Annotated in this window: 48 protein-coding genes (2 of these 48 only partly in view); 20 read left to right on the top strand and 28 right to left on the bottom strand. The window is 63.6% G+C overall.

What is annotated here, in order from left to right; translation table 11 throughout:
- Window positions 1–5, bottom strand: partial view of a PAS domain-containing protein gene (locus RQP54_RS15635; RefSeq protein ID WP_315679317.1) — the 5' end (the start) only. 2,443 nt of this gene lie to the left of the window's left edge; only the first 5 of its 2,448 coding nucleotides appear in the window; it begins with the start codon at window positions 3–5; its stop codon lies beyond the left edge, outside the window.
- A gap of 284 nt (window positions 6–289) precedes the next feature.
- On the opposite strand from RQP54_RS15635, the gene RQP54_RS15630 reads away from it, so the two are divergent.
- The 3 genes from RQP54_RS15630 (at window position 290) to RQP54_RS15620 (ending at window position 4,662) form a co-directional block, all read left to right on the top strand.
- Window positions 290–2,047, top strand: a complete 1,758-nt coding sequence (locus RQP54_RS15630) for an arylsulfatase (RefSeq protein ID WP_315679316.1) — start codon at window positions 290–292, stop codon at window positions 2,045–2,047.
- On the top strand, window positions 2,047–3,291 hold the full coding sequence (locus RQP54_RS15625) for a hypothetical protein (protein ID WP_315679315.1): 1,245 nt from the start codon (window positions 2,047–2,049) through the stop codon (window positions 3,289–3,291). The genes RQP54_RS15630 and RQP54_RS15625 overlap by 1 nt, the downstream gene beginning before the upstream one ends.
- A gap of 168 nt (window positions 3,292–3,459) precedes the next feature.
- Window positions 3,460–4,662, top strand: coding sequence for an amino acid aminotransferase (locus RQP54_RS15620; protein ID WP_315679314.1), 1,203 nt, complete (start codon window positions 3,460–3,462; stop codon window positions 4,660–4,662).
- A 110-nt stretch (window positions 4,663–4,772) separates the two neighbouring features.
- On the opposite strand, the gene RQP54_RS15615 is transcribed toward RQP54_RS15620, so the two are convergent.
- Entirely contained in the window at window positions 4,773–5,690 is a 918-nt protein-coding gene (locus RQP54_RS15615) for a LysR family transcriptional regulator (protein ID WP_315679313.1), read from the bottom strand.
- A gap of 110 nt (window positions 5,691–5,800) precedes the next feature.
- Here RQP54_RS15615 and RQP54_RS15610 point away from each other — a divergent pair, with 110 nt between their 5' ends.
- The 6 genes from RQP54_RS15610 to RQP54_RS15585 all read left to right on the top strand — a co-directional run bounded on the left by RQP54_RS15610 (window position 5,801) and on the right by RQP54_RS15585 (window position 15,951).
- Window positions 5,801–7,603 (top strand): arylsulfatase, encoded by a 1,803-nt coding sequence (locus RQP54_RS15610; RefSeq protein ID WP_315679312.1) that lies wholly within the window; start codon window positions 5,801–5,803, stop codon window positions 7,601–7,603.
- Window positions 7,604–7,638: 35 nt separating this feature from the next.
- Window positions 7,639–8,442 carry a 2-oxo-tetronate isomerase gene (gene otnI, locus RQP54_RS15605; RefSeq protein WP_315679311.1) on the top strand — a complete coding sequence of 268 codons (804 nt, stop codon included), beginning with the start codon at window positions 7,639–7,641 and terminating at the stop codon, window positions 8,440–8,442.
- Between the two features lie 55 nt (window positions 8,443–8,497).
- Entirely contained in the window at window positions 8,498–11,614 is a 3,117-nt protein-coding gene (locus RQP54_RS15600; protein ID WP_315679310.1) for a response regulator, read from the top strand.
- Complete coding sequence (locus tag RQP54_RS15595; protein WP_315679309.1) at window positions 11,611–12,693, top strand: HD domain-containing phosphohydrolase; 1,083 nt, start codon at window positions 11,611–11,613, stop codon at window positions 12,691–12,693. Before RQP54_RS15600 ends, RQP54_RS15595 begins: the two co-directional genes overlap by 4 nt.
- 173 nt (window positions 12,694–12,866) lie before the next feature.
- Window positions 12,867–14,291 carry an aldehyde dehydrogenase family protein gene (locus RQP54_RS15590; protein ID WP_315679308.1) on the top strand — a complete coding sequence of 475 codons (1,425 nt, stop codon included), beginning with the start codon at window positions 12,867–12,869 and terminating at the stop codon, window positions 14,289–14,291.
- Window positions 14,292–14,442: 151 nt separating this feature from the next.
- On the top strand, window positions 14,443–15,951 hold the full coding sequence (locus RQP54_RS15585) for a sodium:solute symporter family protein (RefSeq protein ID WP_315679307.1): 1,509 nt from the start codon (window positions 14,443–14,445) through the stop codon (window positions 15,949–15,951).
- 132 nt (window positions 15,952–16,083) lie between these two features.
- Here RQP54_RS15585 and RQP54_RS15580 read toward each other — a convergent pair whose 3' ends face one another.
- Window positions 16,084–16,932 (bottom strand): 3-hydroxybutyryl-CoA dehydrogenase, encoded by an 849-nt coding sequence (locus RQP54_RS15580; protein ID WP_315679306.1) that lies wholly within the window; start codon window positions 16,930–16,932, stop codon window positions 16,084–16,086.
- A gap of 97 nt (window positions 16,933–17,029) precedes the next feature.
- Window positions 17,030–18,634: a hypothetical protein gene (locus RQP54_RS15575; protein WP_315679305.1), complete on the bottom strand. Its 1,605-nt coding sequence runs from the start codon at window positions 18,632–18,634 to the stop codon at window positions 17,030–17,032.
- 77 nt (window positions 18,635–18,711) lie between these two features.
- Between RQP54_RS15575 and RQP54_RS15570 the strand changes: the two genes are divergently transcribed.
- A complete protein-coding gene (locus tag RQP54_RS15570) occupies window positions 18,712–19,419 on the top strand; it encodes a Crp/Fnr family transcriptional regulator (protein WP_315679304.1) in 708 nt (235 codons plus the stop codon).
- On the opposite strand, the gene RQP54_RS15565 is transcribed toward RQP54_RS15570, so the two are convergent.
- The 4 genes from RQP54_RS15565 to RQP54_RS15550 all read right to left on the bottom strand — a co-directional run bounded on the left by RQP54_RS15565 (window position 19,416) and on the right by RQP54_RS15550 (window position 23,129).
- Window positions 19,416–19,964, bottom strand: coding sequence for a hypothetical protein (locus RQP54_RS15565; RefSeq protein WP_315679303.1), 549 nt, complete (start codon window positions 19,962–19,964; stop codon window positions 19,416–19,418). The two genes, RQP54_RS15570 and RQP54_RS15565, sit on opposite strands and share 4 nt — an antisense overlap.
- 19 nt (window positions 19,965–19,983) lie before the next feature.
- On the bottom strand, window positions 19,984–21,021 hold the full coding sequence (locus RQP54_RS15560) for a helix-turn-helix domain-containing protein (protein ID WP_315679302.1): 1,038 nt from the start codon (window positions 21,019–21,021) through the stop codon (window positions 19,984–19,986).
- A gap of 100 nt (window positions 21,022–21,121) precedes the next feature.
- Window positions 21,122–22,606 carry a HAMP domain-containing sensor histidine kinase gene (locus tag RQP54_RS15555; protein ID WP_315679301.1) on the bottom strand — a complete coding sequence of 495 codons (1,485 nt, stop codon included), beginning with the start codon at window positions 22,604–22,606 and terminating at the stop codon, window positions 21,122–21,124.
- Window positions 22,607–22,616: 10 nt separating this feature from the next.
- Window positions 22,617–23,129: a molybdopterin-dependent oxidoreductase gene (locus RQP54_RS15550; protein WP_315679300.1), complete on the bottom strand. Its 513-nt coding sequence runs from the start codon at window positions 23,127–23,129 to the stop codon at window positions 22,617–22,619.
- A gap of 251 nt (window positions 23,130–23,380) precedes the next feature.
- Between RQP54_RS15550 and RQP54_RS15545 the strand changes: the two genes are divergently transcribed.
- Entirely contained in the window at window positions 23,381–25,360 is a 1,980-nt protein-coding gene (locus RQP54_RS15545) for a putative bifunctional diguanylate cyclase/phosphodiesterase (protein ID WP_315679299.1), read from the top strand.
- Window positions 25,361–25,382: 22 nt separating this feature from the next.
- Here the strand turns inward: RQP54_RS15545 and RQP54_RS15540 are convergent, their stop codons facing one another.
- Complete coding sequence (locus RQP54_RS15540; protein WP_315679298.1) at window positions 25,383–26,408, bottom strand: GlxA family transcriptional regulator; 1,026 nt, start codon at window positions 26,406–26,408, stop codon at window positions 25,383–25,385.
- A 67-nt stretch (window positions 26,409–26,475) separates the two neighbouring features.
- On the opposite strand from RQP54_RS15540, the gene RQP54_RS15535 reads away from it, so the two are divergent.
- From RQP54_RS15535 to RQP54_RS15520, 4 genes are all read left to right on the top strand, one after another.
- Window positions 26,476–27,615 (top strand): DJ-1/PfpI family protein, encoded by a 1,140-nt coding sequence (locus RQP54_RS15535; protein ID WP_315679297.1) that lies wholly within the window; start codon window positions 26,476–26,478, stop codon window positions 27,613–27,615.
- 193 nt (window positions 27,616–27,808) lie between these two features.
- The gene (locus RQP54_RS15530; protein ID WP_315679296.1) at window positions 27,809–29,425 is read left to right on the top strand and encodes an FAD-binding oxidoreductase; all 1,617 of its coding nucleotides are present in this window, start codon (window positions 27,809–27,811) and stop codon (window positions 29,423–29,425) included.
- Window positions 29,413–31,002, top strand: a complete 1,590-nt coding sequence (locus tag RQP54_RS15525; RefSeq protein WP_315679295.1) for a glycerol-3-phosphate dehydrogenase/oxidase — start codon at window positions 29,413–29,415, stop codon at window positions 31,000–31,002. Before RQP54_RS15530 ends, RQP54_RS15525 begins: the two co-directional genes overlap by 13 nt.
- Before the next feature lie 25 nt (window positions 31,003–31,027).
- A complete protein-coding gene (locus RQP54_RS15520) occupies window positions 31,028–32,596 on the top strand; it encodes an FGGY-family carbohydrate kinase (RefSeq protein ID WP_315679294.1) in 1,569 nt (522 codons plus the stop codon).
- A gap of 12 nt (window positions 32,597–32,608) precedes the next feature.
- On the opposite strand, the gene RQP54_RS15515 is transcribed toward RQP54_RS15520, so the two are convergent.
- A complete protein-coding gene (locus tag RQP54_RS15515; RefSeq protein WP_315679293.1) occupies window positions 32,609–33,025 on the bottom strand; it encodes a hypothetical protein in 417 nt (138 codons plus the stop codon).
- A 114-nt stretch (window positions 33,026–33,139) separates the two neighbouring features.
- Window positions 33,140–34,240 carry a hypothetical protein gene (locus tag RQP54_RS15510; protein WP_315679292.1) on the bottom strand — a complete coding sequence of 367 codons (1,101 nt, stop codon included), beginning with the start codon at window positions 34,238–34,240 and terminating at the stop codon, window positions 33,140–33,142.
- A gap of 93 nt (window positions 34,241–34,333) precedes the next feature.
- On the opposite strand from RQP54_RS15510, the gene RQP54_RS15505 reads away from it, so the two are divergent.
- The 3 genes from RQP54_RS15505 to rsxB are packed head-to-tail and all read left to right on the top strand — an operon-like array spanning window position 34,334 to window position 37,949.
- Window positions 34,334–35,683: a hypothetical protein gene (locus RQP54_RS15505; RefSeq protein ID WP_315679291.1), complete on the top strand. Its 1,350-nt coding sequence runs from the start codon at window positions 34,334–34,336 to the stop codon at window positions 35,681–35,683.
- A 56-nt stretch (window positions 35,684–35,739) separates the two neighbouring features.
- Complete coding sequence (locus RQP54_RS15500) at window positions 35,740–37,266, top strand: polyhydroxyalkanoate depolymerase (RefSeq protein ID WP_315679290.1); 1,527 nt, start codon at window positions 35,740–35,742, stop codon at window positions 37,264–37,266.
- On the top strand, window positions 37,266–37,949 hold the full coding sequence (rsxB, locus tag RQP54_RS15495) for an electron transport complex subunit RsxB (RefSeq protein ID WP_315679289.1): 684 nt from the start codon (window positions 37,266–37,268) through the stop codon (window positions 37,947–37,949). Before RQP54_RS15500 ends, rsxB begins: the two co-directional genes overlap by 1 nt.
- A gap of 11 nt (window positions 37,950–37,960) precedes the next feature.
- On the opposite strand, the gene RQP54_RS15490 is transcribed toward rsxB, so the two are convergent.
- The 6 genes from RQP54_RS15490 to scpA form a co-directional block, all read right to left on the bottom strand.
- Window positions 37,961–40,285: a methyl-accepting chemotaxis protein gene (locus RQP54_RS15490; RefSeq protein ID WP_315679288.1), complete on the bottom strand. Its 2,325-nt coding sequence runs from the start codon at window positions 40,283–40,285 to the stop codon at window positions 37,961–37,963.
- 158 nt (window positions 40,286–40,443) lie between these two features.
- Complete coding sequence (locus RQP54_RS15485; protein ID WP_315679287.1) at window positions 40,444–40,911, bottom strand: VOC family protein; 468 nt, start codon at window positions 40,909–40,911, stop codon at window positions 40,444–40,446.
- Window positions 40,908–42,959, bottom strand: a complete 2,052-nt coding sequence (locus RQP54_RS15480) for an acetyl/propionyl/methylcrotonyl-CoA carboxylase subunit alpha (RefSeq protein ID WP_315679285.1) — start codon at window positions 42,957–42,959, stop codon at window positions 40,908–40,910. The genes RQP54_RS15485 and RQP54_RS15480 overlap by 4 nt, the downstream gene beginning before the upstream one ends.
- A gap of 31 nt (window positions 42,960–42,990) precedes the next feature.
- Entirely contained in the window at window positions 42,991–44,523 is a 1,533-nt protein-coding gene (locus RQP54_RS15475; RefSeq protein WP_315679284.1) for an acyl-CoA carboxylase subunit beta, read from the bottom strand.
- 49 nt (window positions 44,524–44,572) lie between these two features.
- Window positions 44,573–45,586: a methylmalonyl Co-A mutase-associated GTPase MeaB gene (gene meaB / locus RQP54_RS15470; RefSeq protein ID WP_315679283.1), complete on the bottom strand. Its 1,014-nt coding sequence runs from the start codon at window positions 45,584–45,586 to the stop codon at window positions 44,573–44,575.
- A 30-nt stretch (window positions 45,587–45,616) separates the two neighbouring features.
- Window positions 45,617–47,773, bottom strand: a complete 2,157-nt coding sequence (gene scpA / locus RQP54_RS15465) for a methylmalonyl-CoA mutase (RefSeq protein ID WP_315679282.1) — start codon at window positions 47,771–47,773, stop codon at window positions 45,617–45,619.
- A 133-nt stretch (window positions 47,774–47,906) separates the two neighbouring features.
- Between scpA and RQP54_RS15460 the strand changes: the two genes are divergently transcribed.
- Window positions 47,907–48,575: a GntR family transcriptional regulator gene (locus tag RQP54_RS15460; RefSeq protein ID WP_315679281.1), complete on the top strand. Its 669-nt coding sequence runs from the start codon at window positions 47,907–47,909 to the stop codon at window positions 48,573–48,575.
- A gap of 72 nt (window positions 48,576–48,647) precedes the next feature.
- On the opposite strand, the gene RQP54_RS15455 is transcribed toward RQP54_RS15460, so the two are convergent.
- The 4 genes from RQP54_RS15455 to hemN are packed head-to-tail and all read right to left on the bottom strand — an operon-like array spanning window position 48,648 to window position 52,727.
- A complete protein-coding gene (locus tag RQP54_RS15455) occupies window positions 48,648–49,556 on the bottom strand; it encodes a DMT family transporter (RefSeq protein ID WP_315679280.1) in 909 nt (302 codons plus the stop codon).
- Window positions 49,553–50,557, bottom strand: a complete 1,005-nt coding sequence (gene dusA / locus RQP54_RS15450) for a tRNA dihydrouridine(20/20a) synthase DusA (RefSeq protein ID WP_315679279.1) — start codon at window positions 50,555–50,557, stop codon at window positions 49,553–49,555. Before dusA ends, RQP54_RS15455 begins: the two co-directional genes overlap by 4 nt.
- A 29-nt stretch (window positions 50,558–50,586) precedes the next feature.
- Window positions 50,587–51,276 (bottom strand): sulfite exporter TauE/SafE family protein, encoded by a 690-nt coding sequence (locus tag RQP54_RS15445; RefSeq protein ID WP_315679278.1) that lies wholly within the window; start codon window positions 51,274–51,276, stop codon window positions 50,587–50,589.
- A 53-nt stretch (window positions 51,277–51,329) separates the two neighbouring features.
- Entirely contained in the window at window positions 51,330–52,727 is a 1,398-nt protein-coding gene (hemN, locus tag RQP54_RS15440; RefSeq protein ID WP_315679277.1) for an oxygen-independent coproporphyrinogen III oxidase, read from the bottom strand.
- A gap of 114 nt (window positions 52,728–52,841) precedes the next feature.
- Between hemN and fnr the strand changes: the two genes are divergently transcribed.
- The gene (fnr, locus tag RQP54_RS15435) at window positions 52,842–53,564 is read left to right on the top strand and encodes a fumarate/nitrate reduction transcriptional regulator Fnr (protein ID WP_315679276.1); all 723 of its coding nucleotides are present in this window, start codon (window positions 52,842–52,844) and stop codon (window positions 53,562–53,564) included.
- 37 nt (window positions 53,565–53,601) lie between these two features.
- On the opposite strand, the gene RQP54_RS15430 is transcribed toward fnr, so the two are convergent.
- The 7 genes from RQP54_RS15430 to RQP54_RS15400 all read right to left on the bottom strand — a co-directional run.
- Window positions 53,602–53,859, bottom strand: coding sequence for a hypothetical protein (locus tag RQP54_RS15430; protein ID WP_315679275.1), 258 nt, complete (start codon window positions 53,857–53,859; stop codon window positions 53,602–53,604).
- Between the two features lie 78 nt (window positions 53,860–53,937).
- Window positions 53,938–54,837 (bottom strand): cytochrome-c oxidase, cbb3-type subunit III, encoded by a 900-nt coding sequence (gene ccoP, locus RQP54_RS15425; RefSeq protein WP_315679274.1) that lies wholly within the window; start codon window positions 54,835–54,837, stop codon window positions 53,938–53,940.
- A 20-nt stretch (window positions 54,838–54,857) separates the two neighbouring features.
- On the bottom strand, window positions 54,858–54,995 hold the full coding sequence (locus tag RQP54_RS15420) for a cbb3-type cytochrome c oxidase subunit 3 (protein WP_315679273.1): 138 nt from the start codon (window positions 54,993–54,995) through the stop codon (window positions 54,858–54,860).
- Between the two features lie 18 nt (window positions 54,996–55,013).
- The gene (gene ccoO, locus RQP54_RS15415; RefSeq protein WP_315679272.1) at window positions 55,014–55,637 is read right to left on the bottom strand and encodes a cytochrome-c oxidase, cbb3-type subunit II; all 624 of its coding nucleotides are present in this window, start codon (window positions 55,635–55,637) and stop codon (window positions 55,014–55,016) included.
- A gap of 11 nt (window positions 55,638–55,648) precedes the next feature.
- Window positions 55,649–57,085, bottom strand: coding sequence for a cytochrome-c oxidase, cbb3-type subunit I (ccoN, locus tag RQP54_RS15410; RefSeq protein WP_315679271.1), 1,437 nt, complete (start codon window positions 57,083–57,085; stop codon window positions 55,649–55,651).
- A gap of 90 nt (window positions 57,086–57,175) precedes the next feature.
- Entirely contained in the window at window positions 57,176–57,313 is a 138-nt protein-coding gene (gene ccoS / locus RQP54_RS15405) for a cbb3-type cytochrome oxidase assembly protein CcoS (RefSeq protein WP_315679270.1), read from the bottom strand.
- On the bottom strand, window positions 57,313–57,671 hold the 3' end of the coding sequence (locus RQP54_RS15400) for a cation-translocating P-type ATPase (protein ID WP_315679269.1). Its footprint extends 1,975 nt past the window's final position; only the last 359 of its 2,334 coding nucleotides appear in the window; its start codon lies beyond the right edge, outside the window — the gene reads right to left on this strand; the stop codon is at window positions 57,313–57,315. The genes ccoS and RQP54_RS15400 overlap by 1 nt, the downstream gene beginning before the upstream one ends.

Raw genomic sequence — 57,671 nt, 5'->3', positions numbered from 1 at the left:
TTCATCGCCAACCCCGACGGCAGACTGTGTCAAGGGCATGGCGGAGTGTCGCAGCAGCGCGCCTGCGACTCCTTGACGTGAATCAACTAATCAAGATCCTGCATCTACGCCACCATCGCGTCATCGGCCGCTGCCACCACGCGGGCGCGCAGGGCACACGAGCACCCTCTCAACCGACCAGCAATCCAGGAAACGCAACGCGCGTCAGTCCCCAAGACGACAGTGCTGTCATGCCCGACTTGCGTATCGTCACGGTCTTCGAAGCCGGAGACCGAAATTGCCATCCTTCATGAATCGACACCTTGGTGGAATCATTTTTTCCGTACTGTTTTCCTGCAGTGTCCAGGGCTGGACGGCGCCGCGACCCAACATCGTGGTGCTGGTGGCCGACGACTGGGGCATGACCGACGTCGGCGCCTTCGGCGGCGAAATCTCCACGCCCCACATCGACCAGCTGGCACGCCAAGGGGTGCGCTTCTCGAACTTCCATGTGGCCGCGTCGTGTGCCCCCACCCGTTCCATGCTGCTCACCGGAGTGGAAAACCACCGCAACGGGGTGGGCAACCTGCGCGAGACACTGCCGCGCGCCCACCGCGGCCAGCCGGGCTACCAAGGCTCGCTCACGCCCAACACGGTCACCGTGAGCAGCCTCTTGCGCGACGCAGGCTACCGTACCTACATCGCCGGCAAGTGGAACGTGGGCTCAGAGGCCTACAACCTGCCGCCGGCACGCGGGTTCGACCGCTCCATCATCCAGGGCGACACCGGATCGGACAATTGGGACCCGTACCAGCGCTACCTGCCCCATTCGGCCACCGTGCAGTGGTTCGAAAATGGCCAGAACGCCACCATGCCGGCCAGTTACTACTCGTCGACCTACTTTGTGGACCGCGCGATCGGCTACCTGAAAGACGACGCCAAAGACCCGCGGCCGTTCTTCGCCTACGTGGGCTTCCAGGCCAACCATGTCCCGCTGCAGGCACCGCAAAGCTTCATCGACAAGTACAAGGGCCGCTACAAGGACGGCTGGGACGTGCTGCGCGAGGAGCGCCGCAAGCAGGCCGCCAAGCTGGGGCTGATTCCTGCGGACACCCCCATGGTGCGGATGTCTTCCACGCGTGACTGGAATGCCCTGACACCCGATCAGCGCGCCTACCAGGAGCGACTGATGGAGGTGTACGCCGGCATGGCCGACGCCATGGACCACGAGGTAGGCCGACTGGTGCAGTACCTGAAGGACAGCGGCCAGTACGACAACACCGTGTTCGTGTTCCTGTCGGACAACGGCCCCGAAGGCTCCGACTACGCCGAAGCCCAGCTCTGGCTCAAGACCCAGTACACGCAGGACAAGGACCGGCTGGGCGGCCCCGGCGCCTACGCCATCATGGGCCCCAGTTGGGCCAGCGCAGCTGCATCCCCCTTCAGCAGCTACAAGTTCTACAGTGGCGAAGGCGGCTTGCGCAGCCCGCTCATCATTGCGGGTGTACCCGGCGCCAAGGCAGGTTCCGTCGTTCCTGCACTGACCCACGTGACCGACATCACGCCTACCCTGCTGGCACTGGCCCAGGTGCCATCGCCCCAGGGCCAATACAAGGGCCAGGCCGTGGAAACCATTGCCGGAGCCAGCCTGGTGCCCCTGCTCACGGCACAAGCCACCAGCGTGCGTGGCCCGGACCAGCCCCTGGGCTACGAACTCTCCGGCAACAAGGCCTTGTTCAAGGGCGACTACAAGCTCGTCAGCAACCTGCCGCCCGTGGGCGACGGGGCCTGGCACCTGTTCAACCTCGCCAAGGATCCGGGCGAGACAAAGGACCTGAAGGACCAGGAGCCCGAGCGTTTTGCTGCCATGCAGAAGGACTATGAGGCGTTTGCCCAGTCGCACGGCGTGCTGCCCATGCCGGATGGCTACACGCCCGTGAAAGCCGTGTTCGTCAACAGCATGCTGAACTACTGGCTGCCGACCTACTGGGTGCACATCCTGCTAGGGAACCTGGCCATGGTGGCCCTGATCGTGGTGTGGTGGCGCAAACGCCGCGGCACACGGTAATGAGCGCCTATTTCGCCAGCCCCTGGCCAGCCGAAGATGGCGGCCCGGCACGGCTGCAGACGCCCCATGGCACCGCGGGGCTGCGCCTGCAACCCAATGAGCGGCTGGCCTGCACCACCCGCAACACCCAGCTCTCCACCATGACGGTGCTGGGCGCACCGGGCGAGGTGTTCCTGCTGACACACTCCGTGCTGCGCAGCCACATCGGCCTGCCGACCACCGCACGGGTGGAGCGCATTGACCCCATTACCCTGCGAACCCTGGAGCGCTCTCCCGCATTGCCTGGTGGCCCCATGTGGCCCGGCGGCATGGCGGTGCATGGCAATGGCAGCCTCATCACGGTGTATGGCCGCTGGGCCCACAAGCTCGACCGCCACTGCCGCGTGCTGGCCCGCTCCGAGCTTCCGGTGAACCTGCCCTACAACTCCTTCGTGGTGCTGGACAACGGCCTCATCGTCACCAAGAACCTCTCCGACACGGTCCATGCCCGGCTCACGGCGCTGGAACCAGAACGCCTGCAGCGCGCCGCACCCGACACCGAATGTCCCGAGCCGTCGATTGCGCGCCTGAGCAGCGTGGGCAACACGGTCTATGTGGTCGGAGTGCACACGGTGATGCGCTACCACTGGAACGAGGCCGCTACCAGGCTGGAGTTGGACACGGATTGGCGCCACGACTACATCGGCACCACCTCGCAGACCTACGGCTGGGACGCGGTGCTCGACGGCGACCACGCCTGGTTCATGGACAACGGCCGGCACAACTACGTGCTGCGCATGATCGGCTCGGGGCTCAACCCCACGCCCAACCGACTCATCCGCGTGAGCCTGAAGGACGCCCGTGACCACGCCGCATGGGAAGTCAGCGGCATTCGGGGCGGCAGCGTGACCAACCCGCCGCTGGTGGACGTGCGCCGCCGCACCGTCGTGGCCTACGACTCGGCCAACTGCGTGCTGCGCGCCTGGCGCATGCAGGTGGACGGAGGACTAGAGCCTCTTTGGGAAAAGAGCGGCTTCGGAGCGGCCAGCCACATGGTGCTGTACCCCGACACGGGCGAATTCATCACCAACGACTACCGTCGCTGGGGTGAGGAAGTGGTGGCATTGCAGATCGAGACCGGGAGCGAACTGGCCCGTGTGCGCAGCGGCGGAATCACCCAAGGTGTGGTGTTCCCCAGCGTGGGCTGGAGCCGCGACCTGTACTGGAGCTCCATGGGCCGTCTGGCCCGCATCTTCGTGGTCTGAACGACCTCGCCTTGTGGCCCCAAGGGCAGCATGCGAACTGGCGCGCTGGCTCCCCACCCTGGCCGCTAAGCTTGGTACGGTCTGCGGCCCGTTAAAATGCTGCGTTGCAGCGCGCATGAAGCGCCCCTCCCCCGGTTTCCCCTTTCGTCTTTTCTCACAGGAAGTTCCATGTCTCTCTTTTCCGCCGTCGAAATGGCCCCCCGTGACCCGATCCTGGGTCTGAACGAGCAATACAACGCCGACACCAACCCCAACAAGGTCAACCTCGGCGTGGGCGTGTACTACGACGACAACGGCAAGCTGCCCCTGTTGCAGTGCGTGCAAGTGGCTGAAAAGACCATGATGGACAAACCCACCGCCCGTGGCTACCTGCCCATCGACGGTATCGTGGCCTACGACAACGCCGTCAAGGGCCTGGTGTTCGGTGCAGACAGCGAACCCGTCACCTCTGGCCGCGTGGCCACCGTGCAAGCCATCGGCGGCACCGGCGGCCTGAAGATCGGCGCCGACTTCCTCAAGAAAGTCAGCCCCAACGCCAAGGTACTCATCTCTGACCCCAGCTGGGAAAACCACCGCGCGCTGTTCACCAATGCCGGCTTTGAAGTGGGCACCTATGCGTACTACGACGCAGAAAAGCGTGGCGTGAACTTCGACGGCTTCCTGGCCAGCCTGAATGCCGCTGCAGCCGGCACCATCATCGTGCTGCACGCCTGCTGCCACAACCCCACCGGGTACGACATTACTGCCGCCCAATGGGACCAGGTCATCGCCGTCATCAAGGCCCGTGGCCTCACCGCGTTCCTGGACATGGCCTACCAAGGCTTCGGCAACGGCATCGCAGAAGACGGCGCCGTGATCCAGAAGTTCGTGGCCGCCGGCCTGAACTTCTTTGTCTCCACCAGCTTCTCCAAGAGCTTCTCGCTCTACGGTGAGCGCGTGGGCGGCCTGTCGGTGCTGTGCGCGGACAAGGAAGAAGCCGGCCGCGTGCTGAGCCAGCTCAAGATCGTCATCCGCACCAACTACTCCAACCCGCCCACCCACGGTGGCGCCGTGGTGGCCGCCGTGCTGAACAACCCCGAGCTGCGCGCCCTGTGGGAAAAGGAACTGGGCGAAATGCGCGTGCGCATCAAGGCCATGCGCCAGAAGCTGGTCGACGGCCTGAAGGCCGCCGGCGTGACCCAGGACATGTCCTTCATCACCACCCAGATCGGCATGTTCAGCTACTCGGGCCTCTCCAAGGAACAGATGGTGCGCCTGCGCTCCGAATTCGGCGTGTACGGCACCGACACCGGCCGCATGTGCGTCGCCGCGCTGAACAGCAAGAACATCGACTACGTCTGCAAGGCCATCGCTACCGTGATCAAGGGCTAAAGCCTGGCGGCGATTGCCGCCATGAAGACAATAGCGACTGCGGCCCTGGCTCCAGTCGCTATTTTTTTGCTAGCTGCTTGCGCAATGAATACGCGGGCTAGAGCTCGATTTCATCCCTGCGCCTGGCCCAGATCGATGGCCTTGCCGATTTCGGTGGCCAATGCAATGGCACGCAGTGCGGCGGGGGCCAGCGTGCGCTCTTTCAACCACATGATATGCAGATCGGCATGTGTGGGGGCGGCCAGCACGGGGTGCAGCGGGTGCAGGTGGCCGCCGCGTTGCGCCACCAAGGCCTGCGGCAGCAAGGCCAGCACATCGGTGCGGGTCGCCATCTGCACCAGGGTCTGCAGGTCGTCGCACTCGCACACCATGGGAAATGCCTCCCCGTCCCCGAACCCGTAGTCCCTGGCCAGCCCGGCACGCAAGGTATCGGACATGGAGATCAGGGCGACACCGCACTGCCTGATGGCCGCAGTGTCCATGCGACCATCGCACAAGGCCGGATGGTCCGGGCGGCAGTAGAGAAAACCCTGTGGCCGGGCGATGCGCTGCATCGCAAAGCGGGCGCTGGGGCCCACCAGCCGGGGGTCGCCCAGGCAGAAATCGAGTTCATGGGCGTCAACCTGCTCCAGCAACTTGGCAAGCTTGCCGTACTGGACGCGAATGACGAGGCATGACGACTGCCGGTGCAGGCGGGCCAGGAGCTCGGGGATGACGATCGATGCCGGAATCGGCGCCGCCCCCATGGAGACTTCGCCCGAATCGCCGTCGCGCACCAGCGACACGTCATGCTGCAGGCTTCGCCAATCGTTCAGCAAGGCGCGTACCCGAACCAGAACCACCTGGCCGGCCGGGGTAAGCACCGCGCCTTTGGCACCACGGTCAAACAGGCGCAGGCCCATTTCGTCTTCCAGCGCCTGGATGCTGCGACTGAATGCGGCCGGACTGAGGTGCACACGCTGCGCAGCGGTGCCGAACCGCCCTTCTTCCGCCAGCGCGACGAAATGCTGGTACCTGCGCATGTCCATGTCTGCATCCTTCCAATTGCACGTTTTGCAATGAATCCTACCGAACTTTGCGATTGACGCAATGCGCATGATTCCTGACACTGCGCCCCGAACACACAAGGAGACTCTGGATGCACCGTTTTTGGATCTGGCCCCGCTGGACAGGCTACTTGGCCATGGCCATGCTGGCGTGCAGCGGCCCGTATTGCGCTGCGGCAGCCACGCCTGCACGCCCGAACATCGTGTTCATCCTGCTGGACGATGCTGGCTTCAGCGACCTGGGCGCCTACGGCGGCGAGATCCAGACACCGCACATTGACCAATTGGCCAAGGATGGGGTGCGGTTCACCAACTTCCACACGGCATCCACCTGCGAGTCCTCCCGCGCCATGCTGCACAGCGGCGTGGACCACCACCGTGCAGGGGCCGGTACGCTGCAGGTCGTCAAGGCGGACAACCAGCGCGGCAAACCGGGTTACGAGGGCTACCTCAGCGACCGCGTCCACAGCCTGGGGACCTTGCTTCGCGACGGCGGCTATGCCACCTACTTCGCGGGGAAGTGGAACCTGGGCAACGGACTGGAGCGCGCACCGGGTGCCAGGGGCTGGGACCGCTACATCGCGCTGGAGCAAACCGGCGCCGACAATTTCGAAGCCAAGGTCTACGCACCGCTCAACCTGGAAGCCGTGTGGTGGGAGGACGGCAAGCGTGCCCAGCTTCCGGCCAACTTCTTTTCGTCCCGCCATTACCTAGACCGACTCATCCAGTACATCGACGAAGGCCGTTCGCAGAACAAACCCTTCTTCGCCACGCTGGCCTTGCAGGCCGTGCACTCACCGTTGCAGGCACCCGACGTCGACATCGCCAAGTACAAGGACCGCTACGCAGCGGGCTGGGATGCATTGCGCTCAGAGCGCTACCAGCGCCAGGTGCGTATGGGGCTGGTACCCGCGGGCCTGCGCTTGCCCCACGCCTACAACAGCAGGCCATGGAGCAGCCTGAGCCCTGCGGAACAGAATCTGTATGCCAAGAAGATGTCGGTGTTTGCGGCCATGCTCGACAACGCCGACCAGCACATTGGCCGCCTGCGCGAACACCTGAAGAACACTGGCCAACTCGATAACACGGCCTTCGTCGTGATGTCGGACAACGGTGCCGACGCCTACGAACTCAACAGCCTGAACCTGCCATTTCGCCTGTGGTACCGCGCCAACTACGCCCTCGGCATTGAAACCCTGGGCCAGCGCGGAAGCTATGTGCACTACGGGCAGGACTGGGCCCAGGTGTCCAACACGCCGTTTCAGAGCTTCAAGGGCACATCCTTCGAAGGCGGCATGCGGGTACCCTTCATCATGAGCTACCCCAAGCGCCTGCCAGTGGGCACCACCGCAGACAGCTTTGCCTACGCCACCGACTTCCTGCCCACCGTGCTCGACCTGGCCGGGATCGCCCTGCCCGGTGATACCTACCGGGGCCAGCCGCTGCTGCGCCCCACCGGCACCAGCATGCTCCCCTACCTGGAAGGGCGCACCAAGTCCATCCACGGACCGGACTACAGCGTGGGGTTTGAAGGCACTGGCGCCGATACGCTGTTCCAGGGCGACTACAAGATCACCCGCACCGGCCCACCCAACGGCGACGGCCAGTGGCACCTCTACCACCTGCGCCAGGACCCCACTGAATCGTACGACCTCGCAGGCGCCGAGCCCGAACGCGTCCAGAAAATGCAGGCCCTGTACGAGCGCTACCTGGCCGACAACGGCGTGGTCAAACCGGCACCCGGCTACGACCCGCTGCGCCAGTTGCTCAAGAACAATTGGCCGATCCTGGTGCAACAGATGGCGGGGGTTCTGGCCCTGACGGGTGCGGCCCTGGCTGCCCTTGTGGCCCTGGTGGTCTACCTTTGGCGGCGAAGCCGCCGCGCGGCGCAATAATCCTTGGAACCAAAGCCGCCCACGACACCCCCGCCATGCCCCGTTTCGCCGCCAACCTCTCCATGCTCTACACCGAGCTGCCGTTTCTGCAACGCTTTGGGGCCGCGGCGACCGACGGCTTTGCGGGCGTGGAGTACCTGTTTCCCTACGACTATGCGGCGGGCGACATTGCAGAGCAACTGGAAGCCCATGGTCTGCAGCAGGTGCTGTTCAATGCTCCGCCCGGCGATTGGGCCGCGGGCGAGCGCGGCCTGGCCTGCGTTCCCGGGCGCGAGGCGGAGTTCGCGGATGGCATGGAGCAGGCGTTGGACTATGCCGCGGCACTGAAGTGCCCGCGCATCCACGTGATGGCCGGCATCGTGCCGGCCGGGCAAAGCGCCGCCGCAGTTCGGTCCACCTATGTCGCCAATCTGCGCCGGGCGGCCCGCATGGCGGCGGCGCAGGGCGTAGTGGTGATGATCGAACCCATCAACACCCGTGACATGCCGGGCTACTTCCTGAACCTGCAGGCAGATGCCCATGCATTGCTGGCCGAGATCGGTGAGCCCAATGTGCAAGTGCAGTTGGACCTGTACCACTGCCAAATCATGGAAGGCGACCTCGCGACCCGCCTGCGCCAGTACCTGCCCACGGCCCATGTCGGCCACATCCAGATTGCCGGCGTGCCCGAGCGGCATGAGCCGGATGTGGGCGAGGTGCACTACCCCTACCTCTTCCAGTTGATCGACAAGCTGGGATGGGATGGCTGGATCGGCTGCGAATACCGCCCAGCGCGCGGTGCAGTGGTCGGAGGCACCAGCAGCGGGTTGGGATGGATCCGAGACCCAGGGCGCGGGTAAATACGCAGCACTGCGGGCAACTGCGCTGGCTATATTCCTGTGTATTAGGTTCCCCATGGAATTACTACGCCAATTCAAACTAGCTTCCCGCCTGCGACTGCTGATCGTGGTGGTGGCGCTTGGCTTCGCGAGCTACGGTTACCTGAGCTTTCGCGTACTGGAGGAAATTCGGGTCGGTGGCCCGGTGTTCACGCTGTTCGAGAAAAACCAGGACCTGGTCTCGGACGTGCTGCCACCGCCTCTCTACATCGTGGAGTCCTACCTGGTAGCCATGCAGGTACTTGCCGCGACAGAAGCAGTGGAGCGTGAAGGCTATGTCGACCGCCTCCACGCGCTCGAACAGGCTTACCGACAAAGCCACCACGCGTGGACCCAGCAAACCCTGAGCGCCGAACTGCAAGCCCAACTGTCGGGCGCGCTCGACGAACATGCCGCACGTTTCTACGCCCTGTTCTGGAACCGGCTGCTTCCAGCGATCCGCCAGCAGAATCGATCCTCCATGGCGCAGGCTCAGGCTGAAATGACGCGGGAATTCGAACTCCATCGCGTTGCCGTCACCGAACTGGTCGCCCTGGCCCAGGAAAACGAACGGCGCTACAAGGCCTGGGCCGACCAGCAGGTGCGGATCAATCAAGCCTGGTTGTTCGGTATCCTCCTGCTGGCTTTGCTGCTGTGCGTAGGCATTGCCAACCTGATCCGCGTCAGCATCAGTCGCCCGCTGACCCGGGCCGTGGAGATCGCCAAGCAGGTGGCGCAGGGTGACCTGAGTTTTCGCCCAGCACGGCAACCCCCCGATGAAACCGGGCAACTTCTCGAAGCCTTGGGCTCCATGAGCCAAAGCCTGCAAAGCAGTCAGGCCCAGTCGCTGGCAGCGCGCCAGGCGGCGGAGCAGGCCAGCCAGGCCAAGAGCGAGTTCCTGGCCAACATGAGCCACGAGATCCGTACCCCCATGAATGCCATCATTGGCATGTCCGGCCTGGCCTTGCGCACGGAACTGAGCCCCAAGCAACGCAACTACATCGAAAAGGTGCAGCAGGCCGGCAACAGCTTGCTGCACCTGATCAATGACATCCTGGACTTCTCGAAGATCGAAGCGGGCAAGCTCAGCCTGGAGTCGAGAGCGTGTTCGCTCAATTCGGTATTGAGCAACCTGTCATCCATGACCATGCTCAAGGCACAGGAAAAGGGCCTGGAGCTGCTGTTCGACCTGGACCCGGACGTTCCCAGCGACCTGGTTACTGATGAGTTCCGGCTCGGGCAAGTGTTGCTCAACCTGGTCAACAACGCCATCAAGTTCACTCCGGCCGGCGAGGTACGGGTGCACGTGCGCTGCCGCAGCCGCAGCGCGGAATCGGCCGAGTTGCTGTTCGAGGTCAGCGACACCGGCATCGGCCTGTCGCAAATGCAGATCGACCGGCTATTCACTGCATTCACGCAGGCGGACTCCTCGACCACACGGCAATTCGGAGGCACAGGCCTGGGGCTGACCATCTGCAAGAAACTCGTCTCGCTGATGGGCGGGCGCATCTGGGTGGACAGCGCACCCGGCAAGGGAAGCTGTTTCAGCTTCACGGCCATTGTCGGTCTGCAAGACGGCACTGAGCGCGCGCCGCTGGCCCAGGCCGTTAACCTGCGTGGCAAGCGGGTGCTGGTGGTGGACGACAACAGCAGTGCACGCGAGATCATGCGCAGCATCCTCGAATCGGTGCACATGGAAGCCCACACGGCCGCGAGTGCACCCGCAGCGTTTCAATTGCTCAGTGCAGCGCAGCAGGCCGCACGCCCCTTTCACGTTGTGCTCATGGATTGGCAGATGCCCGACATCAACGGGATAGACGCCCTGCGCCGCATCCAATCCGACGAGTCGATCTCGGAGACACTGGCCACGATCATGGTCACCGCCTACAGCCGCGACGACCTGCTGCAGGAGGCCCAGGGAGTGCGCATTGACGGCATCCTGGAAAAACCGGTCAACCCTTCTGCATTGGTCGATGCGATTGTGCAGACGCTGTCCGGTGGCGGCCAGCGCCAGTTGCTGTCGGCCTGGACGCAGCAGAACGAGCAGCGTTTCCACCACCTGTCGGGCAAGCGCGTCCTGCTGGTCGAGGACAACGAGGTCAACCAGGAGCTTGCGGTCGACATCTTGCAGGAGCTCGGCATGATTGTCACGGTGGCTGCCGACGGGTTGCAGGCCGTGGAGCGGGTGCAGGCCGAGACTTTCGATGCCGTACTGATGGACTGGCAAATGCCCGTGATGGACGGGTTCGAGGCTACGCGGCGCATACGGGCGCTGCCCCAGGGGGCCTCCCTGCCGATTCTGGCCATGACCGCCAACGCCATGGCAGGTGACCGGGAGAAGTGCCTCGCAGTGGGCATGAACGACCACATCTCGAAGCCCATCGATGTGCACCAACTGCTCAGCAGCCTGGCGCGCTGGATCGCCCCGGAAACCGATGCGCCGCAGCGCGCAGCGCATGCGGCCACACAGGAACCGCCCCCGGAACCGGGGATTCACCCCATGGCAGCGGCTTTCGAGGGCATCACCCTGCTCGATACTGCGACAGCGCTGTCACGCCTGGGCGGCCATTGGGGGCACTACCACAAGCTGGCCAGCCGCTTCGTCGACGCCTACAGCCAAGGGGCTGAGCCGCTGCACCGGATGCTGAACCAAGGACAACAAGCCGAGGCACGTCGGTTTGCCCATTCGGTCAAGGGACTGGCCGCCAACCTTGGCGCGTCCGCGCTCGAATCATCGGCACGCCAGGCCGAGTCCTGCCTCGCCATGCCCACGCCCATCCAGGCCGGAGACCCAGAGATCCTGCAACTCACGCTGGATATGCAGCAGCTGCTCGAAGCCCTGCGTCCTGCCCTGGGCGAAGCCTCAAGCACCTCCAACCCGATGGCTTATGCCACACTGGAGGACATGCCTGCCGAAGAGCGTCTTCCCCTGGTGGTGGCGATGGAACGCTTGCACGACGCGCTGCAGAACGATGACGCCGATGCCGACACGCTGGTGGCGGACCTGGACAGCGCCATGTCGCGCCTACCCACAGAGTTGCAGGTCTGCTGGCAACGCATTGCGCAGCAGGTGCGCCGATACGACTTCGATTCCGCCCAGGCCGCCCTCGAGAGCCTGCGCCTGGCCTTGGGAACGAAATCACCCCCACCATGAACGACTACGAGACGCAGCCGCCCTCCTACACCATGCTCATCGTCGATGACATGCCGGAGAACATCGACCTGCTGCGCGCCATCCTGGCTCCGCACTACAAAGTCCGTGTTGCGACCGGGGGCGAGCGGGCGCTCAAGATCGTGGAGTCGGACACCCCCCCCGACCTGATCCTGCTGGACGTGATGATGCCGGACCTCGATGGCTACGAGGTATGTCGGCGCATCAAGGCACTGCCGCACCGGCGCAACATTCCCATCATGTTCGTCACTTCCATGGAAACCCAGGAAGACGAGGAAAAAGGCCTGAGCCTGGGGGCCGAGGACTACATCACCAAACCATTCCGGCCGTCGGTGGTGCTGGCCCGGGTGCGCACCCACCTGGCCCTGTACGACCAGACGCGTGACCTGGAGCGCCGTGTGGACGTCCGAACCCGGGAATTGCAGGCGACGCGGCTCGAGATCATCCGCCGTCTGGGCAGAGCGGCTGAATTCCGCGACAACGAAACCGGCCGCCATGTGATTCGCATGTCGCACTTTTCCCGGCTCATTGCCTTGGCGGCCGGGCTGGATGCCCGGCAGGCCGAGCTGCTGTTCCTGGCTGCCCCCATGCACGACATCGGCAAGATCGGCGTGCCTGACTATGTGCTGCTCAAGCCCGGCCGGCTCGACACGGAGGAATGGCGCCTGATGCAACAGCATGCCGCCATTGGCGCGGAAATCCTGGGCGACCACCCCGACGAGCTGCTGCAGATCGCCCGTACCGTGGCCCTGACACACCACGAGAAATGGGATGGCAGCGGCTACCCGCAAGGGCTCAGGGGCCGGGAAATCCCCCGGGAAGGGCATATCGTGGCCCTGGCCGATGTGTTCGACGCACTGACGTCGGCCCGTCCCTACAAGCAGGCCTGGCCCATCGAGCGCGCGGTAGCCACCATCATGGAAGGGGCTGGCAGCCACTTCGATCCGGATCTCCTGCAGGCATTCCAAAAGGCCTTGCCGGACATGCTGGCCATCCGCGAGCAATACCAGGAGCACAGCGACGCGGCGGCGATCCCCCCCCAACGCCAAGTCCGCTTCTGAGTGCCGCCCTGACCCCATGCTGTTTGGGCGCATCAGGCCAACAGGCGGCATATGCTGGGGATATTCGACCCCACACCGCTCAGCGGACCCCCGCGCGCGAACCAGGTGGCACCATTAACCAAGCATCTTTGTTTGGATAATTGAACCAATTCAATCCCATAACGAGGCAGACCATGGTCAAGAAATACGAAAAACTGTTCATCAATGGCGAGTGGGTTACCCCCCACGGCACCGGTTTCACCACCGTGGTGAACCCTGCCACCGAGCAGCCCATTGCCGAGGTCTGCAACGCCGATGCCACCGACGTGGATCGCGCCTTTGCCGCCGCCCGCGAAGCCTTCAAGACCTGGTCGCAGACCAGCGCCAAGGAACGCGCCGAGTGGATCATGAAGCTCTACCACGCCATGGAAGCACGGAAGGAAGACATGGCCCAGGCCATCTCCGCTTCCATGGGCTGCCCCATTGCCAAGTCACGCATCATCCAGGTGAACTGTGTGGTGGCGTTCAAGAAATTCGCCGACCGCGCCGCCTTCATGGAAGAGGAAACCAAGGTCAACAACTCGGTCATCGTGCGTGAGCCGGTGGGCGTGTGCTCCTTCATCACCCCCTGGAACTACCCGCTGTACCAGTTGGTCGGCAAGGTGGCTCCGGCCCTGGCTGCAGGTTGCACCATGGTCATCAAGGAAGCGTCGATTACCCCGCTGCAGGGCCTGATCTTTGCCGAAGTGGTCGAGAGCATCGGCCTGCCCAAGGGCGTGTTCAACCTGCTTACCGGCAAGGGCAGCGTGCTGGGCGACCTGATGGTCACCCACCCGGAAGCTGACATGGTGTCCTTCACCGGCTCCACCGCCACAGGTGCGCGTATCCAGAAGATGTCGGCCGACACGGTCAAGCGTGTGTGCCTGGAACTGGGTGGAAAGAGCCCCTACATCATCACCGAAGACGCGCCGCTGGAAGCCGCTGTGAAGTTCGGTGTGGAAGACGTGATGATCAACTCCGGCCAGACCTGCATCTGCCTGTCGCGCATGCTGGTGCCTGCCAGCCGCTACGAAGAGGCCGTGGTCATCGCCAAGCGCGTGGCCGAGAGCCTGAAGGTGGGCGACCCCACCGACGAGTCCACCTACATGGGCCCCATGAGCTCCATGGGCCAGCGCAACACCGTGGTCAAGTACATCGAGAAGGGCCTGGCCGAAGGCGCCAAGCTGGTGACCGGTGGCGTGGAGCTGCCCGAAGGCATCACCGGTGGTGCCTATGTGCGCCCTACCATCTTCCGCGACGTGCACAACAAGATGACCATCGCCCAGGAAGAGATCTTCGGCCCGGTGATCTGCATGATTCCCTACAGCACGCTGGACGAGGCCGTGGACATTGCCAACGACTCCATCTACGGCCTGTCCTCGGGCGTGTGGGCCGGCTCCGTGGCCGACGCGGTGAAGATTGCGCGCCGCATCCGCACCGGTGGCTGCTATGTGAATGGCGGTGACTTCAACTACGACGCCCCCCTGGGTGGCTACAAGCAGTCGGGCAACGGCCGCGAGTGGGGCGACTTCGGCATGCACGAGTTCATCGAGATCAAGTCCCTGCAACTGCCGGGCTAACAGCCCCCCGAAAAACCGACATCCGTCGGTTTTTTGTTGCCAGCCCACGCAAGGGATACCTACCGCACAGCAGCGGTTCAGCCCCCGTCGCCTGCGCGGCGGGGCCGCGCTGTGCCAAAACCTTTTCAATCACTACCTGGAGTTCTGGACCATGTTGGTCGGTTTCATTGTTTTGTACCTGTTGGTTTCCATCGGGATCGGTCTTTACGCAGCCACCCGCGTGCACAACACCGCGGACTACGCCGTGGCGGGGCGCAGCCTGCCTTTGGCCGTGGTGATTGCCACCACCTTCGCCACCTGGTTCGGTTCGGAGACCGTGCTGGGCATTTCGGCCCGCTTCGTCAACGAAGGCATGGGCGGCGTGGTGGAAGACCCATTTGGTGCCTCGCTGTGCTTAGTGTTCGTGGGTCTCTTCTTTGCCTACCGCCTCTACCAGAAGAACCTCATCACCCTGGGTGACTACTACCGCCTGCGTTTCGGCCGTGCCATGGAAGCCATCTGCTCGCTGATCATCCTGTTCAGCTACCTGGGCTGGGTGGCGGCGCAGATCACCGCGCTGGGCCTGGTCTTCACCATGCTGTCGCAAGGTGCCATCTCCATGACCCTGGGCATGTGCATCGGCACGGCCGTGGTGCTGGTCTACACGCTCTATGGCGGCATGTGGTCGGTGGCCCTGACCGACTTCATCCAGATGATCGTGATCGGCGTGGGCCTGATCGCCATCGCCTGGTACGCGGCCGACCTGGCCGGCGGCACGGGCAAAGTGGTGGAGTACGCGGCCAGCAACGGCAAGTTCCAGTTCTTCCCGAAAGACGCATCCAGCAAGGACTGGATGTTCTTCATTGCCTCCGCCATCACCATGATGCTGGGCTCCATCCCGCAACAGGACGTGTTCCAGCGCGTGATGTCGTCCAAGGACGCCAAGACCGCCCAGATCGGCCCCGTGATCGGTGGCGTGCTGTACCTCGGCTTTGCCTTCGTGCCCATGTTCATCGTCACCGCTGCCGTGCTGATCATGCCCGAAGCCACCCAGGCCATGCTGGCGGATGACCCGCAGAAGATCCTGCCCACCCTGGTGATGGAGCGCATGCCGCTGGGGCTGCAGATTGCCTTCTTCGGCGCCCTGCTCTCCGCCATCATGTCCACCGCCTCGGCCACGCTGCTGGCGCCTTCGACCACCTTCGTGGAAAACGTGTTGCGCAACCTGCGCCCCGGCATGAGCGATGCCGCCACCCTCAAGGCCATGCGCGTCACGGTGCTGGTGTTCACCGCCTGCGTGCTGGTGTACGCCATCACCATGCAGGGGACCTCGATCTACGACATGGTGTCTGGCGCCTACCAGGTGCCGCTGGTGGGTGCCTTCATTCCGCTGGTGTTCGGCCTGTACTGGAAGCGTGCCACCACCCAGGGCGCCCTGCTGTCCGTGGCCTTGGGCATTGGCGTGTGGCTGCTGGTGATGAATGGCTCTGTCATAGTGAACGGTGAACTCCAGGCGCTGGCCGAGATGTTCCCCCAACAGCTGGCTGGTGTGCTGGCCGCCCTGGCGGGCATGCTGGCAGGCTCGCTGCTGCCGCAGTACATCCCCAACCACACCGGCCACCCGCCTCACTACGAAGGCACCCATGCCACCAAGGGTGGCCTGCAGACTGCCAAGGCCTGATTCGCTACGCAATTGATAGCTTCCTGCGCATATTCTGTGCGGGCTAGAGGCCAAAAAGGCAAGCAAAAAGCCCCGAAGATCACTCTTCGGGGCTTTTGTCTTTTTTGCCCCGCACGGAGGCCGGAAACACGGTCAGTACTGGTACACCCCACGGCCGGTCTTGCGGCCCAGGCGGCCGGCGGCCACCATTTCCTTGAGCAGCGGGCAGGGGCGGTACTTGCTGTCGCCGAACTCGCTCAGATACACCTCCATCACGGCCAAGCACACGTCCAGGCCCACCATGTCGGCCAGGGCCAAGGGGCCAATCGGCTGGTTGCAGCCCAGCTTCATGCCGGCATCGATGTCTTCGGGCGTGGCCAGGCCTTCTGCCAGCACGAAGAAGGCTTCATTGATCATGGGCACCAGGATGCGGTTGACCACGAAGCCGGGGGCGTTCTTCACGGTGATGGGGGTCTTGCCCAGGGCTTTGGCCATGGTTTCCACGGCGGCGTGGGTGGCGTCGCTGGTTTGCAGGCCACGGATGATTTCCACCAGCGCCATCATGGGCACGGGGTTGAAGAAGTGCATGCCGATGAATTTGTCGGCGCGGCTAGTAACAGCGGCCAGCTTGGTGATGGAGATGGACGAGGTGTTGGAGGCGATGATCACCTCGGGGCCCACCATGGCGTCGATCTGCTTGAGTATCTTGACCTTGAGGTCATAGTTTTCGGTGGCGGCTTCGATCACGATGTCGGCAGCCTTGAGGTCGTCGTAGCTGGTGCTGCCCTTGATGCGTGCCAGGGCCGCGTCCTTGTCGGCGGCGCTGATCTTTTCCTTCTTGAGCAGACGGTCCAGGCTGCCAGCCACGGTGGCCACGCCCTTGGCCACGGCGGCATCCGAGATGTCCACCATGACCACATTCAAACCCGACACCGCGCACGCCTGCGCAATGCCATTTCCCATGGTGCCCGCACCGATGATGCCTACTGTAGCAATCGCCATTTTTTACTCCTGATGGTCCAAGTACAAAAGCGCCAATGGTAACGGGGCCGACCCGCGTACCCGGGCCGACCCCGCCCAATAGAGGAAGAACGGAGCGTCAATGACCAGCCATCGTGGCCAGCTTGCTGGTATCGACCGGGCAGCCCAGGGCTTCGAACTTCTGCCTGGTTCGCAGGTTGATCACGGTAGGAAGGTAGGGACCCATGACCTTGGCTTCCGAGCCCACCTCCTTCACGTTGAACCAGGTCTGCGCAAAACCCGGGTTCACCAGCGTATGCCGATTGATCAACACCCCAAAGTCCTGCGAACCACCGGGAATGCCGTCCCCATTGCCGTACTCCATCCAGACCACTCCGCATTGCTCGGTGGCATTGGCAGGCCGATCCGGCGCACGGGACACCACCACATTGAAAAACCCGGCCCGGTCCAGGTGCGGACGCACGTTTTCGTCGTGCACGCAATCCACCACATTGCCAATGGCTGGCGAGGTCGAGGTGCACAAGGACCAGTAGCGCATGTCGGCCTGGGTGTTCAAGGGCTCGCCCTGGTTGGCAAAGGTGCTGGGGGTGGACGGCATCTTGGCGCGTGCGACATACACCTGCCCGTAGGCCTGGCTCAGGTAGGTATAGCCATAGCGGGTTACCGGGTTGCTCCAGAACCCCCCTTTCTCCACGGCCAGCCAGTTGTTCGGAATGGCAGGGAAGAACGTGTCCAGGATCAGGTGTTCGCGGTTGTAGAAGCGCACCATGGTGGTCACGTCAAAGTCCTTGGCGGGGGTCCGGTCCGCGGGGCGCCACGGCAGGCTGTTCAAGGCAAGCCATAGCTTCTTCGACACCACGATGGGCACCTGCTTGCCCCGGCGAGGGGCGTCGGTGGCTGCACAGGCCTCTTCGCCCCGGAGGACCGTTCCATCGGCCAGGTGCAGTTCCACCTCGGGCAGTCCGACGCCACCGGTCCAGTCCGTTCCCTGGTCCGGAATGTAGTTGCGCATGTGCATGCCTATGGGCGTGCCGGGCTCCGCCAGGGTGTAGACGGTGTTGGCAGGACGCTGGGCGGGCGGCGCACCGTTCTCGATGGTGACGGTGTAGCGGCGGTTGGGCGCATCGCGGCGCACACCAGGCAGGAAGGGGTTGACCGACCCTGAATCGGGCAGCATGTTCAGGTCAGTGATGTCATCGCGTGGCGTGCCATTTTCCGTGTAGGTCACGAAGCTCCAATGGCGCAGGTGCGGAAACTGACCCGTCATGACGATCCTGGCTCCAGCGGGAATGCGGAACCAGGCCGTGCTGAAGGTGTTGCCGATGTCTGGAATCTGGTTTTCCAGCCCGTAGTCGTCCGGGTCGGTGGTGTAGAAGCCGGTGCGCAGCTTCGGCCCGGGCCAGAAACAGGTCTTGATGGCCACCCAGCGGGCGGCATTCTCGGCACGGACAACGTCCGTGACCCGTTGGGGCGGCATGGGTGGCAAGATGGCGTCAAACCCTTGGCTGCCCATCACATAGCCATCTTCCCGGGGTACTGGCCCGCCGCGGGGCGTTGGCGCCTGGCCCTTGTTGCCCGGTCCGCTCCAGGCGTAGGGGCCGTAAGTGGGGCGCCCCTGGGGCCCGGCATCCCTGGCCAGGGTTTGCATCCACAACACGACACCAATGGCCAGCACCGCCAAGGCAGCCAGCGCACCCACCAGGGCTTTTACCGTCCGATTCATGAAGTCTCCTGTTCACCGCGTGGTCTATAGTCACCCACGATGTTCCTCTGCCCGCCCCTGTCCTGTCTGTTCGAAATATGACAAAAGCGACCCGCATCGCCATCGGCCACGTCAGCGAAGTGGGCGAACTCTGCGCCGTGCCTGCGGACGCGCTGGACGCTTTGCAATCGCTGGGGACGCTGCGGACGCTCGAGGCCAACCAGACACTGCAGGTGCATGGTGACCCGATCACCCATGCCTTGCTGATCCTCTGCGGAACCCTGGTGGTGGGCCTGAGCGATGCTGCGGGGCGCTGCCACATCCTGCGCCCGATCACCACGGGGCAGTTCCTCAACCTGCTGCCGGTGTTTGACCGCGGGCCCGCCATCCACGACGTGCACGCCAGCGAAAGCAGCACGGTCATGCTGTTCGAGGCGCGCGCACTGACGGACTTGTGCCACCGCCATCCGGCGCTGCACCATGCCCTGCTGCAGATACTGCATTACCGCAACAGGCTGCTGTATGCCGAGCTCGCCAACATCGCACTGCTGCCCCTGCGCCAGCGCTGCGCCCAGCTGTTGCTGCAGGTGATGCAGCCGGCCCACACGGCCCCGGACCCGACGCTTCCCCCAGCGATCAAGGTGTCACAGACCGAGCTGGCCCACATGCTGGGCTATACCCGTCCCGTAGTGAACCGCGAGTTGCGCCGTCTGGCCGATGAGGGCGTGTTGGACCTGCGCTACCTGCGCATTCGGGTGGCGGACGTGAACCGATTGCAGGCCATCGCCTTGGGCCAGCAAACCTAAGTGTTTGGTTTTCCTACGTTGCCCGACCAGCGGTCCAGGGCATCGACCACTGCGGTCAGTTGCCGCGCCTCGTCCACGACCCGGGACCAGGCATCAGACTCCACCTTGACGCCGTAGCGATGCAGCGGATGCTCGCGCTGGCGTTGCGCTACCAGTGCGTCGAGCTGGGCGTCACTCCAATGCACACCCAAGCTGGTGAGTGCCTTGCGCTTCTCTTCCAGCATGCCTTCGGCACGGATGAGGCGCACCAGCCGCTCGTGCACTTGGGCGTTCTGAGCCGCCTTGCGTGCCTGTTGATACAGCATTTCGTTGACCAGCATGGCACGCACCACCTGGACATCGGCGTGTGTGCTGGCCCATGCAGTGGTGCCGTCGAAGCGGACCAGACCGCGCTTGAAACTCAGCACCGGCCCCGGCAACGCATGGGCACAGTAGAAGTTGAAACCCACCTGGTTCCAATCTTGCGCCTGCACCTGTTCCCAGCGCTCATCCACCAGCAATCGCAGCCGTAGCGGAACATGTTTCTGGCGGTCGTCGGTGCGCATGGGAATGGAAGTTCGGGCCTCAGCCTGCCAATGACGCCCGGTACTGGCCGGGCCCTTGCCCCTGCCAGGACTTGAAGGCGTGGTGGAACGCCGGTGCGTCCTGGAAGCCCAGCAAGGAGCCGACTTCCGCGATGGGCATGGTCGTGTGCCGCAGGTAATGGCAGGCCAGTTCGTGGCGGGTGGCATCCAGGATGCCCTGGAAGGCCACCCCCGCCTGCTCCAGCCGGCGTTGCAGTGTGCGGGTTGACAGGGCCAGGTCGGCGGCTACATCGGCCAGTTTCACAGCACCCTGCCCCAAACGTGCCGAGATACGCTGGCGCACTTGTGCCACGATGCCGGCGTCATGCGGATGCCGTGCCTGCAGCAAGGCGTCGGCGTGCTGCTGCAGCAGGGGCAGCAAGGCGGTATTGGCCTGCGGAATCGTCTGCTCCAGCATGGATGCAGGGAAGATCACCCGGTTAGCCGGTGCACGCCCGTGAACGCTACCACCCAGACAGGACTCGATGAATGCACGCGCCGTTGGAGCCACCGGGTGCTCAAACTCCACTGACACACCTGTGAGCGGCTGGCCGCACAACCACTGGGCACAGGTGTGCACTCCGGAAAACACCGACTCGGCCAACACCCCAGCGCTTGGGTGGTGACGGCAGTCGTTTCGCCATTGGTAAATCGCCAACTCACCGCTACGGTCGAAGGTCGAACGGCCCAGGTCGTGCACCAGGGACTCGAAACGCAAGGTTTGCACGAGCGCGTCGCCCAGGGTTGCGCACGCCAGCACCAGGATGCCATTGACCCCATAGGTCGTAGGACGCACATGCTGCCCCAGCGTCCAGCCAAAGCTGGCTCCACCGGCCTGTGCTGCCGCTTGCAGCAACGCCAGATAAGCCTCGCGCGGGACATCGGCCTCGCCTACCCGCGCGCGTTGCCACAGGGTCTGTGCCAATTGCAGCGGTACACCCGCAGCCAGCGCAGCATCCCACAGCGTAGAGGCATAGGGAGCCACCACACGCGCACCCGTCGGCTTGGGAAGGCTTAGTTCGCTGTCGGTCACTCGCATGGTGTGCCAATGATAGCTACGCCCTGCGCCACACTGCATGGCGGCACCGAAGCGTTCGGCTCTGCGCTGCCGCCCTGCTTGCCAAGGATCGCAATTGCGATCAGCTGCGGGGAGCAGGTGCATGCAATGGCAAGGTCAGGGCAATCTGCGTGCCCCGCCCCACGGTGGAATGCACGTCGATGTCGCCCCCCAGCGTCTTGCGTACCAGATCCGCCACGATCATCATGCCCAGCCCAGTCCCACCCTGACCGGCCTTGGTACTGAAAAAGGGATGAAACAACTGCGCCAGCGTGTCCTCGGACATGCCCACCCCATCATCCTCAAACAGGAGAAGCACCGCATCGCGCTCAGGCAACTGCTGGGACGAAATGCGCAAATTGCCCTGCACCTTTCCCTCAAACGCATGCAGGTAGGCGTTGTTGACCAGATTGATCACCACTTGTCCCAAGGGCCCAGGATAGCTGTCCATCGTGATGCCCGTTGCGATATCGACCGTGATCCGGTGGTCGAAGCGGCGCAGGCTGGGCGCCAGGGTTCCGAGCACTTCCTGCACGGTCTCCAGCAGATCAAAGCTGCGGCGCTGCTCGCTGGCCTGGTCGTTGGCGACTTGGCGAAACTGGCGCAGTTGCTCCGTGGCACGCTGCAGGTTGCGCTGCATCAGTGCGCTGCCTTCCTCTGCGTTCTGCACAAACTCGATCAACTCGGAACGCTTGAGCTGGTTCGAGTCCAACTGCTGGCGGAAATGCCGTGACTGCTCCGCCAAGGTCGACGCCATCAGCAGGTTGTTGCCCAGTGGTGAGCTCAATTCGTGCGACACGCTGGCAATGATGGTGTTCAAGGCAGCCTTGGTTTCACTTCGCGCCAATTGCTCCTGCGATTGCTGCAGCTTTTCCATGGCCGACTGGGCCAGCGCGTGGGCCTGTCGCAAGTCTTCGGTAATGCGGCGTCGCTCGCGCTCCTCCTGCACCAATCGGCGGTGGCGAAGCGACAAGCCGGCAAATGCACCAAGAACCATCACCAGCAACGCCACCGTCAACCACTCGATCTGACGCAACTGTGCCAATTCGGCCTGACCCTGGCTCTCTATCAGGTGGGCCACCGCCGACGTCGTTGCGAGGTTCACCGCATGCACATCGCCAGCCAGCGCACGGGTCTGGTCCAGCAAGTCCAACAGTTCGGCACGCTGGCGCAGCGGCCGCGACATGACCGGGTCGGCTGCCAGCACCCACGCCTCCAAGCGCGGCATGGCCCGCGAGTATTCTTCACTGCTGGCCAGCACGGCCATGCCTGGGTGTTCCCGCAGCAAGGTCAAACGACTCAGGAACAGGTCGTAGCGCAGGCCCAGTACCTCGGGTTCGGGCGGGCGGGTGCTGTACAGCGTGCTTTCCAGTGTATGCAGGAAGATAAGGAACTGGCGTTCGCACTCGGTCGCCGGGGCCGTGATCGAATCCAACTGGAACGCCAGGCGCTTCTCCAACGATTGCTGCTGACGCATTTCCGCCACGAGCAATACCCCAACGGCGATTGCCATGGCCGCCGCACCCAAGGCCAGCCGAACCACATAGCGCCGGTTGGGGCTGGTCATGACAAGCTGCCTATTCAACAACCAGTGCCTTCAACTGCCACGCGGAGCGTTCGTAGTAGGTGGTGGCTCGCAACTCCTTCAACGTGTCATAGGGGTAGACGATGAACAGGGGGCCCTTGGTCTTGACGGGGATGTCCTGGTCGTCCATCTGCCGTGCCACGATGACATCGAAGCGCGTAGCATCGTCTGCCGGGATGGTGGTCTGGTAGTCGTTGAGGGCGCTGGCTTTCAGGGTCTGGCCCTGGGCCTTCGCCGCAGCCAGGACATCCCGCAGCAGTGGGCCGGTGAACTTGATCGGCTTCTTGTCCCACGGTGTCATGGTGGTGAAACTGCGCTGCGGCAGCTTCTTCAGCATCTCCATGTCAAACGCCGCGCCGTTCGCCGAATTGCGCTCACCCACCTTGCCGCTGACGGTCAAAACAACTTTGCCTGCCGCGGGGGGCAAGGACTGTGCCTGAAGCCCAGCCGAGCAGCACGTAGCCACCAAGCCCATGAGAATCCAACGCCGATACCATGTAGTCATATTTTCCTCCGGCCTATCCATGACCCTGAACACTTGCGGCCAAGGTCGCCAATGGTAGCGCCATCGTCCCCAAAACACTATGCATCCAGAGGTACTGGTTCGTACCCACTCACGCATGAACCCGGGGGCCGTCGCTTGCGCGTGGAACGGAAAGCGGGTGTCGGGCCAATCGCCGACTTTGGCCAGCGTTCTGTATCACAATGCGGCCACCGGCCACTGGTCGAAACGGTTTCGGAGTCAGTGCTCGTTCCATGCAAACACAGCCCCACATCGATCAAGACGCCCCACCGGGGAATAGCGTTCTTCTGGAAGCGGTCAAACTCGCGCTGGTGTATGCCGCGGTTGCCAGTCTCTGGATACTGTTTTCAGACCAGGCAGTGGCGGCCCTGTTCACCGACCCACAGACCATGACCACGGCCTCCATGGTCAAGGGCTGGCTGTTCATTGCGGTCACGGCAACGTTGCTCTTTGGCCATGTGCACACCATACTGGGTAAGCTACAGAGCGCACTGCGGCAGACCCGGGCCCACGCGCAGGAATTGCAGCGCAGCGAGACGCAGCTGCGGGCCACGCTCAATGCATTGCCCGACCTGCTGTTTGAAGTGGCCTACGACGGAACGATCCTGGCCCACCACTCCAATCGACACGACCTGCTGGCCGCACCACCGGACATGTTCATCGGACGTCGTTTCTCCGAGATCCTCGCCCCCGATGCGACAGGTGTCTGCCAGCAGGCTCTTCTGGAAGCTGCGCAAGACGGTAGCTCATCGGGAAAGCGTTACTCCCTGGACCTGCCCCAGGGCGAGCACTGGTTCGAGTTGTCGGTTGCCCGCATGCGCCAGGTACCTGCCGCAGACGAGGATCATTACATCATGATCGCGCGGGATGTGACCCTGTTCCATACACAGCAACGCCAGCTCGAACACCTGGAGCATTTTGACCCTGTCACCGATCTGCCGAATCGCCTGCTGCTGGGCGACCGCCTGACCCAGGCCATGCACCATGCCGTGCGTCGCAAGCAGCATGTGGCAGTGGCCTACCTGGACCTGGACGGTTTTCAGGCCATCAACGAACGCCATGGGCGCGGGGTCGGTGACCAGCTGCTGATTGCACTGGCCAAGCGTTTCAAGCAGATCATGCGCAACGAGGACAGCCTGGCGCGCATCGGTGGCGACGAGTTCGCGCTGGTGTTTGTCGACCTGGACCAAACGGACGAGGCGCAGCCGATCCTGGAGCGGTTCATGCGTGCCGTGACAGAGCCCGTCTGCATTGGCGACTTGCGCATGGAGGTCACGGCCAGCGCCGGCCTGAGCTTCTACCCCCAGGCAGAGTCCATCGATGCCGACCAGCTGCTGCGCCAGGCCGATCAGGCCATGTACCAGGCCAAGCTGCAGGGCCAGGGGCAAGTGCACTTGTTCGACAACGCCAGGGACCATGACATCCGTGGCCACAACGAGTTCCGTGAACACCTGCGCCTGGCCCTGCAGCGCAATGAATTCGTCATGTACTACCAACCCAAGGTGGACATGGCTGCGCGCCGGGTCATCGGCATGGAGGCGCTGATCCGCTGGCAGCATCCGGAACGGGGCCTGCTGGCGCCCGGCGCCTTCCTCCCCGAGATCGAGGACGATGAACTGGCAGTGACCCTTGGCGAGTGGACGCTGCAGAGCGCCTTTGTGCAGCTGGCCGCCTGGCGTTCCGAGGGGCTGCGGGTACCTGTCAGCGTCAACATCGGGGCTCGGCAGCTGCAATCACCCGACTTCTTCGCCAAGTTTTCCGAGCTGGCGTCCCGGTTTTCCGACGTGGCGCCGTCACTGATCGAGCTGGAGATTCTGGAGACAAGCGCGCTGCAGGACCTGTCCCTGGTGTCGGCGGTCATCCAGGAGTTCGCTGCGCTGGGCGTCGGCTTCGCGCTGGACGATTTCGGCACCGGCTATTCCTCCCTGTCCTACTTCAAGCGCCTGCAGGTTCCCACCATCAAGATCGACCAGAGCTTTGTCCGCGACCTGCTGCGCGACGCGCATGACCAGGCCATCATGCACGCGGTGCTGGGCCTGGCCAAGGCGTTTGGCCGCACCGTGATCGCCGAAGGCGTCGAGACCGCTGACCACTGCGAGCGGCTCCTGGCCATGGGTTGCCCTCTGGGCCAGGGCTACGCGATCGCGCGCCCCATGCCTGCGCACTTGGTTCCCCAATGGGTCCGGGAATACGAAGACAGCCTTCGCCACTAACTTTTAGGTGCCCACACAGGGCTCAGTGCTCCCGCTGCAGCGCAGCGCCACGCCTGAACCCGTGGGCGGTGCAGCCGTAGCGTTGCCGAAACGCCCGGTCCAGCGCGTCGACCGAAGCGAAGCCACATTGCGAGGCGAGCTTTTCGAGCGGCCAGTCGGTTTGCCGCAGCAGGGTGGCGGCATGGTCGCAGCGCACCTGGTTCACATGGCGGGCCGGCGTGGTGCCGGTTTCGGCGAGAAAGCTGCGGGCAAAGTTGCGTGGGCTCATTGCCACCCGTTCGGCCAGGGCCTCGACCGACAGGTCTTCACACAGGTGCCCCTGGATCCAGGCCAGCAGCTCGCGCATGCGCTTGCTGGCGTCGGCCTGTGCCAGCAGCACCGGGCTGAGCTGCGGCTGCTGTTCGCCACGCAGGCTCAAGAGCGCCAGGTTGCGGGCGATGCGCACGGCCACCTCACGGCCGCAGTCTTCCTCCACCAGGGCCAGGGCCAGGTCCATGCCGGTGGTCACGCCCGCCGACGTCCAGACCCGCCCATCGCGCACAAAAACCCGATCCTGCACCACGTGCGTGTCCGGACACAGGCTCTGCAGCATGCCGCAGGCATTCCAATGCGTGGTGCTGCGCAGCCCATGGAGCACACCGGCCGCCGCCAGCGCGAAGGCGCCAGTACAGACGCTGGTGACACGGCGCACCTGCGGTGCCTGCGCAGCCACCCACTGCCCCACGCCCGCCTCCAGGATGGCGGCACGCAGGTCCGCCTCATCGCCGCCCGCCACGATCAGCGTGTCGATGGGGCCGCTCCAGCGGTCCAGCGCCAAGGTGTCCGCCAGCACCAGGCCGGCGTTGGTGCGCACGTTGCCGCCCGCGGGCGACACTGTGGCCAGGCGGTAGCTGCCCGGCACCAACTCGCCCGCCTTGGCGAACACACTGCACGGGCCAGCCACGTCGAGCACCTCGACCCCGTCGAAAGCCAGCAATACCACCTGGCGTGGCGCAGCAGGGCCACTGTGGATGGCAGTTTTCGCGGTGGATTTGTCCTTGTGAGGCATGGCACGGCTACCTAAGCTCGTGGCAGTGCAGCACTGAACCCCGTACTACCCACCACAAACCATGAAAATGACAATTCGCACAAGTATCGCCGCTCTGGCCTGTGTTCTGCTGGCCGCCCTGGTCCTACCAGCCCGCTCCGGGCCCACGCCCCCAGGTACCCACCAGACCTACGAGGAATTTGTCCAGGCCGTCAGGCCGGCGCGCGGCACCGCCGTGGTCGCCATCCTGGCCCATTCCGCGGGCACCGAGACCACGGACTTCCTGGTGCCCCACGCGCTGTTGCGGCGTGCCGGGGTCGAGGTCGTTGCGGTGGCGCCGGTGGCTGGTGCCATCCCGCTCATGCCTGCACTGCAGGTACAGGTGGATACCGACTTTGCAGCCTTCGACAAGCGCTACCCCTCCGGTGCGGACTACGTGATTGTTCCCGCCCTGCACCGCAGCGACGACCCCCAGGTACTGGCCTGGCTGCAGGCCCAGCAGCAGCGTGGCGCCACCATCATTGCCGTGTGCGCCGGCGCCCAGGTGCTGGCAGCCGCCGGCTTGCTCGACGGCCGGGGATTTACCGGCCATTGGTGGGACCGCAAGGCACTGGCGCGCGCACCCGGCGCCCGCCACGTCCCCAACCAGCGCTACCTGGCCGATGCAGGCGTGGTCACCACCACCGGCGTCAGCGCATCCATGCCTGCCACCCTGGCGCTCATCGAAGCGATCCAAGGCGCTCCCCGTGCGGCCCAGCTGGCCAACGAACTGGGCCTGCCGCATTGGGGCATCGAGCACGACAGCGGGCGCTTCAGCCTGGACGCGTCGGCCGCCTGGACCACGGTGGGCAACACCTTGGCATTCTGGCGCCACGAGACCGTGGGCTTGCCGGTACACGACGGCGTGGACGATGTGGCGCTGGCGCTGCTGGCCGACGCCTGGTCGCGCAGCTACCGCTCCCAGGCCATTGCGCTGGCCCCCCGCCCCGTACGCCTGGCCAGCGGCCTCACGCTGCTACCCGCAGAAAGCGCCCAGGCCACATGGACCCTGCCGGTGGCGAACGAGCCCGCGGCCTGCCAGCTCGACCGCACGCTGGATGCGATGGCCCACCGCTATGGGGCCGCGACCAGCCGCTGGGTCGCCACCCAGCTGGAGCACATCCCCACCACCCCGGCAACCGCCGCCTGCACCCCACTGGCCTCCAGTCAGTCGCTATCACTTCAATAGCTGCTTACGCAATATTTATGAGGGCTAGTGCCGATATTGAACCTCAACAATCCGGCCGGGGCGGTACAGGAAAAGAATAGGCACCGCCTGCAGTTTGGCGCGAAATCACAACTCGGTGGCGCCATACAGGAATTGCTTTTCCGCCCGGTCGCCCTACAGTCGCTCCATTACCGCAAACCGATGGAGAGAGACGATGCGCCGATGGAATGGATGGGGCGACGACGCCACTTCGATGGACCTGAACCCGGGTGCCCGCGCCATGATGGCCGAACGGCTCGGCCCCGGTCATCCGGGCCAGGATGCCGACCGCAAGAAACTGCTGAAGAAGGTTCCGGCCAGCCGCCTGCCCAAGCACAACCTGATCCAGCTAGATGCCGACACCCGCTTCGCCATGGCCTTTGGCGAAAGCTACGGCGACTGGATCCGCAAGCGCTTCGGTGAAGTCCCTCCGGTGCCCGATGGCGTGGCCTTTCCCGAAAGCCGCGAAGACGTGCGCACGCTGCTGAACCTGGCGCAGCAAAACGAGTGGATCGTGATTCCATTTGCCGGTGGTACCAGCGTGGCCGGGCACCTGGACTGCCCGGTGAGCGAGCGCCCCATCCTGTCGCTGAATCTGAGCCGCCTGAACAAACTGCAGGACTTGGACACCGACAGCCAGCTGGCCACCTTCGGGGCAGGTACTGCAGGACCCGACATCGAGGCCCAGTTGCGCCCGCATGGCTACACCCTGGGGCATTTCCCACAGTCCTTCGAGTATTCCACCGTGGGTGGCTGGGTGGTGACCCGCTCCAGCGGCCAGCAGTCGCTGCGCTATGGGCGCATCGAGCAGCTGTTTGCCGGCGGCCACATGGAAACGCCGGTAGGCCCGCTCACCATTCCCACCCTGCCCGCCTCCAGCGCCGGACCGGACCTGCGCGAAGTGGTCATGGGCTCGGAAGGCCGCTTCGGGGTGCTCACCGAAGCCACTGTGCGCGTCACCCCGCTGCCGGGCCATGAAAGCTTCCACGCCATTTTCCTGCCCGATTGGGATTCCGCCGAGAACGCCGTGCGCACCCTGGTGCAGCGCAAGCTGCCGCTTTCCATGATGCGCTTGTCCAATGCCATCGAGACCGAAACCAACCTCACCCTGGCGGGCCACGCCACGGTCATCGGCGCCATGGAAAAGTACCTGGCCCTGCGGGGCTGCGGCGAAGGCAAATGCATGCTCATGCTGGGCGTGACCAGCGACGAGCGCACCGCCAAGTTCGCGCTGAAGGAAGCCCGACGCCACCTGGCCTACTTCGGCGCGGTCTACATCGGCACCGCCATGGGCTCCAAGTGGGCGGCCAACCGCTTCAAGGGCCCCTACCTGCGCAACACCCTCTGGGACGAGGGCTACAGCGCCGACACCATCGAAACGGCGGTGGACTGGCCGCGCGTCAAACCGCTGATGCTGGCCATGGAGCAGACCGCCCGCGATGTGTTTGCCGAATACGGCGAGCGCGTACACGCATTCACCCACCTGTCGCACATGTACCCCCAGGGCAGCAGCATCTACTCGCAGTACGTCTGGGCGACGGCCCCGGGCGGGTTCGCGCCCAACTTCGAGCGCTGGCAGAAACTCAAGGCCGCTGTGGCACGGACCATTGCCGACCATGGCGGCACGGCCAGCCACCAGCATGGCATCGGGCGCGACCACGCCATGCACCTGGACGTGGAGAAGGGGCCGCTGGGCATGGCGACCCTGGCCGAACTGTGTCGCCACTTCGACCCGAAGAAGATCATGAACCCCGGCAAGCTGCTGCAGGACGGTGGGCCATGGGCGAAGTGAACATCGGGCCGGCGGCACGCAGCCAGCAGCTGGCGCAACTGGAGTCGCAGACCTGGGACCTGGTGGTCATCGGTGGTGGTATCACCGGCGCAGGCGTGGCCCAGCAGGCGGCCCGGCGCGGCTGGAAGGTGCTGCTGGTGGAGCAGCGCGACTTCGCCTGGGGCACATCCAGCCGCTCCTCCAAGCTGGTGCACGGGGGCTTGCGCTACCTGAAGGAAGGTGACATCAAGACCACGCTGCATTCGGTGTGGGAACGCGAACGCCTGATGCGCGAAGCGCCGGAACTGGTGCAGCCGCAAAGCTTCCTGTTTGCCGACTGCAAGGGCCGCAAGCCCGGGCGCTGGCTGATGCAGACCGGCCTCATGGTGTACGACCTGATGGCCGGAAACCACCAAGCGGGAGGCGGCCACTTCTACGCCAACCTGGCCCGCACACGCACGCTGGAGCCCGGACTGAACCCTCCGGCCTTGCGCGGTGCCCTCGTGTTTACCGACGCCAAGACCGACGATGCCCGGCTGGTGCAGCGCGTGCTGCTCGAAGCTCAGGGCGACGGCGCCTTGTGCCTCAACTATGTGGCAGCCGAAGCGCTGGAGTTGGAACATGGACAAGTCAGCGGCCTAGCATTGCGCGACGCCGTGCAAGGCGGGCGCTACCGTGTCCGCGCCCGCACCGTCGTCAATGCCACCGGCGCCTGGGCCGACCGACTGCGCGCCGACCTGGGTGCCAAACCCCTGTTGCGGCCACTGCGCGGCAGCCACCTGCTCATTCCGCACGAACGACTGCCGGTGCAGCACAGCATCAGCATGATGCACGTGAAGGATGGTCGGCCGGTGTTCCTCTACCCCTGGGAAGGCTGCACCCTGATCGGCACCACGGACCTGGACCACCGCGGCGACCTCAACGTGGAAGCGAGCATCACGAACGCCGAGGTGGACTATCTGCTCGACGCCGTGAACGACCAGTTCCCGCAGGCACACATCGGCCGCGATGACATCATTTCCACCTACGCTGGCGTGCGCCCGGTGGTGGACGACGGACAGGCAGACGCCAGCAAGGCCACGCGCGACCACGTCGTCATGGATGAGCGTGGCCTCATCACCCTCACCGGCGGCAAGCTCACGACCTTTCGGCTCATGGCACAGGATGCAATGGCGCTGGCGGCGCCCCATGTGGGCAAGGCCTTTGCCCGTGACAAGGGTGTCCTGTTCACGGCATCTACACATCGCCCCACTTGGAGCCCTGCCGTTCGCCAACGGCTGGCAGCGCGCTACGGCAGTCGCGCCAACGCCTGGGCTGCTTCGGTAGCGCCCCAGGAGTTGGAGTTCATTCCCGGGACCCACACCCTGTGGGCCGAGCTGGGCATTGCCGCCCAATGGGAATCGGTGGTGCACCTCGATGACCTGCTGCTGCGCCGCACCCGCCTGGGGCTGTTGCTGCCGCTTGGCGGTTTGGACCACGTGGAGCGCATCCGCGCCCTGGCAGAACCCTTCCTGCAATGGGGCGACGATGGCTGGTGCGCCGAACTGGCGCGCTACCAGACACTGATTGCCAAGCACTACGCGCTGCCTGCACACTAAGCAAGAACACCGGAGACAACGGACCATGAGCAAGAGCTACATCCTGGCCATCGACAACGGCACGCAAAGCGTGCGTGCTCTGCTGTTCGACCTGCATGGCAATCTGGTCGACAAGTCCCAGGTCAGCATCGACACCTACCAGTCCCGCGAGCCCGGGTGGGTGGAAAACGATGCCGAGGCCTTCTGGCAGGCCCTGTGCACCGCCTGCCAGCGCCTGTGGGCCAATACCACGGTGCCCAAGGAACTGGTGGCGGGCGTGGTCATCACCACCCAGCGCGGCACCCTGGTTCCGCTGGATGCCCAGGGGCAGCCACTGCGACCTTTCATCATCTGGATGGACCAGCGCCGCGCACAGCAGACAACCCCACTACCCTGGTGGTGGGAGGGCGCCTTCCGCCTCATCGGCATGCGCGGCACCATCGACCATTTCCAGCGCGAGGCCGAGGCCAACTGGATCGCGCAGAACGAGCCAGAGATCTGGAAACGTACCGACAAGTACCTGCTGCTCTCGGGCTACCTGCACTACCGCTTCACGGGCCGCTTTGTCGATTCGGTGGCCAACCAGGTCGGCTACATCCCCTTCGACTACAAGAAGGGTTGCTGGGCGCCCGACTGGGACTGGAAGTGGCAGGCCATGCCGGGGATCAAGCGCTCCATGCTGCCCGATCTGGTGCCAGCCGGAACGCCCATTGGCAGCGTCAGCGCGCAAGCCGCGCGCGACACCGGCATCCCCGAAGGCCTGCCCTTGATCGCCGGAGCCGCCGACAAGGCCTGCGAAGTCATCGGAGCGGGCTGTCTGACACCGGAGGTCGCCTGCCTGTCCTACGGCACGGCGGCCACGATCAACACCACCACCGCGAAGTACGTGGAGGCCACGCCGTTCATACCGCCCTACCCGGCGGCCGTCCCTGGCCACTACAACACCGAGATCCAGATCACGCGCGGGTTCTGGATGGTGAGCTGGTTCAAGGAACAGTTTGGCCTGCACGAACAGCAGATTGCCCAGGAGCGTGGTGTCGCACCGGAGAGCCTGTTCGACGAACTCGTCAACGCCGTGCCCCCCGGCGCCCAGGGGCTGATGCTGCAGCCCTACTGGAACCCGGGCATCAAGGTGCCCGGCCCGGAAGCCAAGGGCGCCATCATCGGCTTTGGCGACGTGCACAAGCGCGCCCACCTGTACCGCGCCATCCTCGAAGGCCTGGCCTATGCCTTGCGGGAGTCCAAGGAGCGCATCGAGCAACGCAGCGGCCGGCGCATCACCCGTGTGCGGGTGTCGGGTGGCGGTTCACAGAGCGATGCGGCCATGCAGATCACCGCCAACGTATTCAACCTGCCGGCCGAGCGCCCCCACCTGTACGAGACCAGTGGCTTGGGCGCCGCCATCCTGGCCGCTGTGAGCCTGAAGCTGCATCCGGACTTTGCCACCGCAATCCGCGAAATGACCCGCGTGGGCCAGGTCTTCCACCCGCAAGCCCAGCACGCAAAGACCTATGAAGCGCTGTACAGCCAGGTGTATCGGCGCATGTATGCGCAATTGCAGCCGCTGTACAAGGCGATTCAGGACATCACCGGCTACCCCCAGCGCAACCGCTGAATGCCCCGGGAATCACCTGGTGCACTTGCCAGCCTGGCATGCGGTACTGCGCTGGCGGATGAAGTCGCCGTACTTCATGCCCATGCTGCCCATCTCGGCACAGATCGCGGAGTCGCCATCGAAGGCAAAGCCTTTGGCACCAGCCGCGTCGAATACTTCCACGCGCTTGAGCCCCATGGCATTGAAGGCCGCAGGCTTGCGCCACTGTTCGGCACAGATACCGTGGTAGATGAAGGTGAAGTAGCTCAGTTCGGAAACGTCGGCCTTTTCCAGCTGCACGCGCAACACACCGTCTTTCATGGCAGCCTGCTTGACCTGGTGTGCCCCCAGGTAGCTTCCCAGCGGCTCGGGCACGCCCGACAGGGGCGCCGAAGCCTGCGCAGACCATGCGGCACTCAGCAGCAGCGCAGCGAAGAGCCTTTTCTTCATGGCAGATCTCCATTGGAAGTCAATCTGCCGAGGCTAGCGCGAAAATGCCCAGTCAAGCCTTCTGCACCGGGGCTAAAAGTGACCGGAATTGAACCAGGTCAACACGGCAGCTGCCTACAGCCGTCCCTTGGCACGCAGCCGTTCCAAGGCCTCCTTGGCCTGTGGCTGGGGATTGCGCAACATATACAGCACCATGCCGTAGCGCGACGCGAAAACCTGCGGCTGGTCGGTATCCAGCAGGCGTTCGAAGTCGGCAACAAAATCCCATTGCCCCCAGTCACCCAGGTCCGAGGCGGCAAACCCTGCCCGTTGCGGATTGGCGCCGACGAAGGAGCGAATGGCCTGGCTGGCCGCACTGCGGTTCAGGCGCTTGCCGTCCGCCACGTGTACACGCATCGCCAACAGTGCCGCCTGCACTTCGTCATCGGCGCGCGCCGGGGCTTGCAGGTAGTTGCGCACCAGCCATGCCAGCCCGGCCTCGCCCTGCAGTTCCAGCACGGCAGCCATCCAGGCGGCGTTGGCAGCCAAGGGGGCGCGGCTGGACCGCGCGAGCAAGTCCCGCTGAATCTGTACCGCGGCCTGTGCGGGTGCCACAAAGCCGAACATCAGCGCATACAGGGGCGTTCGATCGACCAGCGCGGGTTGTGTCAGCCAGCGCTGCAGCGGCAGGCCTGCGAAATGCCGGGCTGCCGAGCGCATGGCGCCCAGCGGTGCATTCGACAGTTCCTCGTATGCCACCTGGGCCACGGCCTGTACCGGGTTTTCGAGGTCCGGTGCAAAAAAAGTGAATCGGGCCTCCCAATCGGCATCGGCTGGGTTGGCATCGGGCGCGCGACGCAAGGCAATCAGACGCGCAACCCAGGTGGCACGCTGAACCGGCATCTGGGCCATCACCCGCCAGCTGCCGCCACTTTGGGCCAACAGCACCGACGCGCCCGACGCGGGTACCGATCCGTCCTGCGCTGCTGCCACGTCGCGCAATGTTGCACCCGCATCCACGCCGTGCACTGGCGCGGTGACACTGAAGACCCCTGGCTGGCCCGTGGCACGCGCAATGGCCACCGCCTGCGACTTGAAGAGGCGCTGGGTCAGCGTCTGCTCGGCGGCCGAGGGCGCGCAGATGGCGCACGCCCATGCCTGCAGGCCCATGGCTGCAAAGCCGAACGCCACAGTAACCCCACGCAACCACCGCACCCAAGCCCAGCGAGACGCCATATTGATCTCCAACGAAGGCCACGCAACCCTGCGCACGCCGCATAATCCGAAACTCTGCCACAAACGGCAACTGATACCACAAGAGGAGACCCGATGAACATCAAGCGATGCCTCGTTGCCAGCGCGCTGGCGTTGGCCGGCGCACAGGCCCTTGCCTGGGGCAACCACACCATTCCCACGCTGCGCGCACTCGAGCAGATGCCCGAACTGGTCAAGGCCGCTCCTGTCAAGGTGGAAACGCTGGAGAGCTTTCTGAAGGCCGAGGAAAAGACCATCGAAGCCTTGCTGGCCAGCCAGGAAGCCTGGGCAGTCGCCAATATCGAGAATTATCCCAAGCGTCCCGACGCACTGGCGTTTGCAGCCAATCCGCAACGCAGCGACGATGCCCGGCGCATGGCCTTCCTGATGGCCCTGCGCGTGGCGCCCAACAGCAAGTTCGCGCTGTTCTACCAACCGGACCCCGCCAAAGTGCTCCCCGAAGGCACGCCGATGGTGAAGTACAGCGATGTCAACACGCTGCCCGAGCCTTCCAAGCACAACTATCGCTTCGTTGCCCTCAAGCCGGGAGACATGGTCCCACCGCTGGCGGTGGTGACCACGGCCGCCGACGAACCCGACTATGGCCTGGACATCAACTGCTGGAGTGACAGCCCGGCCGATTGGGGCAAGGTCTACAACTTCGGCAACCTCCCTTTCGGCAACCCCGCCCTGCCTTACTCCACGCAGGCACCGTTCCACATGGGTTTCTTCCACGAAAGTGGCATCCTGTACGCTGCGGCCCCGTTTATCCAACGGACGTTTCCCCTGCTGCGTTCCTACCAGTACTGGTCACTGGCGGCGCTGGCTTTCCGCACCGGACACCCTTACTGGGGTTGGCGTTTCGCCGGCATTTCCCTGCACTACATCCAGGACCTGACCCAACCCTACCATGCGCGTCTGGCCCCTGGGGTGTCGACGCTGAAGCTGTTGGGCGCCAACATCCTGGCAATGGCCGGCATGACCGGCCTGAAGGATGAGACCATCGTCCTGCTGTCGAACCGCCACCTGGTGGTCGACAAGTACCAGAACGAGAAGAACTTCGCCGGCGCCAAGGATCCGGCCGTGGACCCGCTGGAGAAGGCCCTGGCCGACACCAGCCAGGACGGGAAATACCCCGCATGGAGCGACCGTTACGTGCGCGATGTGGTCACCAAACAATCGTCCGAATACGCCGATCGCGTTTCCGAGCTCATCGCGCAGTCGGTTCCGGCGAAATACGTGGGCGATCCCAAATTTGATTTCGGAACCCAGGAAGCCAACATCAGCCTGATCGACGTCCTTTCGCAATCCGATCCGAAAGCGCGGGATACGCTGGACTCAGCCATCGCCGAACTGCTGGCGAATTTCGGTGCCCACACCCGCAATGAGATCCGAAGCATCCTGAAAGCCTCGTCTCAGCAATAAGTAAGCAAACGCGGTAATATTGCTGCAGTGCAATATTTTTCCTGAAGGACACCGCCATGCTGTACCAGCTGTATGAAACGCAGCGCTCCCTGATGGAGCCGTTTTCCGACCTGGCGGCTGCTGCCGCCAAGGTCTATGCCAATCCGCAGGTGCCGGCAGGACAAAACCCGTTCTCGCAGCGAATCTCGGCTGCCTTTGACCTGATGCACCGACTGGGCAAGGACTACGAGAAACCCGAGTTCGGTCTGCGCACGATCAATGTCGACGGCGTGGACATTGCGATCCACGAGCGCATCGAGACCGAAAAGCCGTTCTGCCAGTTGCGCCGTTTCAAGCGCTTCAGCGACGACCCCAAGATGCTGGAGCGCATGAAGAACCAGCCTGCGGTGCTGATCGTGGCCCCCCTGTCGGGCCACTACGCCACGCTGTTGCGCGATACGGTCAAGTCGATGCTGCGCGACCACAAGGTCTACATCACCGACTGGAAGAACGCCCGACTGGTGCCCATGGCGGAAGGTGAATTCCACCTGGACGACTACGTCAACTACGTGCAGGAGTTCATCCGCCATGTACAGGGCAAGTACGGCAACTGCCACGTGATGAGTGTCTGCCAGCCCACCGTGCCAGTGCTGGCGGCCGTGTCGCTGATGGCCAGCCGCGGTGAAACCACGCCGCTGTCCATGGTGATGATGGGCGGCCCCATCGACGCCCGCAAATCGCCGACAGCCGTGAACAACCTGGCCATGACCAAGTCGCACAGCTGGTTCGAGAACAACGTCATCTACCGTGTGCCCAGCAAGTTCCCAGGAGCGGGCCGCCGTGTCTACCCGGGCTTTCTGCAGCACACCGGCTTCGTGGCGATGAACCCCGACCACCACGCCAAGAGCCATTACGACTACTTCAAGGACCTGATCAAGGGCGACGGCGCCAGCGCCGAGGCCCACCGCAAGTTCTACGACGAGTACAACGCGGTGCTGGACATGGATGCGGACTACTACCTCGAAACCATCCGTGTCGTGTTCCAGGACTTTGCCCTCGTGAACGGCACCTGGGACGTCAGGAACCCGCAGGGCAAGGCCGAGCGTGTGCGCCCGCAGGACATCCGCACCACCGCGCTGTTGTCCGTCGAGGGGGAGCTTGACGACATTTCCGGCTCCGGACAGACCCAGGCCGTGCACAGCATCTGCACCGGTGTGCCCAAGACCATGCAGCGCCACTACGAGTGCAAAGGTGCCGGCCACTATGGCATCTTCTCGGGCAGCCGCTGGCGCGACATGGTCTACCCGCAGGTCAAGGCCTTCATCCTGGCCCATCACCACGACACCCATCCGGAAACCGTGGCACAGCCTGCATTGAAAGCCGCGTCCCGGGTCGCGAAGCCTGATGCGGCCCCTGGCCGCACTTCGAAGACCAAGGCCCTTGCACCAGCAAAGGCCACGGGGCCTGCCAAGAAGGCTGCCAAACCCAAGGCCCAGACTGCTGTCGCCAAGCGCGCGACCACAGCGAAGCCCCAGGCGCGCAAGGCAGCCCCAACCAAGCGACCTGCCTCCAACGCTGTGACGGAGTCGTCGCAAGGCGCCTGATGGACCAAGCTGCACCGCTCACGCCGCTGGCGGCGCAGGTGCTCGACGCCCTGCCGCAAACCCAATGCACGCGCTGCGGCTACCCCGACTGTGCTGCCTACGCACGAGCAGTGGCCGACGAAGCGGCCCCCATCAACCGTTGTCCTCCAGGTGGAAGCGTCGGTGTAAGCCGGCTGGCCAAGCTCACGGGGCGTCCGGAACTTCCGTTGGACCCGGAATGCGGCATCGAGGGCCCGCGCATGCTGGCCGTCATCGATGAGGACTGGTGCATCGGCTGCACCCTGTGCATTGACGCCTGCCCGACCGACGCCATCGTGGGAACCCACAAGCGCATGCACACCGTGATCGAGCCCTACTGCACCGGCTGTGAGCTGTGCCTTCCGGCCTGCCCGGTGGACTGTATTGCGCTGCACAACGTCTCCGGCAGCGCCACCGGGTGGAGTGCCTGGTCGGCCGATCAGGCCCTAGAAGCGCGCCATCGCTATGAATTCAGTAGCTTCCGACGCAGACGCAACGCGGAGGAGAACGCGAAACGGCTGGAAGAAAAGGCCAGGGCCAAGCTGGCCGACCTGCCGGCCCACTCCCAGCACACCGATCCAGCCGTACTGGACAAGAAGCGCGCCGTGATCGAGGCGGCGCTGGAGCGCGCGCGCGCCAAGCGTGCCGCCCAGCCCAGGACCTGATTGCGCTTGCTTCAGGCCTGTACGAGATTCTTGTAGACGCCGCAGCCTAGGTACAGGTCACCCAAACGGCACACATACGACATCTTGGTCTGAACCTTGCCGGTACTGGGGTTGGTGATGTCGTACTGCACCCAGCCCGGCGCAGTGTCGGCCTGACCGATGATGGCGTCCATGAGTCCCTGGCCGTCAATGCCGGCAATGTCCTGCACGCGTGTGCCCACCTTGGCGGGGTTGCCTCCAAAGGCTAGATAAGTCCCATTGCGGTCGAGGGCAAAGACATACATGTCCCGGTCGAAGAAGCCTTGTTCCTTGGCGGTCAGATCGCGCAGGAATGCATCCTGGGAAACACCGTGGCGGTGGTGCTGCATCGCCTTGGCCACCAACGCCAGCGCTTCATCGGCCGTACCTTGCTGCAGCTGGAACACCCTCACCGAGTCCGACAACGTGGAGGCCTGGTCCTGCAAGGAACTTGCCTGCTGGGCCGCCGTTTCCACCATGGCCGCATTCTGCTGCGTGATCTCGTCCAACTGGCGGATGGCGGCACTGATTTCGGCCAGTGCCGTGCTTTGCTCGGCGCTGCTGCTGGAAATCTCGGACATCTTGGCCGCCACTGACCGTATGCCCTGAACCACCCCATCCATGCTGGCTCCCGCCTTGCGGATCAACTCGACGCCCTTGCCGACTTGCGACGAGGACGCCGTGATCAGCTCGCGGATTTCCTTGGCCGAACCTGCGGAGCGCTGTGCCAGCGAACGCACCTCGCTGGCAACCACCGCAAACCCACGGCCCGACTCGCCTGCTCGCGCCGCTTCCACCGCCGCATTCAAGGCCAGAATATTGGTCTGGAACGCCAAGCCATCAATCACCGAAACGATCTCGTCCATGCGTTGGGTACTGGCCTGGATCGCCTCGATCTGGGCCACCGCGAGTTGCATGCTGCTGGCACTGCCTTCAGCAATGTCTCGCACCGCCCGTGCGCTGGCATCCGCAGCCTCGGCACTGACCGCATTGCCCTTCACCGTCGACGACAACTCCTGCACACTGGCGTTGGTCTGCTCCAGGTTGGCCGCCTGCTGCTCGGTGCGGTCCGACAGGGCGTTGCTGCCATTGACCAATCCGGTGCCAGACTGGGAAACCAGGGCGGCATTGCTGCGCACGCTGGCCACCATGGCAGAAAAGCTGTTGAGCAGGCGCTCCATGACGTCGGACATGTCGCTGAGCTCATCGCGACCGCGGACGCGCGCACGGTGGCGCAGGTTGCCCTTGGCAATCTCTTCCAGGAACAACAGCACCTGGCGCAGATCTGCCACAAAGCTCAAGCGGAAGGCGACCAGCAGGTAGAGCATGCCGCACACCGCCGCTGCGCTCACGACGATGCCCAGCACATACGCGAACTCGATCTCGCGCTCCCGCGTCAGCAGTTGCTCCTCGAGTGCCTTGGCCGCCCACACCTGGTAGGCACCGACGGCTTCGATCGCTGCGGTACCGGCCGCAAAATAGGCTTGGGCATCCTGGGCGGCGCCCTCGGTGGCGAATGCTTCGCGCACCTGCTTGGCAAATGCACGCGAGGCAGCAAGCGCCTTGTCCGCCGACGCATCACGCAGACCCGTCTGACCCAGCAGGCCCTGCACATGCTCCATGTTGCGCAGGAAAGGCTCGAGCGGGTCCAGCTGTGCCAGCATCCGGGCGCTGCCCGTAGGGGCCACTGCACCTTGGCTCAGCATGCCGGCCCCTTGCCCGCGCAAACGGCCCAGTTGCTCAGCCCAGGGAATGGTGTGCAGGGCCACCATCTGGGTCAACAGGCCAGCAGCGGGGTCGGACTCCAGCAGCAGGCCCGAGGAAAACCCGATCGATTGGACCAGGCGCTGCAGGTCCTCGACCAACCGCGTATGCAATGCAAAGCTGTCCGCAGCCGTCTTTCCCTCGACAGCCGCGGACATGCCTTCCAGCCGCGACTGCATTGCAGCCCAATCCGATGCACCAGTCGGCGTGGCAACGCCCAACACCGCAGAAGAGGTCGCCTTCACGGCGCCGGACAAGGACTGGCGCACGCCGTCCCGGGTAGCTTTGGCGCCTTCGTTGCCGGAAAGCACCATGTTGGTCAGGCCCCGGTGGCTCTGCACCAGACGAACCACCGTCGTCAGCTGGCTAACCGCGGCCAGCGCAGCACGCTCCGACCGGGACTTGACCAGCACGGCATGCTGGTGCTGAACCAATTGCCACTGTACGGCCATCAGCGGCAGCAAGGTCACCACCGCAAGCAAAGCAAGCTTGGGGGCAATGCGCAAACGCCGCATCGCCCACATGCCCGGATAGAAGATCCTCTGCCAGCCCATGACTGTCTCCTCGTGCTTTTTTCGCAACCGCCAACTCGGTTGGGGCGGCATTGTCACACCGCAGACATGTAGATCAGCTTACAACAATATCTGCGCGAGGGAAACAAGACACGGAGGAAGAACCGGGGAGCCTCGCTTGGGCTCGGCCCCCGTCGTAATCAGACCACGGACAAGGCGGCGATCACTTCTGGCGGTGCTTGCACCAGCTCGATCAGCACACCTTCCCCAGCGATGGGGAACTCGTCATTGCTCTTGGGGTGCAGGAAGCAGATGTCATACCCGGCGGCCCCCTTGCGGATACCTCCCGGTGCAAAGCGCACACCCTGGGCGGTGAGCCACTCCACCGCCAAAGGGAGCTTGTCGATCCACAGCCCCACATGGTTCAGCGGCGTGGTGTGCACGGCAGGTTTCTTCTCGTGGTCCAGCGGCTGCATCAGGTCCACCTCCACCTTGTAGGGGCCAGAACCCATGGCGCAGATATCCTCGTCCACGTTTTCGCGTTCGCTCCTGAAGGTGCCGGTCACTTCCAGCCCCAGCATGTCCACCCAGAGCTTCTGCAGCCGGGTCTTGTCGGGGCCGCCGATGGCGATCTGCTGGATGCCCAGCACCTTGAAGGGACGGCTCATTTCTCGAACTCCACGATCGGCTGGTCCACGGCCAGGGACTCGCCCTTGGCAGCCAGCACCTTGGCCACCACACCGTCGGCGGCGGCAAAAAGCACGTTTTCCATCTTCATGGCTTCGATGACGGCCACGCGCTCCCCGGCTTGCACCTTCTGGCCCGGCTGCACGGCCACGTCGACCAGCAGGCCCGGCATGGGCGAGAGCACGTATTTGCTCATGTCCGGCGGGGCCTTGAAGGGCATCAGCCGGTGCAGCTCGGCCATGCGCTGGGACATGACCAGCACATCGATGCGGGTACCGTTGTGCTGCACGCGCAGCGCCAGCGGGTTCTTGGGTGTGCCGCGCTCCACCTGGGCGGTGAAGGGCTGGCCGTTGACGGTGCCCGTGATGGCAATGTCGTTGAGGCGTGAATCGCTACGGATTTCATAGCTCTCATTACCCACCTTGACGCGGGCAAAGCCTTGTTCCCCCACGAACTCATCGACGTGAACCGGGGTGTACTGGTTGTTGCCATCCGGCGATAGCGTCACCACGGTGTAGTCCTTGCCTGCATTCACGCCATACCCGGGCAACTGACCCGACAGGGTGGCAGCACGCTCGCGGCTCTTGCGGCGCACGAATGCGGCCAGCGCCTGCATGAAGCTGGGGTCTTCGTGGGGCACGTCTTCGGCGGCAAAGCCCTTGCCATAGTGCTCGGCGATGAAGCCGGTATTGAACTGGCCCGTGACGAACTTCGGATGCGCCAGCAGCGCCGCCTGGAACGGAATGTTGGAGCTGATGCCACGGATCACGAAACCGTTGAGGGCCTCACGCATCTTGGCGATGGCTTCGTTGCGGTCCTTGCCGTGCACGATGAGCTTGGCGATCATCGAGTCGTAGTACATCGGAATCTCGCCCCCCTCGGCCACGCCCGTGTCCACGCGCACGCCCTGCAGTTGGGACGTGTCGGCCTGGAACATGGTTTGCGGTGGAGGCGCAAAGCGCACCAGGCGACCGGTGGATGGCAGGAAATTGCGGAACGGGTCTTCCGCATTGATGCGGCACTCAATGGCCCAGCCGTCGCGCTTCACATCGGCCTGGGTGATGGTGAGCTTCTCGCCCGCAGCCACGCGGATCATCTGCTCCACGAGGTCCAGTCCGGTAATGCACTCGGTAACCGGGTGTTCCACCTGCAGGCGGGTGTTCATCTCCAAGAAGTAGAAGTCCTGGTCCTTGCCGACCACAAACTCCACCGTACCGGCGCTCTGGTACTTCACGGCCTTGGCCAAAGCCACGGCCTGCTCGCCCATCGCCTTGCGGGTGGCATCGCTGATGAAGGGGCTGGGAGCCTCTTCAATCACCTTCTGGTGGCGGCGCTGGATGGAGCATTCGCGCTCGTTCAGGTACACCACGTTGCCATGGCTGTCACCCAGCACCTGGATTTCGATGTGGCGGGGTTCGAGCACGTATTTCTCGATGAACACACGGTCGTCGCCGAAACTGTTGCGCGCTTCGTTGCGGCAGCTGGTGAAGCCCTCAAAAGCTTCCTTGTCGTTGAACGCCACGCGCAGTCCCTTGCCGCCACCGCCGGCCGAGGCCTTGATCATGACGGGGTAGCCAATGCCCTTGGCAATCTCGACCGCCTTCTCGGCCGACTCGATGGCGTCGTTGTAGCCGGGGATGGTGCTGACCTTGGCTTCGTTGGCCAGCTTCTTGGAAGCGATCTTGTCTCCCATGGCCGCAATGCTGTAGTGCTTGGGGCCAATGAAGGCGATGCCTTCTTCCTCGCAGCGGCGCGCAAAGTCCTCGTTCTCGCTCAGGAAGCCGTAGCCCGGGTGCACGGCCTGTGCGCCGGTCTGCTTAGCTGCCTCGATGATCTTGTCGGCCAGCAGGTAGCTCTCGCGGCTGGGCGGCGGGCCCAGGCGCACGGCCTCGTCAGCCAGCTGCACATGGCGCGCTTCCTTGTCGGCGTCGGAGTACACGGCAACCGTCTTGATGCCCATCTTGCGGGCGGTGGCGATGACGCGGCAGGCGATCTCGCCGCGGTTGGCAATGAGAATCTTAGTAAACATGTTCTGTGATCCTTGTCGTTCTTGTCGGTGATCAGAGGGGGATGTTGCCGTGCTTGCGCCACGGGTTTTCCAGCTTCTTGTCCTTGAGCATCACCAAGCTGCGGCAGATACGCTTGCGGGTCTCATGCGGCAGGATCACGTCGTCGATGAAGCCGCGTGCACCGGCCACGAACGGGTTGGCAAAGCGGGCCTTGTACTCGGCTTCCTTGGCAGCGAGCTTCTCGGGGTCACCCTTGTCTTCGCGGAAGATGATTTCCACTGCACCCTTGGCACCCATCACGGCAATTTCCGCATTGGGCCAGGCAAAGTTCACGTCGCCGCGCAGGTGCTTGGAGGCCATCACGTCGTACGCGCCGCCGTAGGCCTTGCGGGTGATGACGGTGATCTTCGGCACGGTGCACTCGGCGTAGGCGTACAGCAGCTTGGCACCGTGCTTGATGATGCCGCCGTACTCCTGCGAAGTGCCGGGCATGAAGCCGGGCACGTCCACGAAAGTGACCACGGGGATGTTGAACGCGTCACAGAAGCGCACGAAGCGCGCGGCCTTGATGGAACTCTTGATGTCCAGGCAACCGGCCAGCACCAGGGGCTGGTTGGCCACGATGCCGATGGTCTGGCCGTCCATGCGGGCAAAGCCAACGATGATGTTCTTGGCGTATTCGGGCTGGATCTCGAAGAAGTCGCCATCGTCCACGGTCTTGACGATGAGTTCCTTCATGTCGTACGGCTTGTTGGGGTTGTCCGGCACCAGCGTGTCGAGGCTACGGTCGGCGCGGTCGATCGGGTCACCGCTCTTGCGCACGGGGGCTTTCTCGCGGTTGTTCAGCGGCAGGTAGTTGTAGAGGCGGCGCAGCATCAGCAGCGCTTCCACGTCGTTCTCGAAAGCCAGGTCGGCCACGCCGCTCTTGGTGGTGTGGGTAATGGCACCACCCAGTTCCTCGGCCGTCACCTCTTCGTGCGTCACGGTCTTGACCACTTCAGGGCCGGTCACGAACATGTAGGAGCTGTCCTTCACCATGAAGATGAAGTCGGTCATGGCCGGGGAATACACCGCACCACCGGCGCTGGGGCCCATGATCATGCTGATCTGGGGAATCACGCCGCTGGCCATCACGTTGCGCTGGAACACGTCGGCATAGCCGCCCAAACTGGCCACGCCTTCCTGGATACGGGCACCGCCCGAGTCGTTCAGGCCGATGACCGGAGCACCGACCTTCATCGCCTGGTCCATGATCTTGCAGATCTTTTCCGCATGGGCTTCGGACAGCGCGCCGCCGAATACCGTGAAGTCCTGGCTGAAGACAAACACCAGGCGGCCGTTGATCATGCCGTAGCCGGTGACCACGCCGTCACCGGGGATCTTGTTGTCGGCCATGCCGAAGTCGACGCAGCGGTGCTCCACGAACATGTCCCACTCTTCGAAAGTGCCTTCATCCAGCAGCACTTCCAGGCGCTCACGCGCGGTGAGCTTGCCTTTCTTGTGCTGGGCATCAATGCGCTTCTGGCCACCGCCCATGCGGGCTGCTTCGCGCTTCTTTTCCAGTTGGTCGAGGATGTCTTGCATGGCTTCCTTCTTTCGTCAAAAAATGTGTCGCTATGAATTCAGTAGCTGCTCACGCAGATATTTCGAGGGCGGAGAGCAGATTTCGTGCTGCAGTGCTGGCCGGCAGGCTGCCGGCCTCCACTGCTGCTACCGTGCTGGCCAATTGGGCCTGCACCGCCGGATGGGCCTTGAACGCCTGCTTGAGACCGGCATCAATGCGCTCCCACATCCAGGCCAGGGCCTGGTGCTGGCGGCGTTGTGCCAACTGCCCATTGGCTTGCTGCAGTTGCTTGAACTCGGTCACCGTATCCCAGAACGTGTCCACGCCCTGCGATTGCAGCGCGCTGATCTGGATCACCTTGGGGTGCCAAACCGATTGATCGTGGTGTCCATGCTCGTGGCTACCGTGCAGGCCCAACAGCCGCAGGCTGGAGGTGATCTGGGCCCGGGCCCGGGTGGCCGCGTTGGGGTCGATGTCGGCCTTGTTGATGACCACGAGGTCGGCCAGCTCCATCACGCCCTTCTTGATGGCCTGCAGGTCGTCGCCCGCGTTTGGCAGTTGCAGCAGCACGAACATGTCGGTCATGCCGTGCACCGCCGTCTCGCTCTGCCCTACCCCCACGGTTTCCACGATCACCAAGTCATAGCCCGCGGCTTCGCACACCAGCATGGCTTCGCGCGTCTTCTCGGCCACGCCACCCAGCGTGCCGCTGCTGGGGCTGGGGCGGATGTAGGCCTGCTCGCGCATGGACAGCTGCTCCATGCGGGTCTTGTCCCCCAGGATGGAACCGCCCGACACGCTGCTCGATGGGTCCACCGCCAGCACCGCCACGCGGTGGCCCTTGCCGATCAGGTACAGGCCCAGCGCCTCAATGAAAGTGCTCTTGCCCACGCCCGGCACGCCGCTTATCCCCAAGCGCAGGCTTTTGCCCGTGTGCGGCAGCAACGCAGTCAGCAAGGCATCGCCTTGCTGGCGATGGTCGGCGCGGGTCGATTCCAACAGCGTGATGGCCTTGGCAATGGCACGGCGCTGCGCGGCGCTTGGGCCATGCAGGATGCCATCGAGCAAAGGGGGCGTACTCACGGGAGTGCAGCCGTTACGGGTCGGCGGGATTTAGGCTCGGGCCTTTTTGATCTGCTCCAGCACATCCTTCGCGCTGGCCGGAATGGGGGTGCCGGGGCCGTACACCCCCTTCACACCCGCCTCGTACAGCATGTCGTAGTCCTGGCGCGGAATCACCCCACCCACGAACACGATGATGTCGTCGGCACCCTGGTCCTTCAGGGCTTGGATGATGGCGGGCACCAAGGTCTTGTGGCCCGCAGCCAAGGTGGAGACACCCACGGCGTGCACGTCGTTTTCGATGGCCTGGCGGGCACATTCCTCGGGGGTCTGGAACAGCGGGCCCATGTCCACGTCGAAGCCCAGGTCGGCAAAGGCCGTGGCAACCACCTTGGCACCGCGGTCGTGGCCGTCCTGGCCCAGCTTGGCGATCATCACGCGCGGGCGGCGACCTTCCGCAGTTGCGAACTCCGCAATCTCGGTCTTGAGTTTGTCCCAGCCCTCGGCCGAGTCGTAAGCAGCAGCGTACACACCAGTCACCTTTTGGGTATCAGCACGGTGGCGGCCGAATTCCTTTTCCAGGGCATCGCTCACCTCGCCCACCGTGGCGCGCAGGCGGATGGCCTGGATGGACAGGTCCAGCAGGTTGCCCTGGCCGGATTGTGCCGCGGCAGTCAATGCGTCCAAAGCGGCCTGCACGGCGGCGTTGTCGCGGGTGGAACGGATTTGCTTGAGGCGCGCAATCTGGCCTTCGCGCACCTTGACGTTGTCCACGTCCAGGATCTCGATCGGGTCTTCCTTGGCCAGCTTGTACTTGTTCACGCCAACGATGACGTCCTTGCCACTGTCGATGCGTGCCTGCTTCTCGGCGGCGGCGGCTTCGATCTTGAGTTTGGCCCAGCCGCTGTCCACAGCCTTGGTCATGCCGCCCATGGCGTCCACTTCCTCGATGATCTTCCAGGCCTCGTCGGCCATCTGCTGGGTCAGCGTCTCCATCATGTAGCTACCGGCCCAGGGGTCCACCACGTTGGTGATGTGAGTCTCTTCCTGGATGATGAGCTGCGTGTTGCGCGCAATGCGGGCCGAGAACTCGGTGGGCAGCGCGATGGCTTCGTCGAGCGAGTTGGTATGCAGCGACTGGGTGCCGCCAAACACGGCCGCCATGGCTTCGATGGTGGTGCGCACCACGTTGTTGTACGGATCCTGCTCGGTCAGCGACCAGCCCGAGGTCTGGCTGTGGGTGCGCAGCATCAGGCTCTTGGGGTTCTTGGCATTGAAGCCCTTCATGATGCGGCACCACAGCATGCGCGCGGCGCGCATCTTGGCAATTTCCAGGTAGAAGTTCATGCCCACCGCCCAGAAGAAGGACAGGCGGCCCGCGAAGTCGTCCACGTCCATGCCCTTGGCAATGGCGGTCTTCACGTATTCCTTGCCATCGGCCAGCGTGAACGCCATTTCCAGCGCTTGGTTGGCACCGGCTTCCTGCATGTGGTAGCCCGAGATCGAGATTGAGTTGAACTTGGGCATGTTCTTTGAGGTGTACTCAATGATGTCGCCGATGATGCGCATGCTCGGCTCGGGTGGGTAGATGTAGGTGTTGCGCACCATGAACTCTTTGAGGATGTCGTTCTGGATCGTGCCCGCCAGCTTGTCCTGGCTCACGCCCTGCTCTTCGGCCGCCACCACGTACCCTGCCAGCACCGGCAGCACGGCGCCGTTCATGGTCATGGAGACCGACACCTTGTCCAGCGGAATCTCGTTGAACAGGATCTTCATGTCTTCCACCGAGTCGATGGCCACGCCGGCCTTGCCCACGTCGCCCGTCACGCGCGGGTGGTCGGAGTCGTAGCCGCGGTGGGTGGCCAGGTCAAAGGCCACGGAAACACCCTGCCCACCGGCGGCCAGCGCCTTGCGGTAGAAGGCATTGGACTCTTCGGCGGTGGAAAAACCCGCGTACTGGCGAATGGTCCAGGGGCGCACCGCATACATGGTGGCCTGCGGGCCGCGCAGGTAGGGCTCGAACCCGGGCAGCGTATCGGTGTACGGCAAGTTGGCCGTATCGGCCGCGGTGTACAGGGGCTTGACGGTAATGCCATCGGGCGTGACCCAGTTGAGCGCATCCACATTGCCACCGGGGGCCGATTTGGCGGCCACCTTGGCCCAGGCTTCCAGAGTGGCGGTATTGAATTCTTTGGCGGAGTCGGTCATGGCACTACCTGCTGAGAAATGGGAAACAGTCCAATGGCGCTCCCGGGGCGAGCCGGTGCTTTGTTGCGGCGCATTCTATACTAATTCATAATTATGTATTCAAAATATTGATTCTGGCTTACAATCCGCCCCCATGTCCGCCGTGCTGTCCGAACCCCGATCTGCCTCCGCACTGTCCCCCCGCGCGCTGTACGAAGAAGTGGCGGAACTGCTGCGCCAGCGCATCTTCAAGCGTGAACTGGAGCCGGGCAGTTGGATCGACGAACTGAAGATCGCGCAGGAACTCGGCATCAGCCGTACTCCCCTGCGTGAGGCGCTCAAGGTGCTGGCGGCCGAAGGCCTGGTGACCATGAAGGTGCGCCGCGGCGCCTACGTGACCGAAGTGTCCAAGGACGATCTGGCCGACGTGTACCACCTGCTGAGCCTGCTTGAATGCGATGCTGCCGCCGTAGTGGCCGAAAGAGCCACGCCGCTGGAAATGACCGAGCTGGAGCAGCTGCACGCCCAATTGGAAGCGGCGGGCCTGGACGAGTCCCACACCGACGAATTCTTCGCTGTGAACGAGCGCTTCCACATGCGCCTGCTCGAAATCGCCAACAACCGCTGGCGCAACCAGATCGTGGCCGACCTGCGCAAGGTCATGAAGCTCAACCGCCACAACTCGCTGCTCAAGCGCGGGCGCACCGCCGAGTCGCTGGCGGAACACCGCGCCCTCATGGCGGCGCTCAAGGCCCGCGACCCGCAGCTGACCCAGCAACGCATGCGCGAGCACTTTGCCAACGGGCTCGAAGCGGCCAACTAGTTGCTACGGTTTTCGTAGCTGCTCACGCACATAGTTCCTGGGCTGCAAATCGAATTCAGTTGTATTTTCTGGTCACCGCCGGGATACCAGCCACACCCCCGGCAGGATGAGCGCAGCACCGCCAATGTGCTGCCAGCCCAGCGATTCCCCCAGCACCGCATACGCCGCCACAGCGGCATACAAGGGTCCGAGGTACAGTGTGACGGCCACCCGACTGGCTCCGAGGATTTTCTGGGCCCAGCCGTAGATCCAGTACGCCCCCACGCCCGGCACCAAGGCCGCCAACGCCATGATGGCCAGCGCCTCGGCAGTTACCGGCAGGTGCGTCGCGGACATCTGCTCCCACACCATGCCAGGCAACAAGGTCAGCACACCACCCAGGCTGATGGCTGCAAGTCGGGCGGAATCACCAAGGGAACTGGGCCAGAGTTTCTGCAGCAATGCATAAGCGGCCCAGGCCACCATGGCTGCGACGATCCACCAGTCGCCCGCCACCCACTGCACCTGGGCCAGCGCCGTCCAGCGCCCCTGCACCACCACATGCACCACCCCGGCCATCGCCAGCACAACACCAGCCACCTGCGTAGGTCGCATCCGTTCCCCCAGCCACAACACCGCACCCAGGCCAATCAGCACCGGGGACGCGGCATAGATGAGCGCGATGTTCATCGCCACGGTGGATTGCGCCCCCAGGTAGACCCAGGCACCGCAGACCAGCATGCCGCAAAAGCCCAGCACCACGAAGTGCCTCCACTGGCGCAACACTTCGGCTCGCTTGCCCCATAGTTCCTGCCAGGACAAGGCCACGAGCACCACGGCGGCAATCAGCCAACGCCCGAACGCCAGGGTGTAGGGGTCCACCAGACCTGGCGCCTTGCGCGCGATGATGAGGTTGACGGTCCACAGCACCGGCGCGCCCCACAAGGCCAGCACCGCCAGGCGGTAGCGGACGGGCTCGGAGCCTTGGGCAGCGGCATTCACTCGGTGCGTCCCATGGCAGCCTGTGCCCGCTCCATGACCAAGCGCGGTGCAGTATCCTTCAGCCGGTGGTCACTCCACACCTGGCGCCACTTGCGTGCGCCCGTCTGCCCGTGGCGCAGGCCCAGCATATGGCGGGCAATGCCATACCAGCCGGTACCGTGTTGCACGGCCTCGCGCTCCATGTAGTCCACCATGGCCAATTCGACGCTATCCCTCGTATTGACTGCGTGGTCCGCTCCCAAAAACGCAGCATCCCACTCCGCCAGCCAGAACGGGTTGTGGTAGGCCTCGCGTCCGACCATGACGCTGTCCACATGCTGCAGATGCGTGTGAACCTGCTCCGTGGTGCTGATCCCGCCATTGATGGCGATGGTCAGATGCGGGAAGTCCTTCTTGAGCTGGTACACGATGTCGTAACGCAGCGGCGGAATCTCGCGATTTTCCTTTGGGCTCAGACCCTTGAGCCAGGCGTTGCGGGCGTGGGCGATGAACACGGTGCAACCGGCCTCGGCCACGGTGCCGACGAAGTCGCGCACGAAATCGTAGCTTTCCACCTTGTCGATACCGATGCGGTGCTTGACCGTGACCGGAATGTCCACGGCATCGACCATGGCCTTGACACAGTCGGCCACCAGGGTCGCCTCGTTCATGAGGCAGGCACCAAAGGCGCCGCGCTGCACGCGTTCGCTGGGGCAACCGCAGTTGATGTTGATCTCGTTGTACCCCCACTCCTGCCCGAGCTTGGCACAACGGGCCAGGTCCTCGGGTTCACTGCCGCCCAACTGCAAGGCCACCGGGTGTTCTTCGGCGTTGAAACGCAGGTGGCGCGGTACATCACCGTGCAGCAAGGCGCCCGTGGTGACCATCTCGGTGTACAACAGGGTGTTCTTGGACAGCAGCCGGTGGAAATACCGGCAATGTCTATCGGTCCAGTCCATCATCGGCGCCACGCTCATGCGGGCGTAGCCGGAGGCCTTGGCGGCCAGGGATTCAATCGTCATGGGGCAGGATTATCCCGCCTGGACAGTTGTTACACCGTGGCGCACCAAGGCGCGGTGTTGTGTACCAGACCCATGTACAGGCCCCAGGCGGAGCTGCCGGCCAGCGCCATGCCGGCCAGTCGGACGCCCCAGGCACCGCTCACCGCTCCACTGCCCATGGCATGGAGCTTGAGCACCAGCCACGGCCCCGCCAACAGGCTGACGCTGGTCCCTACGGCAAAGAGCGCCATGACACCTGCCCCATCGGCCACGCCGTTGGCCATGGCGGCCACCAGCAGGGCCGAATACAGCAGACCGCAAGGCAGCAGCGCCCAACTCACGCCCAATACCAGGGGCGCACCGCGGCCCCAGCGTTGGGTGAAGCTGCGCACCTGTCGCCAGATGCGCCGCCCACCCTCCTCCAGCCACACCGGCTGGCGGCCGTTGAGCAACAGAACCAGGCCAAGCAGGATCGCCGCCACATGAAACAGGGACCAGACAGGCCGCAAGGCTGCCGACTGGATGGTGAGCCATCCCAGGCCCTGCATGGAGGCGGCCGCCAAGGCACCCAGCAGCGCATAGCCGACGATGCGCCCGAGCTGAAAGGTCCACAGGGCGAGGTTGCGGTGCGGCCCTGCGGCCTGGCCAATGCCAGCGCAGGCGGCCCCGCACATGGCTATGCAATGGGGGCCACCGGCCAGCCCCATCAGGAGCGCGGTGGTTGCGAGCGTGGTCTGCATCGGGCGATGCTAAGGGCAAACCAGCCGCCCCAGGGCGGCTTGGGTCATGCCCATCAGATGATCTTGGAGAACTTGGCGCGGGTGCGGTCGGACTGCAGGTACTTGTCGAACACCATGGCCACGCCGCGCACGAAGAACCAGCCCTGTGCGGTGACCTGGATACCTTGCGCATCCACCACCACCAAGCCCTGCTCTTCCAGCAGCTTGAGATCTTCGAGTTCCTTGGCGAAATAGCTCTTGAAGTCGATCAGATGGGCCAGTTCGATCGATTCGAACAGCACGTTGCCCTGGCACATCAAGGCCATGATGACTGCGCGGCGCACCACGTCGTCACGGGTGAGCGCCAGTCCGCGCACCACGGGGAAGCGGCCATGGTTGAGGGCATCGTAGTACTCGTCCAGGGTCTTGGCGTTCTGGCTGTAGGTGGCGCCAATGCGACCGATGCTGGACACACCCAGGGCGATCAGATCGCAGTCGGGCTGGGTGCTATAGCCCTGGAAATTGCGATGCAGACGCCCCTGGCGCTTGGCCACCGCCAAGGCATCGTCCGGCAGTGCAAAGTGGTCCATGCCCACGTACACGTAGCCGGCCGACAGGAAAGCCGCCAGAGAACGCGACAGCATCGAGATCTTGGAGGCTCCGCTGGGGATCTCGACGATGTTGATGCGACGCTGGGGCTTGAAGCGCTCAGGCAAATGGGCGTAAGCGTACAGCGCGATGCGGTCCGGGCGAAGCTGGTTCACCTGCGCCAAGGTGCGCTCGAAGGATTCCGGGGTCTGCTGAGGCAGGCCATAGATCAGATCGACATTGACCGAGGCAAATCCCTTGGCACGCGCAGCCGCCACCAGCGAGAAGACCTGTTCGGCGGGCTGGATGCGGTGTACGGCTTTCTGCACGGCTGGATCAAAGTCCTGCACACCGAAGCTCAGCCGGTTGAACCCGAGCTCGGCCAGGGTATCAAGGCGCTTTTCATCGATGGTACGGGGATCGACTTCGATGGAGTACTCGCCCCCTTCAATGAAATGGAAATTGCGGCGCAGCATGGCCATCAGCGTGCGCAATTCGTCGTCGCTGAGGAAGGTGGGGGAACCGCCGCCGAAATGCAGTTGGCTCACGGTCTGGCCACGGCCAATGCGGTCCACGTGCAGCTCGACCTCCCGCTCCAGGTAACGCAGGTACTCGGTAGCGCGGTCGTGGTGTTTGGTGATGATCTTGTTGCACGCGCAGTAGTAGCACAACGACTCGCAGAAAGGGATGTGCACGTACAGCGATAGCGGCAGGGCCATGGCAGCCGGGCCGCTGCGGCGCTGGGTCAGCGCCTGGGCATATTCTTCGGCCGCGAAGGCCTCGACGAAACGGTCCGCTGTAGGGTACGAGGTATAGCGCGGTCCCGAAATGTCATAGCGACGCAGCAGTTCATCGGACACCGGGGCGGCAATTTCTGCACTCATGAGAACTCCAATTCAACGGTCTCAAATGTGCCTGTTGCACACGGTCTTTGACTTGATGTAGGTCAACGGACGTGCCTGATAGTGGACAATCGGGGACCGGAAATTGGAATCAGCATGACCGCCCACACTTTCAAAGTCGCCTGCTCGAACTGCAACCTGCGCGAGCTCTGCATGCCAGTCGGCCTGAGCGATGCCGAACTGGAACGCATTGACGACCTGGTCGCCAACCGCCGCAAGGTGGCGCGTGGCGAAACCCTGTTCCAGAACGGCGAGCCTTTCGCGAACCTGTATGCCATCCGAACCGGCTTTTTCAAGACCTGCGTAGGCACGGAAGACGGCCGCGACCAGGTGACCGGGTTCCAGATGGCAGGCGAGATCATCGGCCTGGACGGCATCGTCCACGACCGACACACCTGCGACGCGGTGGCCTTGGAGGATGCGGAAGTGTGCGTCATGCCGTTCAGCCGCATCGAAGACCTCTCGCGTGAAGTGACTTCACTGCAGCGGCATGTCCACAAGATCATGAGCCGCGAAATCGTGCGTGAGAACGGTGTACTGATGCTGCTGGGGGGCATGCGGGCGGAAGAGCGCCTCGCCACCTTCCTGCTCAACCTGGTGCAGCGCCTGCATGCCCGGGGGTTCAGCCAGTCCGAGCTGGTGCTGCGCATGACACGCGAGGAAATCGGCAGCTACCTGGGGCTCAAGCTCGAAACCGTCAGCCGCACCTTCTCCAAGTTCTCGGAAGAAGGCATCATCGAGGTCAAGCAGCGCCACGTCCGCATCCTCGACACCCAGGCCCTCAAAGACCTGGTCAATCCGCCCGGCAGCGACGCCTGACCAGGCGCCGCGCCTCAAGGCGGAGAACACCCGGACCTCAGTTCTTCTGGGGTACGCCACCGGTAGTGGCATGGTTACGGCCCTGCACAGCAGGGACCATGGCGTCTTCTGCCGGCGTCGACACGGTGCCGTTGGGTTTGGCGCGCGTTTCCAGTACAGGATCCGGATTCCTGGCTGCAATGAAGAAGGTGGTGATGCTGGCCACGACCACCACCAAGGGGCCACCCAGCACCATCCAGACATAGGGGTTCTTCCAGGCAGGTTGATTCGCGTTGTCGGGTTTGGATTGGGTCATCACAGTGTCCTAAGCGAGAAAAAATAGGGGTGCAACGCCCAAGCGCCGCACCCCTGTCGATTGTAAGGATGGTCCCGTTTAGTTGGACTTGCCCCAGACGTAGGCTGCCAGCACGTGGATCTGGTCCTTGGTGAAGCGATTGCCTTGCGGCGGCATCACGTTGTTCTTGCCTTCGTTGATGCGCTGGATGATGGCCGACTCACCGGCACCATGCAACCAGATGTTGTCGGTCAGGTTCGGAGCACCCAAAGCTTGCATGCCCTTGCCATCGGGGCCGTGGCAGGCGGCACAGGCAGCAAACTTTTCCTTGCCGAGGTTGGCGCGCACAGAGTCATGGGCAGAACCAGACAGGCTCAGAACATAGTTGGCCACGTTCTTCACATCGTCAGCTGAGCCCACAGCGGCGGCCATGGGGGGCATCACGCCATTGCGACCGTTGGTAATGGTTTCGACGATGTTCTCGGGCGCGCCACCGTACAGCCAGTCCTTGTCGGTCAGGTTGGGGTAGCCGATACCGCCCTTGGCATCGGAGCCGTGGCATTGAGCGCAGTTGTTCATGAACAGGCGCTCACCGATGGCCATGGCTTCGGGGTTCTTGGCGACTTCCTCCACCTTCATGGCGGCGAACTTGGCATACAAGGGAGCTTCCTTGGCCATGCCAGCTTCGACTTCCTTCTTGTACTGGTCAGCAGAAGACCAACCGAAGCTGCCAGCATTGGTACCCAGGCCCGGGTACATGTAGAGGTAGCCCACCGCAAACACGATGGTGATGACGAACATCCAGGTCCACCAGCCCGGCAGCGGATTGTTGATTTCCGCCAGCGTGCCTTCGTCCCAGCTATGCCCGGTCGTGCCATCGGCAGCCGTATGCACCTTCATGCGGGCTGACGCCCACAGCACAAACACACAGAACGCGATCGACGCGATCGTGATTCCGGCCACCCACAGCGACCAGAAGTTACTTGTAAAGTCACTCATGTTGACTCCTTATCCGTGAATCATTCTTGCTCGAAAGGCAGGTTTTCCGCTTCGGAAAACTCCGAACTACGCTTGGAAGACCATGCCCACCACACGATGCCGACAAACACGACGAGGCCCACCACCGTGGTGATGGAGCGCAAGGTATTGATATCCATCGTCATGCTCCACCGTGCTTATTTGAGGGCCAGGCCCAGGGACTGCAGGTAAGCCGTCAGCGCTTCCAGCTCGGTCTTGCCCTTGACCTCTTCCGAGGCCGCAGCGATCTGCTCAGCGGTGTAGGGAACACCGACCTTTGCCACCGCAGCCATGTGCTTGGGCAAGGACTCGTGATCCACCTTGTTGTCCTTCAGCCAGGGGTAAGCCGGCATGTTGGACTCAGGCACCACATCACGCGGATTGTTCAGGTGGTCCGCATGCCACTTGTCCGAGTAACGGCCACCGACACGCGCCAGGTCCGGACCTGTGCGCTTGGAGCCCCACTGGAACGGATGGTCGTAGACGAATTCACCAGCGACCGAGTAGTGGCCATAGCGCAGGGTTTCCGCACGGAACGGACGGATCATCTGCGAGTGGCAGTTGTAGCAACCTTCGCGCAGGTAGATGTCACGGCCCGCGAACTGCAATGCGGTCAGGGGCTTGACACCCTCGATGGGCTGGGTCGTCGACTTCTGGAAGAACAGCGGAACGATTTCCACCAGACCACCAGCCAGCAGGGCCAACAGGATCAGGACGATCAGCAGGAAATTGCTGGTCTCGATTTTTGCGTGAAAGGTTTCAGTTTGGGCGTTGTTTGCCATGATCAATCCTTTTAAGCGTGGGCCGCAACGGCAGGGATACTGACGTCATTGGCGCGGCCATTGGTCGCGGTCTTGAGCGAGTTCCAGAGCATGACCACCATGCCACCCAGATACAGCAGACCACCCAGCACGCGAATCACGTAGAAGGGGTAGGAAGCCTTGACCGACTCCACAAAGGTGTAGGTCAGGGTACCGTCGGCGTTGATGGAACGCCACATCAGACCCTGCATCACGCCGGCAATCCACATCGCGGCGATGTACAGCACGATACCGATGGTGGCCATCCAGAAGTGGACTTCCACCGCCTTGGCGCTGTACATCTGCTTCTGGCCGAACAGGCGGGGAATCAGGTAGTACATGGAACCCATGGTCACCAGACCCACCCAACCCAAGGCGCCGGAGTGCACGTGGCCCACGGTCCAATCGGTGTAGTGGCTCAGGGCGTTGACGGTCTTGATGGACATCATGGGACCTTCGAAGGTGGACATGCCATAGAAGGACAGGGACACGATCAGGAAACGCAGCACGGGATCGTCACGCAGCTTGTGCCATGCGCCCGACAGGGTCATGATGCCGTTGATCATGCCGCCCCAGGAGGGAGCCAGCAGGATCAGGGAGAACAGCATGCCGACGGACTGGGTCCAGTCAGGCAGTGCGGTGTAGTGCAGATGGTGAGGACCTGCCCACATGTAGGTGAAGATCAGGGCCCAGAAGTGGACGATGGACAGGCGGTAGCTGTAGACCGGACGGCCAGCAGCCTTGGGCATGAAGTAGTACATCATGCCCAGGAAGCCTGCGGTCAGGAAGAAGCCCACGGCATTGTGGCCATACCACCACTGGATCATGGCATCCTGCACACCGGCGTACACCGAGTAGGACTTCATCCACCCTGCAGGCACTGCCGCACTGTTGACCAGGTGCAGCAGGGCCACGGCGATGATCATCGCGCCCAGGAACCAGTTGGCCACATAGATGTGCTTGACCTTGCGGGTGCCGATGGTGCCGAAGAACACCACGGCAAAGGCCACCCAGACCAGGGTGATCAGGATGTCAATCGGCCACTCCAGCTCGGCATATTCCTTACCGGTAGTGAAACCCAGCGGCAGGGAAATGGCGGCCAGCAGGATGACCAGCTGCCAGCCCCAGAAGGTGAAGGCCGCGAGCTTGTCACCGAAGAGGCGGACTTGGCAGGTGCGCTGGACGATGTAGTAGGCCGTGGCAAACAGACCGCTACCACCGAAAGCGAAGATCACTGCATTGGTATGCAGGGGACGCAGACGACCGTAGGTCAGGAACGGAATGCCGAAATTGAGTTCAGGCCAGGCAAGCTGGGACGCCACAATGACGCCAACCAGCATGCCCACGACCCCCCACACCACCGTCATGATGGCGAACTGTCGTACAACGGTGTCGTTGTAGACAGTAGCTTGTTGATTCTGAAATGCCATATCCACCTCAATGAAATTGATTTGCATCAAATTTGCTTACCAGAAACAAACTTGACAGTTATCAAGTCTACCGTAAAAACCCTACAAAAATTAGGAATCTCTTAATATTCGCTCCCCTTCCACATCGATTTCATCAAATTGCCCACGGTGTATGGCCCACCAGACACCGGCAATGATGAGGTAAACCAGAATCACCGACAGGGGAACCAGAAAATACAGGATCTCCATTACTGGCTCCTTGCCAATTGCGGTAGACGTGACAACCGCAATGCGTTCAGCACCACCAGCAAGGAACTGCTGGCCATGCCAAGCCCTGCAGCCCAAGCCGGGAGATACCCCAGCACGGCCAAAGGGATACAGGCAGCGTTGTAGACCAGGGCCCACAACAGGTTCTGTCCCACGATCCGGCGCGTCTTGCGCGCCAGTACCAGAACTTGCAGCACAGGCAACAAGCTGTCGCCCACCACAACGAAATCCGAACGCGATTGCAGCAACGGCGCGCCATGGGACAGCGCGATGGAGACGTTGGCCCCTGCCAGCACGGGTCCGTCATTGACGCCGTCACCCACCATGGCGACGACACGAC

The organism is Curvibacter sp. APW13, assembly GCF_032337135.1.
Lineage (GTDB): Bacteria > Pseudomonadota > Gammaproteobacteria > Burkholderiales > Burkholderiaceae_C > Allorhodoferax.
Note: the sequence above shows the minus strand (reverse complement) of the source record. Positions and strands in the feature narration are given on the sequence as shown.

Bases quoted from the DNA above. Each gene is read 5' to 3' on its own strand.
- RQP54_RS15500 (WP_315679290.1), top strand. From the start codon at position 35,740: ATGCTGTACCAGCTGTATGAAACGCAGCGCTCCCTGATGGAGCCGTTT.
- RQP54_RS15480 (WP_315679285.1), bottom strand. From the start codon at position 42,959: ATGTTTACTAAGATTCTCATTGCCAACCGCGGCGAGATCGCCTGCCGC.
- RQP54_RS15475 (WP_315679284.1), bottom strand. From the start codon at position 44,523: ATGCAAGACATCCTCGACCAACTGGAAAAGAAGCGCGAAGCAGCCCGC.
- RQP54_RS15445 (WP_315679278.1), bottom strand. From the start codon at position 51,276: ATGCAGACCACGCTCGCAACCACCGCGCTCCTGATGGGGCTGGCCGGT.
- RQP54_RS15570 (WP_315679304.1), top strand. From the start codon at position 18,712: ATGACAAAAGCGACCCGCATCGCCATCGGCCACGTCAGCGAAGTGGGC.
- RQP54_RS15525 (WP_315679295.1), top strand. From the start codon at position 29,413: ATGGGCGAAGTGAACATCGGGCCGGCGGCACGCAGCCAGCAGCTGGCG.
- ccoP (WP_315679274.1), bottom strand. From the start codon at position 54,837: ATGAGTGACTTTACAAGTAACTTCTGGTCGCTGTGGGTGGCCGGAATC.
- RQP54_RS15520 (WP_315679294.1), top strand. From the start codon at position 31,028: ATGAGCAAGAGCTACATCCTGGCCATCGACAACGGCACGCAAAGCGTG.
- ccoS (WP_315679270.1), bottom strand. From the start codon at position 57,313: ATGGAGATCCTGTATTTTCTGGTTCCCCTGTCGGTGATTCTGGTTTAC.
- RQP54_RS15580 (WP_315679306.1), bottom strand. From the start codon at position 16,932: ATGGCGATTGCTACAGTAGGCATCATCGGTGCGGGCACCATGGGAAAT.
- RQP54_RS15585 (WP_315679307.1), top strand. From the start codon at position 14,443: ATGTTGGTCGGTTTCATTGTTTTGTACCTGTTGGTTTCCATCGGGATC.
- fnr (WP_315679276.1), top strand. From the start codon at position 52,842: ATGACCGCCCACACTTTCAAAGTCGCCTGCTCGAACTGCAACCTGCGC.
- RQP54_RS15555 (WP_315679301.1), bottom strand. From the start codon at position 22,606: ATGACCAGCCCCAACCGGCGCTATGTGGTTCGGCTGGCCTTGGGTGCG.
- otnI (WP_315679311.1), top strand. From the start codon at position 7,639: ATGCCCCGTTTCGCCGCCAACCTCTCCATGCTCTACACCGAGCTGCCG.
- RQP54_RS15505 (WP_315679291.1), top strand. From the start codon at position 34,334: ATGAACATCAAGCGATGCCTCGTTGCCAGCGCGCTGGCGTTGGCCGGC.
- RQP54_RS15560 (WP_315679302.1), bottom strand. From the start codon at position 21,021: ATGCGAGTGACCGACAGCGAACTAAGCCTTCCCAAGCCGACGGGTGCG.
- RQP54_RS15625 (WP_315679315.1), top strand. From the start codon at position 2,047: ATGAGCGCCTATTTCGCCAGCCCCTGGCCAGCCGAAGATGGCGGCCCG.
- RQP54_RS15460 (WP_315679281.1), top strand. From the start codon at position 47,907: ATGTCCGCCGTGCTGTCCGAACCCCGATCTGCCTCCGCACTGTCCCCC.
- RQP54_RS15535 (WP_315679297.1), top strand. From the start codon at position 26,476: ATGACAATTCGCACAAGTATCGCCGCTCTGGCCTGTGTTCTGCTGGCC.
- hemN (WP_315679277.1), bottom strand. From the start codon at position 52,727: ATGAGTGCAGAAATTGCCGCCCCGGTGTCCGATGAACTGCTGCGTCGC.
- RQP54_RS15630 (WP_315679316.1), top strand. From the start codon at position 290: ATGAATCGACACCTTGGTGGAATCATTTTTTCCGTACTGTTTTCCTGC.
- scpA (WP_315679282.1), bottom strand. From the start codon at position 47,773: ATGACCGACTCCGCCAAAGAATTCAATACCGCCACTCTGGAAGCCTGG.
- ccoN (WP_315679271.1), bottom strand. From the start codon at position 57,085: ATGGCATTTCAGAATCAACAAGCTACTGTCTACAACGACACCGTTGTA.
- RQP54_RS15490 (WP_315679288.1), bottom strand. From the start codon at position 40,285: ATGGGCTGGCAGAGGATCTTCTATCCGGGCATGTGGGCGATGCGGCGT.
- RQP54_RS15565 (WP_315679303.1), bottom strand. From the start codon at position 19,964: ATGCGCACCGACGACCGCCAGAAACATGTTCCGCTACGGCTGCGATTG.
- RQP54_RS15540 (WP_315679298.1), bottom strand. From the start codon at position 26,408: ATGCCTCACAAGGACAAATCCACCGCGAAAACTGCCATCCACAGTGGC.
- RQP54_RS15485 (WP_315679287.1), bottom strand. From the start codon at position 40,911: ATGAGCCGTCCCTTCAAGGTGCTGGGCATCCAGCAGATCGCCATCGGC.
- RQP54_RS15420 (WP_315679273.1), bottom strand. From the start codon at position 54,995: ATGGATATCAATACCTTGCGCTCCATCACCACGGTGGTGGGCCTCGTC.
- RQP54_RS15620 (WP_315679314.1), top strand. From the start codon at position 3,460: ATGTCTCTCTTTTCCGCCGTCGAAATGGCCCCCCGTGACCCGATCCTG.
- RQP54_RS15590 (WP_315679308.1), top strand. From the start codon at position 12,867: ATGGTCAAGAAATACGAAAAACTGTTCATCAATGGCGAGTGGGTTACC.
- RQP54_RS15515 (WP_315679293.1), bottom strand. From the start codon at position 33,025: ATGAAGAAAAGGCTCTTCGCTGCGCTGCTGCTGAGTGCCGCATGGTCT.
- RQP54_RS15545 (WP_315679299.1), top strand. From the start codon at position 23,381: ATGCAAACACAGCCCCACATCGATCAAGACGCCCCACCGGGGAATAGC.
- RQP54_RS15575 (WP_315679305.1), bottom strand. From the start codon at position 18,634: ATGAATCGGACGGTAAAAGCCCTGGTGGGTGCGCTGGCTGCCTTGGCG.
- ccoO (WP_315679272.1), bottom strand. From the start codon at position 55,637: ATGGCAAACAACGCCCAAACTGAAACCTTTCACGCAAAAATCGAGACC.
- RQP54_RS15600 (WP_315679310.1), top strand. From the start codon at position 8,498: ATGGAATTACTACGCCAATTCAAACTAGCTTCCCGCCTGCGACTGCTG.
- rsxB (WP_315679289.1), top strand. From the start codon at position 37,266: ATGGACCAAGCTGCACCGCTCACGCCGCTGGCGGCGCAGGTGCTCGAC.
- RQP54_RS15510 (WP_315679292.1), bottom strand. From the start codon at position 34,240: ATGGCGTCTCGCTGGGCTTGGGTGCGGTGGTTGCGTGGGGTTACTGTG.
- RQP54_RS15615 (WP_315679313.1), bottom strand. From the start codon at position 5,690: ATGGACATGCGCAGGTACCAGCATTTCGTCGCGCTGGCGGAAGAAGGG.
- RQP54_RS15610 (WP_315679312.1), top strand. From the start codon at position 5,801: ATGCACCGTTTTTGGATCTGGCCCCGCTGGACAGGCTACTTGGCCATG.
- dusA (WP_315679279.1), bottom strand. From the start codon at position 50,557: ATGACGATTGAATCCCTGGCCGCCAAGGCCTCCGGCTACGCCCGCATG.
- RQP54_RS15595 (WP_315679309.1), top strand. From the start codon at position 11,611: ATGAACGACTACGAGACGCAGCCGCCCTCCTACACCATGCTCATCGTC.
- RQP54_RS15430 (WP_315679275.1), bottom strand. From the start codon at position 53,859: ATGACCCAATCCAAACCCGACAACGCGAATCAACCTGCCTGGAAGAAC.
- RQP54_RS15530 (WP_315679296.1), top strand. From the start codon at position 27,809: ATGCGCCGATGGAATGGATGGGGCGACGACGCCACTTCGATGGACCTG.
- RQP54_RS15550 (WP_315679300.1), bottom strand. From the start codon at position 23,129: ATGACTACATGGTATCGGCGTTGGATTCTCATGGGCTTGGTGGCTACG.